The sequence below is a fragment of the Enterobacter cloacae complex sp. HYC080_NIDB genome (assembly GCF_056673325.1).
In genome coordinates this window covers 2,067,634-2,124,327 of the sequence record NZ_CP114212.1, presented here as the reverse complement: position 1 = coordinate 2,124,327, position 56,694 = coordinate 2,067,634, and the positions used below count along the sequence as shown (strand labels likewise).

Below are 56,694 nucleotides of genomic sequence, written 5' to 3'. Positions count from 1 at the left end.
CCGCAGTTGAGCGATTCAAGCCTGGCAAATTCTTCACCCTGCGCCTCAATGGCGTCAGCCAGTTTCAGCAGACATTCCGCACGCGCTTTGGGCGTGGTCTGCCCCCAGTCGATAAAAGCCCGATCGGCGGCCTGAACAGCCGCGTCAACTTGCGCGACAGAGGCTTCAGCAATCTCCAGCAGTACTTCTCCGGTGGCCGGGTTATATACCGGCTGCTTTTCGCCTTGTCCGGCGACCAGTTCACCCTTTATCAGCAGATGTGTTTGCATAGCATTGTCCTGTTCAAATCAATGTTATTTCCCGCTGCCGGCGATGTTCTCGCCATCGCGGGTTAGCCACCAGGCACCCAGAATGGGGAAAGTTGTCACCAGCATGACCAACAGTGCAACAACGTTGGTGACCGGCACGTCGCGAGGACGGCCGAGCTGATTGAGCAACCACAGCGGTAACGTGCGCTCGTGTCCCGCCGTAAAGGTTGTGACGATGATTTCGTCAAACGACAGGGCAAAGGCCAGCATTCCGCCCGCCAGAAGTGCTGAACGCAGATTGGGCAACACCACATAGCGGAAGGTTTGCCACCCGTCGGCCCCGAGATCCATTGACGCCTCCACCAGACTCCAGGAGGTGCGTCTGAACCGGGCAATGACGTTGTTGAACACCACCACCACGCAAAATGTGGCGTGCCCGACAACGATGGTGAAAAAACCCGGTTCAAGGTTGATCGTTTTAAATGCGGTCAGCAGCGCCAGACCGGTAATGATTCCCGGTAAGGCAATGGGCAACAGCAGCAACAGTGAAATGGCGTTTTTGCCAAAAAAGTCGCTTCGCCACAGTGCCGCTGCAGCAAGCGTGCCAAGCACCATGGCAATGGCGGTGGAGAGCGCGGCAATCTGAAGTGACAACGTCACGGATTCAATGATATCGCCACGCCCCGCCGCCACGCTAAACCACTTGAGCGTCAGCCCCTGCGGCGGGAAGCTGAAGGCAGCATCTTCAGTATTAAAGGCGTAGATCGCGATAATCAGCAGCGGGAAGTGCAGAAAGATGACGCCTCCCCATGCCGCCACTTTCAGGAACAACGGTGCGCGTTCAGAGTGCATCGAATGCTCCCAGACGTTTCACGAACGCCAGATAAAGCGAAATCAGCACAATGGGAACCAGCGTGAACGCAGCCGCCATGGGCATATTGCCGATAGCGCCCTGCTGAGCGTAGACCATGTTACCGATGAAATAGCCCGGCGGCCCCACCAGCTGCGGGACAATGAAATCCCCCAGCGTCAGGGAAAAGGTGAATATCGAGCCCGCGGCAATTCCCGGGATCGCCAGCGGCAATACAACATAGCGAAAGGTCTGGCGGGGGCGCGCGCCGAGGTCGGCAGAGGCCTGCAGTAACGACGCTGGCAGACGTTCCAGCGCGGCCTGCACGGGCAGGATCATAAACGGCAGCCAGATATAGACAAAGACCAGAAAGCGCCCCAGCCCGGAGGTGGATAACGTGTTACCGCCTATCGCCGGGAGCGTAAGAAGTGAGGTGAGGATCGGTTCCAGCCCCATATGACTGAGAAACCATTGCGCCACACCATCCTTCGCCAACAGCAACGTCCAGGCGTAGGCTTTGACAATGTAGCTCGCCCACATCGGCAGCATCACGGCGATATAGAAGAACGCTTTCCACTTGCCGCAGGTGTAACGCGCCATATACCAGGCCATCGGGAATGCCAGAATGGCGCTGGCCAACGTGACCGCGATCGCCATCGTTAAGGTGCGCAGGATGATGTCGTAATTTGCCGGATTGAAGAGCGCCTGAATATTCGCCAGCGTCAGGTCCGGCGTGACCGTCATGGTGAAGTCGTCAAAGGTGTAAAATCCCTGCCACAGCAGGGTCAGCAGCGATCCGAAATAGACGATGCCAAACCACATCAGCGGGGCAAGCAGCAGCAGGAACAGGCCGAGCGACGGCTTACGCCAGAACAGTGCCGTCATGCGGCTCAAGCGGCCGTGCGGTGCGGGAGGATGAGCGACACTCATATCCATTTCACCTTTCCTCATGCAGGCGAATCATCGCCTCGCGTGACCACGAGGCCATCACCGCCTGCCCCGGCGCAATGCCGCTCAGCAGCGAGACATCGCTGAGGTTGGCCTGGCTGACCAGCAGTTTGGCCCCCTCGGCAAGCTTCAGCTCCAGGCGCGTGGCGGCTCCCTGATACTGAACGGCCTGCACGATACCCTGAACCTGAACCTCACCGCCCTCGTTCAGGCGAATATGTTCCGGGCGCAGGGAATAGATACCTTCCATGCCGCAAATTTTCTGCGCAAGCGCTGCATCAAAGACGTTGGACGTGCCCACAAAACCGGCGACAAACGGCGTGCGCGGACGCATATAGAGATCGCGCGGGGTATCCACCTGCTCGATGCGGCCGTTATTGAATACCGCCACCCGGTCCGACATGGAGAGCGCTTCGCCCTGATCGTGGGTGACGAAAATAAAGGTAATGCCGAGTTCCTGCTGAAGTTTCTTCAGCTCGAATTGCATCTGTTCGCGCAGTTTGAGATCGAGCGCGCCCAGCGGTTCGTCCAGCAGCAGGACGCGCGGTTCATTGACCAGCGCCCGGGCGATGGCGACACGCTGGCGCTGGCCGCCGGAAAGTTGCGAAGGTTTGCGGGCGATGGCAAAGCTCAGCCCTACTTTTTCCAGGGCATCACGCGCCTGGGCATGGCGTTTCTTCTTGTCGACGCCTTTCACTATCAGCCCGTAGGCGACATTATCGAGGATCGACATATGCGGGAATAGCGCATAATCCTGAAAGACGGTATTTACATCCCGCTCCCATGGCGGTAGCGCGCTCGCCTCTTTGCCGAAAATAGAAATCGTGCCGCCTGACAGCTGTTCAAAACCCGCTATCAGGCGCAGGCAGGTAGTTTTGCCGGAGCCAGAAGGCCCCAGCATGGAGAAAAACTCCCCGTCGCGAATGGCAATGGTCACCCCGTCCACCGCCCGCACGTCGCCATACAGCCGGGAAACATTGTTAAATTCTACTGCGTACGTCATGTTCTGCTCCCGGGCGATTATCGTCCACCCATGATGGCGATGTAATCCTGCGTCCAGCGGCTGTACGGCACGAATTTGCCACCTTGAGCGGTCGGGGTTTTCCAGAACAGGATTTTGTCGAACTCGTTATAACCGTTTGTTTCACAACCTTTATCACCCAGCAGCGTACTGGCTTTACACCCTTCAGGCACGACGGGCAGTGAGCCGAACCATGCCGCCAGATCGCCCTGCACTTTTGGCGTCAGCGACCAGTTCATCCATTTGTAGGCGCACATCGGGTGTTTTGCCTGGGCGTGGAGCATGGTGGTATCCGCCCAGCCGGTTACCCCTTCTTTCGGGAATACGGTGGCGATGGGCTGGTTCTCAGCCTTCAGCGCATTTGCCTGATATGGCCAGGCGCTGGAAGCCACAACGCCTTCATTTTTGAAGTCGCTCATCTGGACGGTGGTGTCATGCCAGTAGCGGTGGATCAGGGCATGCTGGTCGCGAAGCACTTTCAGCACCGCGGCATATTGTTCTTCGGTGAGCTGGTAGGGATCGCTGATGCCCAGCTGTGGCTGGGTGGCTTTGACGAACAGCGCCGCATCGGCGATATAAATTGGACCGTCATATGCCTGCACGCGACCCTGATTGGTTTTACCGTCCGGCAGATCCTGTTTGGTAAAGACCACACTCCAGCTGTCCGGTGGCGTCGGGAAGGTTTTGGTGTTGTACATCAGCAGGTTTGGCCCCCACTGATAGGGCGTACCGTAGACCTTGCCGCCCACGTTAAACCATTCCCCCTTCACAATGCGCGTGTCGAGGGTTTTCCAGTTTGGGATGAGTTCGGGATTTATCGGCTGAACGCGTTTGCCCATGATCAGGCGAAGCGATGCATCGCCTGACGCGGTGACCAGATCGTATCCCCCTTTCGCCATCAGGCTGACCATTTCATCTGACGTGGCCGCCGTTTTCACGTTAACGGCACAACCGGTCTCTTTTTCAAACTGGGTGACCCAGTCATAGTTTTTATCGGTCTGCCCACGCTCGATATAGCCCGGCCAGGCAATAATATCCAGACGACCTTCCCCGTCACCTATCGCCTTAGGTGGTTCTGCGGCGTGCGCTGTCATGATAGTCATGCCGAGCGCACACAGGCTGCTGCGGGCAAATTTTTTGCTCATAAGAATTACTCCTGTCGCAATGAAATTTAGCGGCAGCCGTGCCGTAAAAATATCTCCCTTATTAAACGTAGACCGCGCAATTGCGCCGCACCGTTTGGCTTCAGGAAATTTCATCAAGGTGTGACCGAGGGCGCATTCCCCGTTAACTGGATTATAGACAAGGGGTTAGCGGCGCGAGGCAGTATGCAGATTTCCTATGACCGGGCACTGCGAAATATTCGTAGCGCCGTCATCAGGATAAGAAATGTTTATTTAAATAAGGGGAAAAAGATTATTTCAACATCGTGCTAATTAATTTTCCTAACTGAATCACCGCCTGCTCTTCTCGCTCTCCCCACGCCCAGGAGGTATTAAAACGGAAGAACGGTGTCCATGCGTCAGAGGTGGAAAACATTTTTCCTGGCGCAATGCTGATATGGTGCGTTAAGGCCTTTTCACTTAGCAGCCCGGCATCCAGCTGTGCCGGAAGCTCCAGCCATAAAAAGTAGCCGCTGTCGTTATGGTGAATTTTGACCCCGGCGGGCATATGGCGCAGCAGTGACTGCCAGGCTTGCTGTTTTCGCTCAGCGAGCGTTCGTCGCAGGCGGCGAAGATGGGCGTCGTAGCGTTTAGTCGCCAGGTAGTCCACCAGCGCAAGCTGCATAGGGGAGCTGGTCGATAACGTGCTCATCAGTTGCAACTGCTGAATGCGTCGCGCATGTTTTCCGGCCGCCACCCAGCCGATACGAAATCCCGCCACCAGACATTTTGAAAAAGAGGAGCAGTGAAGCGTCATGTCGTCCCGATCCCAGGCTTTTGCCGGAAGCGGTTTTTCGCGGCCGAAATAGAGCTCGCTGTATACATCGTCCTCAATCAGGGTGACGTTATGCTTCGTCAGGAGGGCGACCAGACGGGCTTTTTTCTCTGCACTTAGCGTAAAACCAAGCGGATTCTGGCCGTTGGTCATCAGCCAGCAGGCTTTTACCGGATAGTCATTCAGCGCCTGTTCAAGGGCGTTCAGGTCTATCCCCTCCCGGACGTCCGTGGCGACCGACAACGCTTTGAGCTTCAGGCGTTCCAGCGCCTGCAGCGCGCCATAAAAGCAGGGGTTTTCGACAATCACCCAGTCGCCAGGCTCCGTCACCGCCTGCAAACTCAGATTCAGCGCTTCGAGCGCGCCTGCGGTAATGACAATTTCGTCCGGCGAGATGTTCATCCCCTGCTGCGCATAGCGGCGCGCAATGGCGTGGCGGAGTTCAGCGTTACCCGGCGGCAGGTTTTCAATCACGCTCATCGCAGTCGCCGTTTTGCTGACGTTAGCCAGCGAGCGGTTGAGCTGCTGAAGCGGGAAAAGCCGGGGATCGGGAAAGGCGGATGCGAAAGGAACAACAGAAGGATCGCGGCTGGCCTGAAGGACATCGAAGATATAGGTGTTGATATCCACCGCTTCGTCACGCATCACCTGGGCAGGCGGCACAGGCTGGTGCGTGGTCGGGCGCGAGGCAACGTAATAGCCCGATTGTGGCCTGGCGACAATGCGTCCCTGACTTTCCAGCATCTGATACGCGTGGCCAACAGTCATGAAACTCATGCCGCTGCTCGCCACCTGCTCTCGCAGGGAAGGCAGTTTATCGCCCGGCAGCCATATGCCAAGCTCAATTTGCGAGATAATTTGTTGCGCCAGACGCTGGTATTTTTTCATCAGATTCTCCTTATTGCCGACAGTGTATATCAGCAGGAGAAAAAGAGAAGATTTTGCTAACTGTTATGAAAAACCGGGTAGATTACTTACGGTACTCGGTGGTGTGATTCATCGCGGAACGCGCAGCAGCGAGGTAGTCGAGCGTGATCATCGACGATTTGCAAAAAATGCATTTTGCGCCGAATGGGTTTTTCTCAGACACATCAAAGACTGAAGTGCGGTACTGCGAGCCATGACAGCATGGGCAGCGGAAATGGATATAAGAAGTCATAGGATTCTCCTGTTAACGTAAAAACGTAAATTACTAATGGGCCGATTGGGCAATATTGGTTTTAAACAAAACGAATCGGAATGTAGATAAAGACCCAAGAGAGGCTGCGGAGAGGCACAACGTGATGAGAACTGCTTTATAAAACTACGTCAGATATTTTTTTGGACTCAAAACCAGAAATCCATTAACGCATGTTGCTGACGGCAAAGCAAGCGGATTGATGCGTAAAATGCATAAAAATAAATTTTTTATTCACCCATGCTGAGCACAGCGTTACATATAGACAAAATCAATTCTACAAGAAAGACTTATAAATCAATTAAATATAAATTTTTTGCATGACATTTTATGCCTAAAAATCTTATCAGTTCGGGAGTATTACCCTTCTTACAGATACAAACTGTTAATGAAAAAAGGAGTATAAAATGGCAATTCCGGCATACCTATGGCTTAAAGATGACGGCGGTGCAGATATTAGGGGCGCTGTTGATGTACAGGAACGCGAGGGCAGTATCGAGGTGTTGGGATTCGGTCATGGGCTACATTTGCCAACAGATAACATGACGGGAAAAATTACTGGCACGCGTATCCATTCAGCGCTTGTCTTTGAGAAAGAATTTGACAGTTCAAGTCCATATCTCTACAAAGCCGTCGCAAAAGGTCAGACTCTAAAAAGTGCCGAATTCAAATGGTATAAGATCAACGATGCCGGACAGGAAGTTGAATACTTCAATATGTTTTTGGAAGACATTAAAGTCGTATCCATATCTCCACTCATGCATGATATCAAAAACCCAGCAACAGAGAGACATAACCATCTAGAAAGTATCGCATTGCGTTACGAAAAAATAACCTGGAAGCACTGTGACGGTAACATTATTTTTTGTGACGAGTGGAAAGACAGATGATTCGCTGCACTTTTCATTTGAATGGCAATCAGCTTTCTACATTGAGCTGTCCCGGTTTAGGATTTTTCCCCGCGTTTTCTGGAAATGCGGGTTATAACAGAAATAATCCTGATGCCGTTGCAACTGCGGAAGTAGGCCCCTTACCTCCGGGACTCTATTATATTGTTACACGTCCACGAGGCGGGCTTGGTACCCACTGGCATGACGCAATAAAAGGTTTAGAGAGTGGATCTAATCGTGATTTTTGGTTTGCCCTCTACCGCCACGATAATCGCATTGATGATAGAACGTTCATCAATAACGTTGAGCGTGGATCTTTCCGCTTACATCCTGCTGGTCAGTCTGGAATTAGTAATGGATGTATAACCTTACCTAACCACTCTCATTACAGAATACTCATGCATGGGTTACTCGCTTCAGGTACGGTAAACGTTACTGCTGGATTAAATGCGCTTGGAACAATACAGGTATATTGATGAATGCAATAAAGCATGCCCTTACCTGGGTCGTACAAACATTGATGTTGTTAGTGACCTGCCCCCAGAGTTAGATACAACCTTCAGTTAGTAATGTCGGTTGGTTTTTCTTCATATTTCCCGTTTCGCCAGCCCGCTGCAAATTCAGCCGGCGTCAGGTAATTCAGTGATGAATGTGGTCGACACTCGTTATAATCCAGTCGCCAGTCATTAATGATCTTCCTGGCGTGAACAATATCGCTGAACCAGTGCTCATTCAGGCATTCATCACGAAAGCGTCCGTTAAAACTCTCAATAAATCCGTTCTGCGTTGGCTTGCCGGGCTGGATAAGTCGCAGCTCCACACCATGCTCAAAAGCCCACTGATCGAGTGCGCGGCAGGTAAACTCCGGGCCCTGATCGGTTCTTATCGTAGCCGGATAGCCGCGAAACAGCGCAATGCTGTCCAGAATACGCGTGACCTGCACGCCTGAAATCCCGAAGGCAACAGTGACCGTCAGGCATTCCTTTGTGAAATCATCCACGCAGGTCAGGCACTTGATCCTGCGACCTGTGGCCAGTGCGTCCATGACGAAATCCATTGACCAGGTCAGATTGGGCGCCATCGGGCGGAGCAGCGGCAGACGTTCTGTTGCCAGCCCTTTACGACGTCGTCTGCGTTTTACACTCAGGCCATTAAGTTGATAGATGCGGTAAACCCGCTTGTGGTTAACGCAAAGACCTTCACGTCGCAGAAGCTGCCAGATACGCCGGTAACCAAAACGGCGGCGTTCAAGTGCCAGCTCTGTGATGCGTAGAGACAGCTGCGCGTCAGCAGCCGGACGCTGAGCCGAATATCGGCAGGTTGACAGGGACAGACCTGCCAGCCCGCAGGCACGACGTTGCGACAGACCCTTAGCCTCGCACATGACTTCCACGGCTTCCCGCTTCTGGTCTGTCGTCAGTACTTTCGCCCAAGAGCCACCTGAAGCGCCTCCTTATCCAGCATGGCTTCAGCAAGCAGCTTCTTGAGTCTGGCGTTCTCTTCCTCAAGCGACTTCAGGCGCTTAACCTCAGGCACCTCCATACCGCCATACTTCTTACGCCATGTGTAAAAGGTGGCGTCGGAAATGGCGTGCTTACGGCAGAGCTCACGGGCAGAAACGCCGGCTTCGGCCTCGCGGAGAATACATATGATCTGTTCGTCGGAAAAACGCTTCTTCATGGGGATGTCCTCATGTGGCTTATGAAGACATTACTAACATCACGGTGTATTAATCAACGGGGAGCAGGTCATATCTGGCACATCGCGGCGTAAGCCTCAGTTGATGGAATTCGTTCATACCCGCGCCCGCTGCAGCGCTTACAATCGGTCAGAACCGGAACGCCCTGCCGTTCTGTAAGAGCCTGATTAACGGCTTTCCCGCGTCCATGGCAATCTTTACAGGCGCAACTTACAACCTTCTTACCCTTACACTGAGGGCATAGAACGCGCGCTACCTCCCTGACCTGCCTCCGAACCTCATACTCAGAAGGTCGAATATCTTCGACACCCATACTCAGCGACATCTTCACGAATTTCTTCTCTTTTGCCGGAGTGTGGGACTTCATGCTGAAAACCTCAGCGTCAATAAACCCTGCCCCTTTGCAGCCATCGCACTGTTTCACGCTGGCGGCGCTGCGAGAATAATCCTCAAAAGCGAAGGCGGCCAGTTGGCGCATTACCAGTGGCTTAACCGCATCGTCCAGCTTGCGCAGCGCGGCAACCTTATCGCATTTGGTTAACGCGTACTCAGCCAGCAACTCAATCGCCCTTGCCCGATCGTTGTAACTGATGCCCATCTTGCCGAGGAAGGCACTGTATCCCATGGCGGCGCGTTCCTGCGTCATGCCCATAGCGGCCATGATATCCGTTCCGCTTAATGAGTCTGACGCCGTAGCGCGCGGAGAGTCGCTAATAAGCGTCGACTTGGCGAAGTGGTATTTCACGGTGTTTTCGAGGTTCATTAGGCTGCTCCTGCTGAATGATAGATACGAACAAAATTACGAAGAATGCGGTAATCCACCAGCACCGATCCCCGGTAGCGGTAAATGCGAAGGCGCTGCCAGCGCGCCCGGAGTATCTCAAGCGTTTCTGGCTTCATCTGGCCTCCTCGATAATGATCTGCCCTGTTTCTCCCCAGATTTTGGTAACCCGTCCGTCCCAGACATGGCTATCCTCGTCAAACACTGCATCCAGCAAAGCTTTTTCCAGGTTGTCTTTGTCCGGCTTTTGTTGATGAGGCTGGCCGACATATTGCGCCCGCTTTGTCTTGCTCCAGCTCTTTGGCATGGGGATGACAAACGTGACGTGATATCCGGACTCTGGCAGGCGGATGCCCAACAGCCTGACCTGTTCTTTGTATGCCCAGTACGCTGCTGTTGCTGGCCGTTTATGCCATCGGTCACGCTGAGTCATTCGGGGCTTGCCAATCGGCGTAATTTCGTAAATTTTCATGCGGGCACCACCAGCCCGCGGCGGGCAACTTCAATCACTGTCAGAACAATCGCACGGTCCATAAGATGCCGGCGCTCTTCCCTGTTCAGCTTATTCCCGTTATCAATGCTCTCATGACAGCAAACGCAGAGCGCAGCTGTCGCACAGTCATCAGTTTTTAATCCCATGCCTTTTCCTTCGTTCCGGTGTGCCACCTGCGTTCCCCATGCTCCACAAAGAACACAACGCTCGATCTGCCCCACGGCGGCGAGCCATTTTTTGCTGCGATAAATAGCCATGCTCACCCCCATATCCGGTTTTGCCACCGGCGATTTATACGCGGCGGTTTATTGCCTTCAGGCAGCCGGGCGCTGACGGTCCAGGTGAGATAATCGGAGTTCAGGCTGCGCTCTACCATTACGCCGCGGCGCTGGTATTCCGCCATGAGCTCTTCGGCCTGCTGGGTTGTGCAATCGGTATGATGGAACCAGCTATGTTTCATCCCCATCACCCCGCAAAGCCAAGCAGTTGAGCGGCGACGTTTTCGGCCTCATCACGACTGCGGAATGAACGGGACAGGACCCAGCGCCAGAGGACATCGAGCGCAGCTTTATAGAGCTGCTGAAATTCGAGTTCGTCCATGTTAGCGAATGAGATGCTACGAGGATGCTTTTTGAGTGTTCCGTCTGGCAGCTGAATGGCATCAAAGTGCCCTGCCTCAACGATTACCCATGAGCGGTAATCCCAGAAGCAACAAACAGGGACGCACTGTGCGTACCGTGAATAACTATATATCGCTACTGTGCTCCCTTCTTCGGTTTGCACACAAATCAGGCTTTATCAGTGGCAAGCCCTTCGAAGGGATCAAGAAATTACACAAAGGGAAAGTAAAACCGGATCCTTTAACGAAGAAGGAATTTAGTTTGCTTGCGGAATCCGAGCGTGGCCAAAGCCTTAATATGTGGACGTTCGCAGTTTATACCGGTGTCCGTCATGGAGAGCTCGCAGCTCTTGCCTGGGAAGATATCGACTGGGAAAAAGGTACGGCTCATATACAGCGCAATCTTAATGCGTTGGGCATGTTCGGCCCACCAAAAACCGAAGCAGGTAACCGGGTTATCACCCTATTAGAGCCGGCACTTGAAGCCTTGAAAGCACAGCGTAAGCTGACAGCACTACAGCCTAAAACCGAAATTGTCTTTAATCATCGCGAGTATGGCGCAGTGGAAAATCAAAGCCTGCGATTCGTTTTCATACCCCGGATGCGCAAAGGAGAGCAGAAAGCCTACTACTCTTTATCAAGCATCGGTGCGAGATTCAACGCAGCTGTAAAACGTGCTGGTATTCGCCGCCGGAATCCGTACCATACGCGGCATACTTTTGCCTGCTGGCTTTTATCTGCCGGCGCTAACCCGTCTTTCATAGCCAGCCAGATGGGGCATGAAAACGCGCAAATGGTTTATGAAGTCTACGGTGCGTGGATTGAAGAAATGAATGGCGAACAGGTGCTGATGCTTAACGATAAGCTCGCACGCTGAAAAATTTTTGCCCCTATTATGCCCCTATCGGCTCCGAAGGTAGTAATAAATGCAACAAAATCAAGAAATTAACAAGAAAGAGCAATACAACCTGAACAAACTGCAAAAGCGTCTGCGCCGTAACGTGGGCGAAGCCATTGCAGACTTCAACATGATTGAAGAAGGCGACCGCATCATGGTTTGCCTGTCAGGCGGTAAAGACAGCTACACCATGCTGGAGATCCTGCGCAATCTTCAGCAAAGCGCGCCGGTTAATTTTTCGCTGGTAGCGGTCAACCTTGACCAGAAACAGCCGGGCTTTCCGGAACACATTCTGCCGGAATACCTGGAAAACCTGGGCGTTGAGTACAAGATCGTCGAAGAAAATACCTACGGCATTGTGAAAGAGAAGATCCCGGAAGGGAAAACGACCTGCTCGCTTTGCTCCCGTCTGCGCCGTGGCATTCTCTATCGTACCGCGACGGAACTGGGTGCGACCAAAATTGCGCTGGGCCATCACCGCGATGATATCCTGCAGACGCTGTTCCTGAATATGTTCTACGGCGGCAAGATGAAAGGCATGCCGCCTAAACTGATGAGCGATGACGGCAAGCACATTGTGATCCGCCCTCTTGCCTACTGCCGCGAAAAAGACATTGAGCGTTTTTCACAGGCGAAAGGGTTCCCGATCATTCCATGTAACCTGTGCGGCTCTCAGCCAAACCTGCAGCGTCAGGTGATTGGCGACATGCTGCGCGACTGGGACAAACGTTACCCGGGTCGCATCGAAACCATGTTCAGCGCGATGCAAAACGTGGTCCCTTCACACCTCGCTGATGTTGAGCTCTTCGACTTCAAAGGCATCAACCATGATTCAGAAGTGGTGAATGGCGGTGACCTGGCATTTGACCGGGAAGAGATCCCCATGCAGCCTGCGGGCTGGCAGCCGGAAGACGATGATAACCAACTGGACGAACTGCGTCTGAACGTGCTGGAAGTGAAGTAATCGGTTAGCGTCTCAGAAAGAACTTCTGAGACGCTTTATGCCTTATTTCAGTAGACGAACGCGGCAGGTTTTACCTTTAATTTTGCCATTTTGCAGCTGCTTCCATGCCTTATGGGCAACTGCCTGACGCACGGCCACATAAACATGCGCCGGATGAACCGCAATCTTACCGATATCCGCCCCTTCCAGACCGATATCGCCAGTTAATGCCCCTAACACATCACCCGGACGCATCTTGGCTTTTTTGCCGCCATCAATACACAGCGTCGCCATTTCGGCCTCCAGCGGCACGAGTTTAACGCTGCCCGGTGCATTCACCCAGTTCAGCGTGATCTGCAGCATTTCAGCGAGAATATTGGCGCGCTGCGCCTCTTCCGGCGCACAGAAGCTGATGGCAAGACCGCTGTTTCCTGCACGTGCGGTACGGCCAATACGGTGGACGTGGACTTCGGGATCCCATGCCAGCTCAAAGTTCACTACCAGCTCAAGGGATTTGATATCCAGACCGCGCGCCGCCACGTCTGTCGCCACCAGAACACGGGCGCTACCGTTGGCGAAACGCACCAGGGTCTGATCGCGATCGCGCTGTTCCAGATCGCCATGCAAAGATAAGGCGCTCTGCCCCGCCGCATTCAGCGCATCACACACCGCCTGACAGTCTTTTTTAGTATTACAAAACACCACGCACGACGCAGGCTGATGCTGGCTCAGCAATTTCTGCAGGAGCGGGATTTTTCCCTGCTGTGAGGTTTCAAAGAACTGCTGTTCGATGGCCGGGAGCGCGTCGACGCTGTCTATCTCGATAGTGAGCGGATTTTTCTGCACGCGACCGCTGATTGCGGCGATGGCTTCAGGCCAGGTCGCAGAGAATAGCAACGTCTGGCGATCGTCCGGCGCGAAGCGGATCACTTCATCAATGGCATCACTGAAGCCCATATCCAGCATTCTGTCCGCCTCATCCATCACCAGCGTGCTTAATGCATCCAGCGAAACGGTGCCTTTTTGCAGGTGATCCAGCAGGCGGCCAGGCGTCGCGACAATAATGTGTGGCGCATGCTGGAGCGAATCACGCTGTGCGCCGAACGGCTGTCCACCACAGAGCGTCAGGATCTTGGTATTGGGCATAAAGCGCGCCAGGCGACGCAGTTCACCCGCGACCTGGTCTGCCAGCTCGCGGGTCGGGCACAATATCAGCGACTGAGTCTGGAACAGCGACGCGTCAATATGCTGCAGCAGACCAAGACCGAAAGCGGCCGTTTTCCCACTGCCGGTTTTCGCCTGCACGCGTACGTCGCGGCCCTCAAGGATAGCGGGCAGCGCGGCCGCCTGAACAGGCGTCATCGTGAGATATCCCAACTCGTTGAGGTTGTCGAGTTGGGCGGCAGGCAGAACATTCAGGGTAGAAAAAGCGGTCACAGTAGTCTCTCGTGGTGATCTTTACGGTCAGATGGCGCGTATCCTCGCAGATCTCAGGGTTCGATGCGACAATTTAATCGGTTCTTCATCCGGCGGCGGATCGGGCATCGGCTGCGGACGCGGTATGGGATCGGGCATCGGCACGGGATCGGTGGGAACAGGGTCGGACTGACGCGATTGTTGCACGAGCAGAGCGAGTAAAATGCTCATCTTTCCCTCCAGGCTTGGTTGTCGTCCCTTTTAGGGTAGACGCTGAGAAACAGGAGGCAAAAAAAAGCCGACTATTAAAGTCGGCGTCGTACGAATCAATTGTGCTATGCAGTAATTCAAAAAAAGGAAGTAAGACAATATGGAGCGCAACGCCCATCGCTTGACGTTGCATTCACCTGCGGGAGTAATATTGCACCTTGCCGGGCTGATGTTTATTGACTTCGCTCAATTAAAAGAGCGTTTTAATCTCAGCAAAAGGGCAAAAAAACGTAAATTTACAGCCATTTACTACGATGCAACCACCATGCAACACCTCCAATCAAAACAACTAACATGACGCAAAACGCGGTGAAGCCGTAATGGTAAGCACCACCGGGGATCCCCCCCAGATTGACGCCAAACAGCCCTGTCAGGAAGGTACTGGGTAAGAAGACCATCGCCATCAGAGACATCGTATAGGTTCTTCTCGCCAGCGACTCCTGCATCACCTGAGCAATTTCATCCGCCATCACCGCCGTTCGCGCGATACAGGAGTCGATCTCATCGAGTCCCCTGCCGAGTCTGTCAGCTATGTCCTGCATTCTGCGGCGCTGATCGTCATTCATCCAGTTGAGTCTTTCGCTGGCCAGACGGGCATACACATCCCGCTGCGGTGTCATATAGCGACGCATCACGATCAATTGCTTACGCAATAACGCCAGAAAGCCGCGCGGCGGGATCTGTTGATCGAGCAGGTTATCTTCCAGGTCGATGATTTTATCGTGCAGCTCTTCAATAAACTCGCTCGCATGATCGGTCAGGGCGTCACAGACGTCCACCAGCCAGCTACCGCAGTCGACCGGTCCGGTTCCCTCTTTGAGATCGTTCACAATGTCGTCCAGCGCCAGGACCTTCCGTTGGCGGGTGGACACAATCAGCCCGTCGTCCATATAGACGCGCATCGCCACCAGTTGATCGGGACGTTCATCCGTACTGCCATTTATGCAGCGCAGGGTGATAAGCGTTCCGTCACCCATTCTGCTCACACGTGGGCGCAGGCTTTCTCCTGCCAGGGCGTCGCGCACATTGTTGGGCAACAACGGGGTCGTGGCCAGCCAGTCAGCACTTTCCGGATGGGTATAGTTGAGATGTAGCCAGCAGGGATGCTCTTTATCAATGACATCATTATCTTCCAGCGGCCGGGCACCGCCGCGACCGTCCAGCACCCACGCAAAAACTGCGTCAGGAACGTTAAGTTCTGATCCTTTAATGCTCTCCACTGCGCCTCCCCCCTGTTTAGCTCTTTCGATGTCAGTCTAGCTTCCGTCGGGGGTTAAGCAACAACTATGTCTCGCATGGCGCTGAAATCGCTCAGGAATTGTACATACTGTGTTTCAGGAGAAGAAAAGCCTGGCATGCCAGGCTTTGAAGTGCTGTCAGAGCGAGTGCTCGGGCCGCTGGAGGAAAGGTGCAGGGCCGGTCAACGATGACGGCGAGTGTCCCTGCTCAAGCCTGAAATTGCGTGTCCGCGTTTGCAGTTCAATCACCTGATTACGCAGGACATCAGAGGAACCATTGAGTTCCTCCGCCATCGCGACGTTACTTTGCGTGACCCGCTCCAGTTCAGACAGCGCCAGGGTGATCTGGTAAATGCCTTTCTCCTGCTCAGCGGTCGAGGTAGAAATCTCATCCATCAACCGGCTGACATTGCCGGAACCGGTCACGATTTCATGCATATTCTTTTCCGCTTCCGACACGACGCTGGCACCCTGGGTAACATTACTGCTGGTGACGTCAATCAGCGTCTTGATGTTTTTCGCGGCCTCCGCACTGCGGTGCGCCAGGTTTCTCACCTCCTCCGCGACGACGGAGAACCCTTTGCCGTGATCGCCCGCCCGCGCCGCCTCAACCGCCGCGTTAAGCGCCAGGATATTTGTCTGGAATGCAATCCCGTCGATTAGGGAGATAATTTCCGTCATCTGCTGCGCGCACTCGGTTATGGATTGCATATTGCTGGCAACCTGCTCCATCAGCTCTCCTCCCTTACGCGCCTGCAATGTCGCGACGTTTGCCTGCTCGCTCGCCAGACGGGTGTTATCGGCATTGTTTCGGGTACTTGCCGCCATCTGCTCCATACTGGCAGCGGTTTGCACCAGAGAGGCAGACTGCTGCTCGGTTTTCACCGAGAGCTGAGCGCTACGGGCAGAGAGTTGATCCGACAAGGTCATGGCGTTTTGAGATGACGCCCTGATCTCACGCACCAGCGTCGCAATGTTACTGGAAAGACTATTAATTCCGGGGATTAATCGTCCCGCGCAGTTATTGCCAAACTCAGGGATTGAGACACCAAGATTACCTGCGGTCACTTCTTCAATACTTTTTTTCACAGTATTGATCGGCGTCACAAGAAACTTCGTCATATAACTCCAGAGCAAAAACAGCGCAACGAAATTAACCAGATTAATCGAAATGAAGAGAGAGAAATTGCTGGAAAATAGAGCAACGATACCTGCATTTACCAAAAAAAGGCATAACAGGAACCAGGCAATGAAGGTCCTGACACTAATATTTCTTAGCATGATTTTACCCACAACTTATATTTTGGTCGGCATTAAGACTTATAGCATTCACTTTTACGTTTGTCCTCACCTAACGCGCTGGTTTCTCGTTTCGCCGTTACGCACCCGATATTTAGCTTAAGTCAGGTAAAAAAAGCGTATTAGTAAAAATGTGCTGCGCCGAATGCTGTGATACTGGTTCACAACCACGTTAAGCGATACCATCACCTGCGACGAGACGATTCGTTCGTCCACGTATTTAAGGCGCTTTGCTAGTGATAGTGGTCTATGTTTAGCAATGCTTAATAAGTTAAAAACGAGAATATATTTTATATTCCCGGTGAGTATAGAGTTGTTATATGACTGGTCATTTTTCACGATAAATAACTAATATGGTTTGAATGCGCATTTTCGTTGCCCGATAAAAATGTGCCGGCAGGCGAAATCGGTAACCCTCTCAGGCGTGGGATTGCATAATGCTCAATATATCGTGGGACCCTGTGTTGATTGCTGTCTCTTATCTGGTGGCGTTTATCGCCTCCTTTGTAGCTCTGGACAGCGCCGGGAAAATTCCCCTTTCCAGCCGAAAAGCGGCTTTGTTCTGGCGGATTGCCGGAGGCGTAACGCTGGGCATCGGGATCTGGTCAATGCATTTCATCGGCATGCTGTCGATGCAAATGCCCATGATGATGAGCTACGACCTCTGGATAACCCTGGCCTCACTTGGTGCGGCGGTTATAGCCTCCACAACGGCCATTAATATTGCCGTTACGGGCAAACACCTCTCCCTGTTTAGACTGACAGTCGCCACGATCATTCTCAGCGCTGGCGTGGTCTCGATGCACTATATCGGTATGGCCGCATTGATGCTGGAGGGAAGCATCCTCTGGGATCAGCGGATTGTCGGTTTGTCCGTGGTAATTGCGGTTGTCGCCTCCGGTGTGGCGTTGTGGCTGGCTTTTCGTCTCCGGGATAAGCACAAAGGGGTCTTTGTAAATCGCATTCTCGCGGCCTTAGTCATGGGTGCCGCCATCTGCGCAATGCATTATACGGGCATGAGTGCCGCGCATTTCCATGAGATGGCACGCACGCTTCCCGGCGGGATCGGCGAGCTGGGATTATCCATATGGGTTTCCGTCACCACACTCTCACTTCTTGGCGTGATGTTAATTATTTCGCTAATCGATTCGCACTGGCGCACCACCCGGCTGACTGACAATTTGCGACAACTCAATCGCCAGCTTGAGCTTCAGGCTCGCTTCGATGCCCTCACCGGGCTCGCAAACCATCATCAGATGGATATCCGAATGCAGGACTGTCTTCGCAGCGCCTTGCTGAGCAAGAGACAGTTTGCCGTGATCTTCCTGAATGTCGATCACTTCAAACGCGTGAATGATACCTGGGGCCACAGCGTGGGTGATGAGTTACTAATCACTATTGCCCAGCGCATTACGTCCCGGCTTACCCGTGAGATGACGCTGGCCAGACTGGGCGGGGATGCTTTTATCCTGCTGGTTACCGAATGTGATGATGAAAAGCTTAATACCCTGCTCACCACCCTCCTCGCGGATATGCGCCGCCCGCTTTCACTCTGCGGTCACACGCTAAACACCACCATCAGCGCGGGGATCAGCCTCTATCCGAAAGATGGCGAAACGCTACATGAACTGAAGTTTAAGGCTGATGCAGCCTTACAACATATTAAAGAGGATGGACGTAACGGCTGGGCAATTTACCGTCCGGAGATGTCAACAACAATGCCGGCGCAACCGGGTTTTCTTCAGGCGCTTTCTCAGGCCCTGGAACGCGATCAGTTTGAGCTCTGGTATCAGCCAACCTGGCACGCGGAAGATAAGACGATCCACGGTTTTGAAGCACTTCTCCGCTGGCGTCATCCGGAGCAAGGCGTTTTGCTGCCGGGACTGTTTTTACCCACGCTGGAACAAACGGGTTTGATTATTCCGGTTGGCAACTGGGCGATTGAGGCCGCGTGTCGGCAGCTTCATTTCTGGACGGAACAGGGTTTCAGTCAGTGGACATTGTCGCTCAATTTATCCCCCGTTCAGTTCGAACAGCCGGATATCTTTCACATCGTCTCGTCGATGCTGGAAAAATATAATCTGTCTCCCTCCCGGCTGATTCTGGGGGTAACAGAGAGTACTGCGCTTAAAAACCTCGACCGCAGTATCGAGCTCCTGAACGCCTTTAACCATGCGGGTGTCACCGTCTCTATTGATGATTTTGGTACTGGCTATTCTAACCTGCTGATGTTAAGCGTTCTCCCGGCAAAAGAGCTAAAAATTGATAAGAGTTTTGTCACCTCTATGCTGGAAAACGAGAAAAGCCGTAAGCTGGTGGAAACCATTATTAATATCGCCCGGACCATGGAGATGAATGTCGTTGCTGAGGGCATTGAAACGGACGAACAGCAGGCGATACTGACCAGCCTTGGCTGTGACTATCTGCAGGGGTTCCTTTTCTCCCGCCCATTGCCTGCGGAACAGGTTCCGTGGCTGCTGCTACAGAAAAATTCAGATAAACAAATTATACCCATGAGTAAAATTCATACGGATCCCGCATTTATTTCACAAAAAAATCATGCCTGACAGGATTGAATAGCGTATGTTTCAGAGGAGTGGACGCGAGTTAATCTGACGTGATTGTCAGGCATAACATGCCGATGAACAGGAAATGCCTATGTCGCAAAATGGTTTTGATGCGCTGAATGCAATTAAAACGCCCGTGTGGCTCATATCTCCTGTTTCAGAACAGATCATTTTTGCCAATGTGGCCGCAACACAGCTGATGGGTAATAAAACACTGGATGGCTTGCGTAAAGGCACCTGTTCCGCAAGTGCGCAAAGCGTGTTGTCGATGTATGTTCCTGAACTGAAAAACGATCACGATATTGTCGAGATCTGGACGATTAGCCGTGCCGGGCAAGATACACCGTTAAGCTGCCGCCTCTCTCTCTCCCACTTCACGCCTTATGGCGATGTTATCGTTTTTGAAGGGATTTCTTCTCAGACCCCATCAGGCCTGAAAGCCAGCCGTTCCACAACCTATCAGCGTAAAAAACAGGGTTTCTACGCCCGTTTTTTCCTGACCAACAGTGCGCCAATGCTGTTAATCGACCCTGCCCGCGACGGGCAAATTGTCGATGCAAACCTGGCCGCGCTCAGCTTTTATGGCTATTCGCATGATGAAATGTGCAATAAACACACCTGGGAGATAAATACCCTGGGGAGAGGTGTCATGCCCATTATGACGGAGATTGCCGCACTGCCCGGCGGACATAAGCCGTTTAATTTTGTTCACCGTCTTGCCGATGGCACCACCCGCCATGTCCAGACCTACGCGGGGCCCATTGAGATTTACGGTGACAAACTGATGCTGTGCATCATCCATGATATCACCGAACAAAAAAGGCTCGAACTGGAGTTGGAAAATGCGGCGTTACGTGACTCAATGACAGGCTTACTTAACCGACGCCAGTTCTACAATATTATCGATCAAACCAACCTGAGCCACCTTTCCGCGCAACAGCAATTTAGCCTGCTGCTGGTGGATACCGATCATTTTAAAAACATCAACGACCTCTTCGGCCATCTGAAAGGTGATGAGGTGCTTATCGCCCTTTCCCGCACGCTGGAAGCCTGCAGCAGGCAGGATGACCTCGTGTTTCGCTGGGGAGGGGAAGAGTTTGTCATCCTGCTGCCGCGCACCTCTCTCGACACTGCCATGAAGATTGCCGAATCCGTCCGCGCGGCGGTAACCCGTATCACCATACCCGGATTACCCCGTTTTACCGTCAGCATTGGTGTGGCAAGGCATGAACCGGAAGAGAGTATTGATGAGCTGTTTAAACGCGTAGACGACGCGCTCTATCGCGCCAAAAACGATGGACGTAATAAAGTCCTTGCGGCATGAGACTGGAGTATACAGGAAAGCGTCGTTACAATGCCCCACTTATGTAAATCACTGACAGGTGGGTAGTCGCTACAATGGGAAAGACTGAAATAATACTCACCTTAATTATTTTCATCCTTATTATATTTGGCTTGTGGTTTATTTTTAGCGGTGAGATCTGGTATTTCGTTGAATATCTGGAAAATACCCTCTACCCGACCTTCGATGCGCTGTAGTGCAATAATTCATTTACTTATTTTGCCCGTGCTCTGACGGGCTTTTTTATTTCCGGCAATTGAGCCATACCAGGCTATATCTTAAATCATCTCTATAAATAAGGGTGAGGAAAGATGAGCAAGAAAATCCTGATGTTGGTTGGCGATTACGCCGAAGATTATGAAACCATGGTCCCGTTTCAGGCATTACAGATGATTGGTCATCAGGTGGATGCCGTTTGCCCCGACAAACCGAAGGGGGACTACATCATTACGGCAATCCATGACTTCGACGGTGCCCAGACCTACAGCGAAAAGCCCGGCCACCGTTTTGTCCTCAATGCTGACTTTTCCGCCGCACGGGAGCAGGACTATGACGCACTGCTTATCCCAGGCGGCAGAGCGCCAGAATATTTGCGGTTAAATGACGATGTGCTCAAGCTGGTGCAGGCATTTGACGCGGCACGTAAGCCAATCGCCGCCGTGTGCCATGGTCCGCAACTGCTTGCTGCTGCCGGCATACTAAAAGGCCGAACCTGCAGCGCCTACCCGGCGTGTGCGCCTGAAGTGCGTCTTAGCGGTGGACACTACGCCAGTATCGGCATCGACCAGGCACATGTAGACGGTAATCTGGTCACCGCCCCCGCCTGGCCCGCTCATCCACAGTGGCTGGCGAAGTTTAGCGCTTTGCTGGAGTAACAGTGGTGCGGCCCATCAGCGGCACGCGCGGGCATAAGTAAAAACTGGCGCCAGAGTGCGCCAGTTTTCAGTGCGACAAGGTTATTCTCTCCCGTCAGTGCTTCTCAATATACATCGTCCGGCTATACGCCACGTCTTCCGGATTATTAATAGGATAGCCTTTCACCCACGGCTTAATCAGGCGGCCATTGGTGTACTGATAAATCGGCGCGATAGGCGCTTTCTCCGTGAGGATTTTTTCCGCCATGTTGTAGTCCGTATTGCGCGCTTTCGCCGTGGTTTCCAGCGTCGCCTGGTGGATAATTTTATCGTAGGCCGGGTCGTTGAAACGCGAGATGTTACCGCTGTGGGTTGAGGTCAGCAGCGAAAGGAATGTCGATGGCTCGTTGTAATCGCCCACCCAGGAGGCGCGGATCACGTCAAAGTTACCGGTATTACGGCTGTCAATGTACGTTTTCCACTCCTGGTTTTGCAGTTTGACATCCACACCGAGATTTTTCTTCCACATGGACGCCACCGCGATGGCAATCTTCTGATGATTTTCTGAAGTATTGTACAGCAGGGTCAGCTTCAGCGGACGCTGAGGGCCATACCCCGCGGCCTGCAGCAAGGTTTTCGCCTGGGCGTTCAGCTCCTGCTGCGACATCTGTTCAAATGGCGAGGCCTCCGGGGTGAACCCGGCCGTCACGTCAGGCGTGAAGTGCCATGCGGGCTTCTCTCCCGTGCCTAACACTTTTTCCGCCATAATGCGGCGATCGATGGTCATGCTCAGCGCCAGGCGAACGCGGGAATCGGCCGTTGGGCCCTTTTGCGTATTGAACGCATAGTAATACGTGCCCAGCTGAGGCGGTGTGTAAACCTGGCCCGGAATATCCTTCAGGAGCTTCTGATACATGTTTTTTGGGAACGATTCGGTAATATCAATATCACCCGCCAGATAACGTTTGGTGGCCGATGATTCCTGGTTAATCGGTACGAAAGTGACCTTTTGCAGGACGGTTTTTGCATTGTCCCAGTAGTGGGTATTGGGGACGACAACCAGTTTTTCATTCACCACGCGGTCATTCAGGACATAGGCACCATTGCCGACCAGAGATCCCGGACGGGTCCACTCTTTACCACTTTCTACGTTGGCTTTTTGCACCGGGTAGAAGGCAAAGTTAGCCGTCAGATTACTGAACCACGGCAGCGGTTTGTCCAACTGGACGCGTAATGTTCTGGCATCGACCGCCGTTACGCCAAGCGTATCGGGTGCAGCTTTACCATCAATAATGGCCTGCGCGTTGTTGATACCCGCCAGGGCAGCAAACCAGGCAAACGGAGAGGTCGTTTTCGGATCAACCAGACGCTGCCAGCTGTAGACAAAATCCTGGGCGGTGACAGGCGAACCGTCGGACCACTTCGCGTTATCGCGTAGGGTAAATGTCCAGATGCGGTTATCGTTGCTCTGCCAGCGCGTTGCCACTCCCGGCGTCAACTCCCCTTTCTCATTCTGATTCACCAGACCTTCGAAGAGATCGCGAATCACCTGAATCTCTGGCAGCCCCACCGCTTTTGCCGGATCGAGTGAAGCCGGTTCGTCTTTAATGTGTCTGACCAGCTCCTGTTTTTGCGCCAGTGCCGTACCCTGTGGCACATCCGCAGCGAAAGAGAGTGAAGAGAGTCCGCACAGGCACAGTGCGGCAAAAAGACGCGAAACAGGATGCTTCATAAGATCCCCTTTAATGAATTCAGGTAACAAGCAGATGCGTAATTATTTGTTTCGACAAAAAGAAATGCAAACAACTTACTCCCGAATAGTGATTTAAGGCAATTCTCAACCATTTCGGAAACTATTTGATTAACCGCGTGTTTTGCACAACACTGCGAGTAGTGATCTTTTTATCAGGATTTCGTATGACAACCACCCGACCGAGAGCGGAACGCGGCGCCTTTCCGCCGGGCGCTGAGCAATATGGCCGCTCATTTTTAGGCGCATCGTTGATCTGGTTCCCCGCCCCCGATGCCGACCGCGACAGCGGCTTGATTCTTGCCGGCACGCACGGTGACGAAAACTCCTCCATCGTGACGCTTTCATGCGCGCTGCGGACACTAACGCCCTCATTACGGCGTCATCACGTGATTCTGGCGGTTAACCCGGACGGCTGTCAGCTCGGTCTACGCGCCAATGCGAGAGGCGTGGACTTAAATCGTAATTTCCCGGCAGCAAACTGGCGCGCCGGAGAAACCGTTTATCGCTGGAACAGCTCCGCCGAGGAGCGTGATGTGGTTCTGCTGACGGGAGATAAACCGGGCTCGGAGCCTGAAACCCAGGCGCTGTGCCAGCTCATCCATAAGATCCACCCTGCATGGATTGTCTCTTTCCACGATCCGCTGGCGTGTATTGAAGATCCGCGTCACTCCGAGCTGGGCGCCTGGCTGGCGAAAGCATTTTCCCTGCCACTCGTCACCAGCGTCGGCTATGAAACGCCAGGATCATTCGGTAGCTGGTGCGCCGATTTGAGCCTGCCCTGCATTACCGCTGAATTCCCGGCGATCTCGTCCGACGAAGCCAGCGAAAAGTACTTAAAAGCCATGATGGAGCTTTTACGCTGGCAGCCTCAGAGATGAAGCACGCCGCTGGTAAAATTAAGCGCGGGTGACACATCAACCGCCAGCCACGTCGGGCCATCCAGATCGGCGAAACGGACCTGATTAACCAGCGGTAGCGCCGCGCCGATCGCCCGGGACGTGCAGAGCATGCAGCCCAGCATCAGCGCAAATCCCTGCGCCCGGGCCTCTTCCGCCAGGGCCAGCGCCTCTGTCAGGCCGCCGGTCTTGTCGAGCTTAATATTGACCATCTCATAGCGCCCCTGAAGGTCGCTCAAACGTTCCCGGGTATGGCAGCTTTCATCCGCGCAGACGGGCAATGGATGGATAAAATTATTCAGCGCCACATCATCTTCTGCTGGCAGAGGCTGCTCCAGCATGGCGACCCCCAGGTCGGCCAGCAGCTGACATCGTGCGGCCAGCCCTTCCGGGTGCCAGGATTCGTTGGCGTCAACAATGAGCGTGGCGGCGGGAACCGCTGAGCGAATAGCGACCATTCGCTCGCTGATCAGGCGATCGTCGAGTTTCACTTTCAATAGCGTTGCCCCGGCGTCATAGAGCGCTTTTGCGCTGGCGGCCATCTGTTCCGGCTCACCGATTACCACCGTTTGCGCGGTAACCACCGATTCCGGCAGCACCACGCCCAGCAATGACGTCAGCGATGTTTGCTGTTTCGCCGCTTCCAGGTTCCAGAGCGCACAATCAATGGCGTTGCGCGCGGCCCCGGCGGGTAAACGGTGCTGGAGCGCCTCGCGAGAAAGTCCGGTTTGCAGGTCCGGAACCAGCGTCATGATATGCGCCATGACCGACGCGAGACTTTCCCCATAGCGCGGATAAGGCGTGCATTCACCCACGCCTTTAAAACCGTCCTCTTCGATTTCAACGACCACCACGCTGGCTTCGCTTCGGCTGCCGCGAGAGATCACAAACGGGGTATGCAATGGCCAGGCTTCTTCATAGACCTTAACGCTTCTCATCACTGACTCCTTGCGGCCCGGAAAGGCGAAAAAATTGGTTTGCCGTGTTATCTGCTGATGGCATACACTAGCCCCGACGTTAACTATATGTAAACAGGAAGATATCTATGTCACAACTCGTTCATTTCCAGGGCAACCCGGTTGCTGTTGCAGGTTCCATTCCGCAGGCTGGCAGCAAAGCGCAGGCTTTTACTCTGGTGGCTAAAGATCTGTCTGACGTCACACTGGCTCAGTTTGCGGGTAAACGCAAAGTGCTGAACATTTTCCCAAGCATTGATACCGGCGTTTGCGCTGCCTCCGTGCGTAAATTCAACCAACTGGCCACCGAAATGGACAACACCGTGGTGCTGTGCATTTCCGCTGACCTGCCATTCGCCCAGTCCCGCTTCTGCGGCGCTGAAGGCCTGAGCAACGTTATCACCCTCTCCACCCTGCGTAGCCCGGATTTCCTCGAAAAATACGGTGTTAGCATCGCGGAAGGTCCACTGAAAGGTCTGGCTGCACGCGCTGTACTGGTTATTGATGAAAACGACACTGTCCTTTTCAGCGAACTGGTTAACGAAATTACGACCGAGCCGGATTACACCGCCGCACTGGATAAGCTTAAAGCATAACAGTGACTTAGCAATTTATACTGCGTTTTCAAAACCTCGCGATGGCGGGGTTTTTTATTACCCACACGCTGAATCGTTAAAGCATAAATATGATAACTTCACAGTATTTATGCAATTCAATATCAGAAACTCAACAATAACGCGATCTTACCCACATAATACTGGTTAATATTTATCATCTTCGCCCTCAGTGAAGCACATCACATTTCCCTTTACGGCAAAACATTAGATTTGCTTACGAAATCAAATAATCGTTTCAGCAAAAAGGGATCAAAATGAAAATAAAACTGGCTTTAACGCTCCTTGCGGTAATGGTTTCTGGTCACGCCGCCGCAAAAACGTGGGTGCTGACCAGCGCTGAAAGCAGCGTAGAAAAAGGAAACTGGAAGATTTCCAGCGATGAGCTGAAAATTAACGACCAAACGTTCAGCATTGAGCAGAAAGTGTTGCACGGCGGAAAGCAGGAAGGCAGTAAAGTTATCATTATCAGCAGTAAAAACGGTCTGACAATTACCCTCAGCCCGACGCGTGGAATGAATCTTCTGCATGTGGAAGGTTTTGGTACCCGACTGGGGTGGAATTCTCCCGTTAAAGAGGTCGTTAACCCGGCGTATATAAATCTGGAAAGCAGAAACGGCCTCGGCTGGCTGGAAGGATTCAATGAGATGATGGTCCGCTGTGGTTATGAGTGGACGGGACACCCGGTCACGGCTGACGGCCAGATTTATACGCTTCACGGCAAGGCCGGTAATACCCCGGCTTCTCAGGTCGAAGTTGACGTTGCGGATACCGCCCCGTATGAAATTCGTATTCGCGGGTTAATCAAAGAGAGCACGTTTAAAAAAGCGGATCTGCAAACCATGACCGAACTGCGTTACGTTCCAGGAACTAACCAGTTCAGCCTGCATGATGTCCTGACAAACCATGCCGATTACCCTCATGACTATCAAATCATCTATCACAGTAACTTCGGGACGCCGATCCTCGAAGAAGGCGCACGCTTCCTTGCTCCGGCGGTAAGCGTGAGCCCCTTCAACGATTACGCTAAAGCGGGCGTAGACAACTGGCAAACCTATGCCGGGCCGACAAAAGGCTTTGATGAGATGGTCTTTAACATCAAACCGCTTGCGGACAACAACCACGAAACCCTCGCGGCGGTGGTCAACAAAGCCGGCGATAAAGGCGCGTCAATTCAGTTTGATACACGCCAGCTACCCGTGCTGACCTTATGGAAAAATACCGATACGCCAAAACAGGGGTACGTTACGGGGATTGAGCCGGGTACGAGCTACGCCTACCCCGTGACCATAGAACGTGAGCAGAAACGGGTTAAGCAATTACAGCCTGGAGCCAGCGCGCAGTTTGATCTCACCTATACCCTGCTTCATAGCCCACAACAGGTGAAAGAGGTTGAAAACAGGATTGCGGCCATTCAGGGAGAGACAAAAACAGAAATCGTGACCACACCGCTGGCGAAGGAATAAACATTAAAAAAGCCTCTTTATAGAGGCTTTTTGCTATTCGTCACCTTTCTTATGATTCAAACCATACTCACGCAGCTTATTCGCAATCGCGGTATGCGATACGCCAAGCCGTTTTGCCAGTTTGCGAGTACTTGGATAGCTGCGATAAAGCTGCGTCAGGACGGAGCGTTCAAAGCGACTGGTAATATCATCCAGCGACCCTTCCATCGCCTCTTCACCTACCGATACCGTTCCGGCGTCGTAATCAGGCAGCAGAATATCCTGCGGACGTAGTTCATACCCTTCAAGCTGGGTAAGTGCACGATAAACGGCATTTTTAAGCTGACGGATGTTGCCCGGCCAACCGTAGCGCATTAACACCGTGCCGAGATCGGCAGAAAGCTTCGGACGCGGGACGCCCTGCTCGTCGGCAAAGCGGGCGACAAACAGTTCCGTTAACGGCATGATGTCCTGCGGACAATCGCGCAGCGGTGGAATGTTCAGCGTAAGGACGTTAAGGCGGTAATAGAGATCCTCGCGGAATATCCCCTTTTGCACCAGTTCCACCAGGTTTTTCTGGGTGGCACAGATGACGCGCACGTCCACATGCACCTCATGATCTTCACCAACGCGGCGGAAGGTTCCGTCGTTCAGGAAACGCAGCAGTTTGGCCTGCATGCGCGGCGACATTTCACCGATCTCATCCAGCAGCACGGAGCCGCCGTTAGCCTGCTCGAAGAACCCTTTCTTGCCTTCCGGCGCATGTCCAAACAGTTCGCTTTCGACAGCATCTTCCGGGATAGAGGCGCAATTAAGTGCCAGATACGGTTTTGCCGCACGCGGGCTTGCCAGATGCACAGCGTGAGCCAGCAGATCTTTCCCGGTACCGGTATCGCCAGTAATCAGCAGCGGCGCGGTCAGACTGGCGAGCTTGCGCGCCTGGTCAACCACATGACGAATTTTCGGGCTGACGGCAATAATCTGGCTGAATGCGCCGACATCCTGGCTGGAGAGGTTTTGCAGCTGGCGGCCCATACGTAAAGTCGAGCGCAGCATGATCACGGCACCGGTCAGTACGCGAGTGTCGCTTTCCCCTTTCAGATAAACCGGTGTGATCTCCATCAGGAAATTCTGCCCGTTTATCACTACATGCTCGCTATGGGTATTCTGCGGGTTGCTGTCCAGCCAGCGCTGGAAGTTAAAACCCGGGACCAGCTGTGCGGCATGTTGATTGCTGAGCTTCTCCTGGCTCTGTGCAAATAGCTGACAGCTTGCGTGGTTAACGCGCTCGACTTTACTTTTCAGATCCAGAGAGAGGAACGGTTCAGGCATGGCTTCCAGCAGCGCGCTCAGTGCCAGGTGCTCACGCTCGGAGGGCATCCAGGGGATAGTGCGTACATCCGTAACGCCAGCGATACGACGGATTTCCGCCATCAGACTGCTAAAGGTATTGAATTCAATTTCGGCAAAATTGAGGTAAATTCGCCCGACAGGATCGATCTCAATGCCACGTAAATCAATGCTACGTAAAACAAGAAGATCAAGTAACTCGCGGGTCAGACCGAGACGGTCTTCACAGAAGACTTCAAGACGCATGGGAAATTCACCGTTTTAAGCCAGTAACGTTAAAATGATATGTCAGAACACGGTGAACCGGAAGATGGCTGTCAACAAATATTGACAGCCAGCACGATAAGTGAACAAAACCTCACGGAGCAGGTTTTTTATTGAGCGTCTCTTTAAGCTGGCCGATCAGTTCGCGCCGAAAATCCCCCAGCCGTGGCTTATCGCCATCGATCCACGGCAGCGGTCGGCACACTTCCATCGCCTTGATACCCAGACGCGCCGTCAGTAAGCCCGCGCCAATACCCTGCGCAGCGCGAGCCGAAAGACGCGCAGCCAGATCCTGCGACATCCAGTCCATGCCCACTTCACGCACCAGTTCGCTCGCACCAGCAAAGGCGATATTGAGTAACACCAGCTTGAACAGTCTGAGTCGACTGTAGTAACCCAGCTCGATACCGTAGAGATGAGCGATACGGTTAATCAAACGCAGGTTACGCCAGGCGATAAACGCCATATCCACCAGCGCCAGCGGGCTGACGGCAATCATCAGCGTGGACTCTGCCGCAGAACGGCTAATCTCGCGTCGCGCCTGGGCATCCAGTACCGGCTGAACCATATGGGAATAGAGCGTTACCACTTCCCGGTCATTCTGCGTTTCATGGATGGCGGCATACCAGCGCTGAAGCGCCGGATGCGACTGATCGATACCGGCCTGGCTGGCCAGTTTCTCACAAAACGCGCGGCCTTTGCCGGTTCCGTGGCTGTGGAGGAGATCCCGCGCTTCATCACGCTCATGCGCGCGCTGTCGCAGACGCCAGAGACGTCGCCACTCCGTCGCAACAGACCCCACGCCCGCGCCAACTATCAGCGCACCTGCCGCACATCCGCCCAGTGCGACCCAGTCCTGCGTTTGCCAGGCGTTCATCGCCCACTGGACGCCCTGCCCGACCACGCTGACGCCGAACAGTGCCAGACCGGCGGTGACCATTCTGCGCCACACACTGCGTTTTGGACGCAAAGCGGCCTCCACGACCGCCTCCGCTGGCCCCTCCTCAACCGCGGGATCGTCCGGCAGTGCCGGGGCAAAGTTCTCTGCCTGCGTACCGCTGAACGTCTGCGCCGTTTTAAACGCTTCGCGATCCGCCTGCTCAAGCGTTCCGGTAAAATCTATGCGTGGTTTTAACGGTTCCGTCATCGCAATTTATCTCCAATCAAAAACTCCAGCGCCGCATCCAGACGGATGTGTGGTAACGGCCGATCGACGCTCATGGCCTGAGGGCGGAAGGCTTCAAACTGGAAACCCTGGCTCTGCCAGAAGGCCTGGCCCGGCAGCCTGGCAGGCACTTCGCCCGGATAGACCGTAAGCGGCTCACCGTCGCTGAGGCGATTCCCGCGCAATGCCGGTATTTTCTCGCCGTTGAGATCAATCAGCCCGCTCTGCGTCGCCTGGACGGAGGCCAGCCCAAGACAATCCATGCTAATCCCTTCAAACGCGGCATTTTGCCACGCATCCTGCACCAGCTGCTGCAGCAGAGAAACCATGTTGGCATGCTGATCGACCGTCACGTGATCGGCTTTCGTGGCTGCGAACAGCAGCTTATCGATCACCGGCGAGAAAAGACGACGGAATAGCGTCCGCTGCCCGTAGTGAAAACTCTGCATCAGCTGGGTCAGCGCGAGGCGCATATCGTTAAATGCCTGCGGCCCGCTGTTAAGCGGCTGCAGGCAATCTACCAGCACAATCTGGCGGTCGAAACGCAAGAAGTGGTTTTTATAAAATCCTTTGACCACTTTTTCGCAGTAGTAATTGTACCGCTCGCGCAGCATCCCGGCGTTCGTGTGTTTACCGGCCTGGGCCAGCTTCGATTCACCGGCGCCGTCCACATCTGGCCAGGGGAAGAACTGCAGCGCGGGCGCTCCGGCTAAGTCCCCCGGCAAGACAAAACGCCCCGGCTGGATGAAGTGCAGCCCTTCCTGTTTGCACTGATGAAGATAGTCCGTCCAGGCCTCGGCAATCGCCGCCAGACGGTTTTCATCCGCTGGTGCCAGCGGATCCAGACCTTCACACAGCGCTCGCCATTTCGTTGACCACGCAGCGCGTTGTCCCTGCAGCAACCCTGTCATCTGACGGGACCAGCTAAGGTAGTCCTGCGCCAGCATCGGCAAATCGAGCAGCCATTCGCCCGGGTAATCGACGATTTCCAGATACAGGGTGGAGGTATCCTTGAAGTGGCGCATCAGGGATTCATTTGAGCGGAAACGCAGCGCAAGGCGAATTTCACTCACGCCTCGCGTCGGCGTCGGCCACGCGGGCGGATCCCCGTAGAGCTGTGCCAACCCTTCGTCATAGGTAAAACGAGGAATACCAAAATCGCGCTGAGGGACGCGCTTAACGCCCAGCAGACGCTCTTCTCTTACGGCGCTGAGCAACGGCAGGCGCGCTCCGGCGTGCAGGTTCAGGAGCTGGTTTACCATCGCCGTTATGAATGCCGTCTTGCCGCTGCGGCTTAGCCCGGTGACGGCCAGGCGCAGATGTCGGTCAACGCCACGGTTCACCAGTGAATTGAGTTCGTTCTTAAGTCGCTTCATCGCCATCCTTCATTGCCCGGAAGCCTGGAATGCATGGCTTCAGAATACAATAAATGGGGGCAGATCGTTGATTATCAATTCTTATTTATTGCTATTGCCGTTTTCTCTCCAGTAAGATGAGCGGCATTGCTGTCAGTCCGGAGTGAGTAAGGTGTATGTCACCCACCATCTATGATATCGCACGGGTTGCGGGCGTATCGAAATCAACCGTATCCCGCGTTCTGAATAAACAAACGAATATATCCCCCGAAGCACGTGACAAAGTGCTGAAAGCGATAGACGAATTAAATTATCAGCCCAACAAACTGGCCCGCGCACTGACCTCTTCTGGCTTCGATGCCATTATGGTTATTTCGACCCGCTCGACCAAAACCACAGCCGGTAACCCTTTTTTCTCTGATGTTCTTCATGCGATTACAACAAAAGCGGAAGAAGAAGGTTTTGACGTTATTTTGCAAACATCCAAAAGCAGCGAAGACGATCTGCTGAAATGTGTGAGCAAAATAAAGCAGAAGATGATCAAAGGCGTCATCATGCTGAGTTCACCGGCAAATGAATCGTTTTTCAGCACGCTGGATGCGTATGGCGTACCCGTCGTCGTCATTGGCAAAGTGGAAGGTGATTATCAGAATATCTATTCCGTCGATACGGATAATTTTAATGACAGCGCCACGCTGACGGATAACTTCATTAAAAATGGGCGACGGAAAATTGCCTGTCTGCATGCACCGCTTGATTACCACGTTTCAATTGATCGTCTGGCGGGCTATAAAGCCAGTCTGGCAAAACATAATATTGCTATTCATTCCGACTGGATCATGGATGGTGGTTATACCCACGAGAGTGCTCTCGCTGCGGCGATTACATTATTATCCTCGCCAGTTCCTCCTGATGCGGTATTCGCCACCGACAGCATGAAGTTGCTAAGCCTCTATCGTGCTGCGGATGAGTTAAATCTGATGATCCCTGAGCAGGTCGTGATAGCCGGATACAGTGACCCGATGCTCTCTCTCATTCTCACGCCAGCGCCAGGCGGGTTTGACATCCCCACTCGCAAGCTGGGTGAAGAGAGTTGCAATCTGCTCTTCAGGCGCATTGGTGGTCAACCTGCCCCGCAAAAAGTGCTTGTCGACACCCACTTTGTGTTAGCGGCTTCTCTGCGCTAATACCAGGGGCGGATCGCCCCTGGTAAGTGATGTATCAGAACGCGTAATTCACACCTACGCCCGCATAGTGGAAGCGGTCGCTCTCGCCCTCATCGTGGTTTTCCCATTCGTAAGCATATTCCAGCGTCATGGATAAACCGTTGTTGAAGTCATAGGCATACAGCATACCCAGGCGGTTGAAATCATGCCCTTCGCGCGTCGGATCGTCCTGCCAGTCCCAGTTTGACCAGCGGTCAAGACCCAGGCGGGTGTAAGGCGTTAAGGTTGTCTGGCCCAACGAAACAGGCAGATAGGCGCGAATTTCCTGCGTGGAAAACTCGCCGTTATTACGTGAGCTGTCCATATTGAAACCGCGCTCTAAATAGTAACTTACTTTGGCGGAGACGGTTTCATTGATAGTCCAGGTAAAGCCCGTTTCGGTCTCAACACGGCTGTCAGCATAACCGGTTTTTTCCAGATCGTTAGCAAACTGATACATAGCAAGCCAGCCACTAAAGCGCCAGTCATCGGTTAATTTAATATCCCAGTCTGGCTGTACTTTGTAGCGCTGCATATTTGCGCTGCCGTCTTTGGCACCGTGCTCATCTTTAAAGTGATAACCATAATTACGGAATCCTCCGGTCAGACCAAAAGTAAAATCATCTGTTCCAATAAAGCGATAGCGTAATTCAAATTCCGGACGGTCAAAATAGGTTCCGCGCGTCATGCTGCTGTAATCAACGGGCCCTTCCTGATACATCGCCAGAGAAATTGTCCAGGCATCCCAGGTCGCATTAAACCACACGGAAGGTTCATATAATCCATCTTTATCGTCGCCCTGACCTTCGACGTTTTCAATTTCATACATGGCCCCGATATTAAATTCCCACTGTTTCGCAGTTTCTGCCGCTTGCGCACAGCTAACCCCTGCGCACAGAACGAGCGCAGCACTTTTTAGTAGAGTACTCATGAGATATTCCCTTTCTAATTAACCAACAAAAAAACCGGAAATTTGCATTTCCGGCAAACACCTTTCTTATCTAATAGCCGCTTCTGTATCAGCGTCGAAGAAATGGCACTTATTCATATCGAACTGGATGCCAATATTATCTCCGGCGACGTAGTCATTCGCTGCACCTGCACGGACAACCAGTTCATGCCCCCCTACGGTGGCATAAAGCATAAATTCAGCGCCGGTCAGTTCAGCCACGCTGACTTTCGCCGTGATGTCTTCTCCGCTGCTCTGCAGGGTAAGAATGTCTTCCGGACGGATACCGAAGACGACCGCTTTACGCTGGTAACCTTGCGCATTCAGTTCGGCCAGCTTGTCTTCAGGGATCTCCAGACGCAACGTTTCCGTGACGAAATAACGATCGTCGATAGCACCCCGAATGAAGTTCATCGCCGGTGAGCCAATAAACCCTGCGACAAACATATTTGCCGGCTCGTTGTACACCTGCTTCGGCGCCCCGACCTGCTGAATAATGCCGTCTTTTAAAATCACGATGCGGGTGGCCATCGTCATGGCTTCCGTCTGGTCGTGCGTAACATAAATCATGGTGGTATTAAGCTTCTGGTGCAGCTTGCTGATTTCAGCACGCATCTGTACGCGAAGCTTGGCATCAAGGTTGGACAGCGGTTCATCCATCAGGAAGACACCGGCTTCACGCACGATCGCCCGGCCTAACGCCACGCGCTGGCGCTGACCACCGGACAGTGCGCCTGGCTTACGCTTGAGATAATCACGTAACCCCAAAATCTGCGCCGCCCAGTTAACACGCTCCTCAATCACCGCAGGCGCTATTTTTTGCATTTTCAGGCCAAACGCCATGTTGTCGTAGACCGTCATATGCGGGTAAAGCGCGTAGTTCTGGAAGACCATCGCGATATCGCGAGATTTAGCGGGGACATCATTCATGCAGACCCCGTCAATGATCAGCTCACCGGCGCTGATCTCCTCCAGCCCGGCAATCATGCGCAGGGTCGTGGATTTACCACATCCCGATGGACCAACGAACACAATGAATTCTTTGTCTTCTATTTCGAGGTTGAAATCTTTAACCACATGGACCTGGTTATCGTAGATTTTCTGAATATGTTTTAGAGACAGTTGAGCCATAATTTATTCCTTATCAATACGCCGGGTTGCCCAGAATTCAGTCAGGCATGTCCAGGTCAGTTCCTGCGTTGAATGAAGTTGTAGTCCTGCATGGTTAAGGCCAGGCCCAATCCCTACCGACAACATCCCTGCGGCGTTGATTGCCTGAACGCCCGCAGCGGCATCTTCAATGCCGATAGCCTCTTCAGGACGTACATCCAGACCGGCACAGGCGGCGAGGAAGATCTCCGGGTCTGGCTTTGAGCGGTGAATGCGGGAAGCATCCGCGCAAAAATCGAATGCCTGATGAATGCCCAGCGCGTGCAAAATCCCCGGGGCATTGAGCGATACGGACGCGAGCCCAATTTTGACTTTCGCTGCACGGATCTCCGCCAGCACGTCTCGAATCCCCGGAAGCAGCGAATCCTGCGTCAGCGATGCCAGCGACTGGACATAACGCGCGTTTTTTTTCGTCGCAAGCGCAAGGCACTGCTCATCGCTAAACATCCCCTCTTTTCCGCCATGCTTCAGAATGCGCAGAAGAGAATCCATACGGCTTATTCCCTTCAGCTGTTCGTTAAAGACTTCGTCGAAGGTGATGCCAATTTCCTCCGCCACGGCTCGCCAGGCCAGAAAGTGGAGGTGTGCGGTATCGGTGATCACACCGTCCAGATCGAATACAACAGCCTTAAGCGCCATGGTGCCCCTCCGTGGTAGCGGTCCCATCTTCAGATGCAAGAAAGTCCTTACGGGTGATAACTTTTCGCGCCGACACATGTAGCGTTTTGCCCCACAGCGTTAGCTTGGCAGGTGCGGTCGTTTCAATGGTTAACACCTCGTTTTCATAGGTGAAATGCAGGTTTGCGTTGCGCCACCGCAGTGGGAATGCCAGTTTCTGCCAGTGAGCAGGCAGTTTCGGCGCAAGATGCAGTTCCCCTTCGATAATTTGTAGGCCAGCAAACCCCTGAACCGCGCCAGACCAGATCGCACCGGTGGCGGCAGCATGTATCCCTTCATCACTGCTGTGCGGATCGTCACCCAAATCAATGCCGATGCCATCACGCCAGAAGGCATAGGCCCCCTGCGTGTCACCGCATCGCGCGAGAACAATCCCGTGAATGGCTTTGCTAAATGACGAATCATGGATCGTGCGTGGCTCATAAAACGCCAGATTGGCGGCACACTGCTGCGGCGTAAACCGTTCCGGCAGCAGGTAGTTAAGCATCACCACATCGGCCTGTTTCAGGATCTGCATCTCGTTCACTTCCGCACGGGAATAATCGAGCAGAATCGTCTGCTTACCCGCTTTGGCTTTATAGCGGTTCAGATCAATGGCAGGTTTTGACATGAAGGAGTCATCCTGCGGGATCACACCCTCTGCATCGGCCTCTGGCAGCCATAAGCGCGCCAGGAACTGCGTGGCATTCTCCGTAAAACGCGCATCTTCACGCCCAAACATCGCCATAAACTGACGGGCACAGGCAACGTTGTGCCAGGCCAGATAGTTGGTGTAGGCATTGTTATTCACATGCTCGGTGTATTCATCCGGCCCTATTACGTCATGGATTTCGAGACGACCATTGATTTCCGTTGCGCGTCCCATCCAGAACGAGGCGGTTTCCATCAGCAGCGTCAGACCCTCATTACGCATAAAGGCATCATCATGTGTCGCCTGCCAGTAAGCGACGACTGCCCAGGCGATATCTGCCACGATGTGATGCTCAGCAAGCGCGGAGGCCACCTTCTGGCGTATCCCGGTACGGATGTTGATAGCGGCAAACTCTGGCGTTTCTTCCTCCCCACTCGCCGCGCTTTCCCATGGGAACAACGCGCCGGGCCAGCCGTTACGACGGGCTTTCTCCCGGGCGCCAGCAAGATTAAGCCAGCGATAACGCAGCAGGCTGCGGGCAATCTGCGGGCGAGTAAAGAGATGGAAAGGCAGCAAGAATATTTCGGTATCCCAGAATACGTGGCCTTTATACCCCTCTCCCGTCAGCCCTTTCGCGGCGATACTGCTTCGCTCGTCATGGGCAGGCGTCATCGTGGTCAGGTGCCAGACCGCATAATCCAGCGCCATCTGATCCTGAGGTTCCGCAGACGTCACTTCCACACGAGCGTCACGCCAGACGGCTTTCCAGGCATACGCTGAACTTTCCAGCAAGGCGTCGTAGCCTCTTGCTGCGCAGACTTTGAGATCGGCCAGCGCGTTGCGAGCGAAAGACTCCTGCGACAGCGCTTTATCACTGCGATGGGTTACCCAGACAATTTTTTCAAGCGTGACAGTGTCACCCTGCGCAATCGTCAGGGAATGGTGCACGTTGAGACGACGATTTTTGGCGGTGAAACAGCTGTCGCTCTTCGTTGAGAGCTGACAAAACGCCGAAACGACGACGTCTGACGCCCGGTCCTGCGTTTCATACACGCCCTGCATGTAGTGCTGGTCAAAGACTCTGACCGAGATTTCATCCAGATGCTGTCTGCCGCTGTTCGTTTGCGTTGCATCAATACCGGTTTTCAGCACGGCCTGCGAAGCAGCATCAAGCGGTGTGATCGAAAGCTGTATGGCCACCAGAGGCAACTGGTCCAGCGACACAAAACGACGGCTTTCCAGCCGGTAACGGTTTCCGTCGGGCGAACGCCAGACAACGCGACGATGCAGCTCGCCGTTGGCAAAGGCCAGCTCGCGCTGCCACTCCAGAATCTCCCCTGCAAGGAGCGTGAAATTGACGCCATCCAGCTCAACATCAATGCCCGTGATATCGGGCAGATTGACGAGCTCGGTGGTTTCGTTGCGTCCCGCACGATGATACAGACCCGCAAGGTACATGCCTCTGGTTTGCAGGGTGTAATCTTCTTCATGCGCAGCGCGAATGCCCATGTAGCCATTGCCGCAGGCCATAACAGAGGCGTATTTATTCAGGCTGTGAGGACAAAAGCCCGGATCAGTTAAGACAGACACGTTCAGCATAATGTCACGCGTTCCCCTGTTTCTGCTGATTCATAAAGCGCGGCGACAAGCTGCTGAATAACCAGGCCCTGTTCTGCATCCGCGATCATGACGGGCTCTCCCTGCACATGGCGTACGAAGGCATCCATACTGCGTAAATGTCGCTGGTCATCAGCCTCTTCACGCTGCGCGAGGGTGACTAACGCCCCGGCTTCGTCGTTATAGATGTGCGCCGGGAACAGCGTTGCTCCCGCTTTTTCGCCGCAGAAAGCGACATTCATGATGGACTGCTCGCGGATGTTAAGCGCAAAGGAGGTGTCCAGACGCAGAATGCCGCCGTTACAGAATTCAATCGTGCCAAACAGGGCATCCTCAACGGTGTATTGCGTAGGATCCCACTCGCCAAACTGGCCGGTGCTTTTGCGGTTTCCCAGCCTCTGAAAGCTGTGCGCGGTCACACGCTTTACCGCAGGGAAACCCAGGACATACATGGCGGCATCAAGCATATGAATGCCGATATCAATCAGCGGTCCACCACCCTGTAATGATTTATTGGTAAACACGCCCCACCCCGGCACACCGCACCGCCGCACCGCCTGCGCCGATGTGAAGTAAACTTCACCGAGCGTGCCATTCATTACCGCCTCTCGCAGTTGCTGGGTATCCAGGGCAAAGCGGTGGTGAAAATCATAGGCCAGCACTTTGCCTGCTTTACGCGCCGCGATGCGCATCTGGTCGGCCTGTTGCGGCGTCATCGCCGGAGGTTTTTCACACATCACATGACACCCCGCTTCGAGGGCCGCCATGACATGTTCAAAATGGAACCGGTTAGGCGAACAGACGCTCACCACGTCCGGCTTCACCGTTTGCAACATCTCGTGAGCGTCCTGCCATGCCGATGGAATAGCATAACGTTCCGCGAACGCCTGTGCCTGCTCAAGGCGGCTGTCCATGACAGCCACCATGTGAACATCACTGCGCGTGGCGTAATACGAGGCATGCACTTTGTCCGCGACCTGCCCGGCGCCAATAATGGCGACGCGCAGAGGCGAAGGTGTAGTAGCACTCATCACGCTCGTCATCCTTAGCATTCACGCAAATAAGTGAGTGAGTCCTGATAAGCCTGAGCCGGATTGTCGGCGCGAACGCGGCACTCATACACCACATAACCCTGGTAGTTATCGGCACGCAGCTGATCGAACAGGCTGGCGAAATCGAGGCTGCCGCTGCCCGGTTGATAGCGGTGGTTATCAGCAATATGCACATGCCCCAGCAGATCGCGGTTCTGATGCAGCGCATCCGTCAGCGAGTCTTCTTCAATGTTCATATGATAGAAATCACCGATGATCTGCACGTGCTTGAGATCGTTCTCTTCGATATAACGACGCGCGTCTGCCAGGGTATTGATCATATGATCCTGGTAGCGGTTCAGCGGTTCCAGGTAGACGGTCGTACCGGTGCGTGCAGCAACTTCATCCAGCCAGCGCAGCGACGCGCTTACCGCTTTGCGGTCACCGTCCTGGCTGCGTGGGGAGGTCATTGGCGGCAAACGGAAGGTAAACATTCCCCAGGCCGCAGGCACGATAATGCCCTTTCCACCCACTTCCGCCAGGGCTTGCAGAATGCGTTCGATCTGCTGCAGCCCGTTGAGACGACGCTCTTCGATAAAGTCACCGATCCAGCCATCGTATCCGCCACATGCCGTCGTCACCGGCAGACCCGTGGCTTTGATAGCCGCTTTCACTTCGTCGAGGTTTTCAACCAGCAGTTTGCCGTCAATTTCGTAGCCATCAAAACCCATCGCTTTGATGTACTCGAATTTTTCCATGATGTTGGCTGGGAAAAAGGCCTGGTTTTGCGTTGCGATTTTCATGATTTGCTGTCCTTAGCTTAAAAAGTGACGCCCATTTTGATACTGAGTTCCGGATGCTGATCGACATACTTCATGTAGCTTTCCGGGCTGGTGGTGAAGGTCACGACCGGGTCAATCAGATCGTCACAGTTGAGATAACCGTTCATCAGCAATTCCCAGCAGGTCTCCTCGATACGCTTGCGGCTCCAGCGCGGGTAGTCCGGGTTGGGTTCGCTGCAGGCGCGGGAGAAAACAATCTTCGCGTTATTGAAGTGTGCTTCGCGGCCGAGGTTGAAACCCGCGGCAAATGGTTTAGCGAACGCAACGTAGGAGATGGTGCCGCCGTAGGCAAGTCCACGCAGCGCAGACTGCAGTGCATCCGCAAAACCGCTGGTCTCGATGATCACGTCCGCGCCCTGCTTGCCGGTCAGCTTTTTAATTTCCAGACCCACATCGGTACCGATTGGGTTCAGACAGTGATCTGCGCCATGACGGCGAGCGATCTCACAGCGGTGCTCGATAGGATCGACACCGATGACCACTGACGCACCGGCTTTTTTTGCCAGCTGAATGGCAATCTGTCCGATGGCGCCCAGACCGACCACCACCACAAAGTCGCCTACACGGACATTGGCATCACGCACGCCGCTCATGGCGAACTGCGCCGGATCGTAGCAAACAGCGTTTTTCCAGGATGCGCCCTGCGGCATTTTGCGCAGCTTGTAGTTGTTAACCGCATTGACAATGACCGTCTCCTGCAGTGGACCATAGCAACAGACGCTGTCGCCTGGCTGGTATTCCGTTACGTCAGCACCACATTCAATAATGTCGCCGACGATCATGTTCCCCAGCTGGAATTTACCGAATTCGATACCGCGCGCAGCGCCCTCTTCACGCGGCGTAAACATCTGCCACTCCGCGTTGAACTCTTCATCAATAAACGGGCTTGCCGCACGGAAATCCACAACTTCGGTACCGTGTTTTGGTGCACCAAAACGGGCACGAATTTTCACTTCATGTGCTTCCACAGCACGATCTTCATATTCCACGAGCGCCGCCACGCGAGGCGCTGTCGCAACTAACTTTTTCATAACTTGCTCCTGATAAAAAATTGGCCGCCTCAGCCCTTAACGCCACCGGCGGTCAAACCACTTTTAATAAAACGTTCAGAAAGTGCGTACATGATGACCACCGGAAGCGCCGTCACCAGCGATGCCGCCATCATGCGACCCCAGATATAATCTGGTGTGCTAAAGAGCGTGTTCAGACCGACCGGCAGCGTAAAGTTGCTGGCGCTGGACAGGAAAATGGAGGCAAACAGATAGTCGTTCCATGCCACCATGAAGCAGTAAACAAACACCGACACGAGTCCGGAAATCGCCAGCGGCACGGTAATGCGGAAGATGATTTGCAGGCGGTTCAGGCCATCCATCATCGCGGCCTCTTCTATTTCGTCCGGGATGGTGTCGAAATAGCTGCGCAGCATGAATACCGCCGTAGGCAATGTCTGGGTCACCATGGTGATGATCAGCGCCAGCTCCGTGTCATAAATGCCGAGCGCGGTGATGATCTTGAATAGCGGCACCACCAGCAAAATCCCGGAGAACATATAGACGGTGTAGAAGCTCGCATTGATCGTCGTGCGTCCTTTAAAGCGCAGTTTGGACAAGGCGTAAGCCCCCAGCGTGCCAAGGAACACCGCAATCACCGACGAGGTCAGCGATACCACCATGCTGTTGCGGAAGTAATCCACAAACGGGAAAATCAGCGGGTTAAAGATGTCGACATAATGCTGAAGCGTCCACGCCTGCGGCAAAATGGTCGGGTGCAGCGATATAGCCTCTTTCGCACTCTTAAACGACGTCATCAGCATCACGAAGAACGGGAACAGCGTGATGATCAGAAATACCGCCAGCCCCAGATAAAAACCAATACGGCTAAGTACGCGTTTATTTGTTGCCATTGAGGTTTACCCTTTTTCTGGTCAGCAGAATCACAGCGAAGATGATCACAAACAGCACCACAGAAATCGCTGCTGCTTTACCCAAGTCATTGAATGCGAATGCGGTTTTATAGAGATAGACGCCTAAAATATCGACCTTCGTGGTCAGCAGGTAGACATCCGCAAACATGTAGAACATCCAGATGGTTCGCAGCGTCACCACCGTAGCCAGCACTGGCATGATGGCGGGCAACGTCACGATACGAAAACGCTGCCAGGCGTTAGCCCCGTCCATCTCTGCGGCTTCGTACAACGATTTGTCTATGGTCTGCAAAATCGCCAGGAATGAAATGAAGGCGTACGGGAAGTAGCGCCAGATGGCGAACAGCACGACCAACACAAAGCTACTGCCGGGGTTGTCGAACCACAGCGGTGCCTGGTCATAAAGGTGCAGCAGATCAACGCCCAGGTAGTTCACAATGCCGTAGCCGTTGTTGAACATATATTTCCAGGCAAACACCAGGGAAATAGACGGCGTCACGTAGGATAAAATCACCAGTGAACGTGCCGTTTTGCGCATCCGAAATTCGCGATTAAAGAAGATCGCCACGGCCAGCCCCAGCCCGGTGCTGCCCATCACCACCAGCGCCGTGTACCAGAACGTCATCCACAGCGAGTGCCAGAATGCCGCATCACTGAGGATGCGAATATAATTGTCCAGCCCAACAAACACAGCGCTAATACGCGGGTTAAGCGGCAGTCGTAAGAAACTGATTTCAATATTGGAAATCATTGGCCAGGCCACCAGGCCCCCCAGCAAAATCAGGCTGGGGGCCAACAGCAGCATGGCGAAAGGCATATCTGATCGACCAGAAAACAACGTCTTCATAATTTCCTTCCGCAAAGCGCTCCTATCGTTGTGAAATCAGGTCAGTCAGTCGCTTCTGGCTATTGCTGAGCGTGGCGCTGAGATCTTGTTTACCCACCGTGACGTTATGCACCATGGAACTAATAATGCCGGACCCGGTGACATCGCCCATGCGGGTAAAGTTCTTGTCGCCCACAGCGCCAAACACCTGCACATTTGGGAACTGAGCAATCAGCTCATAAGGCAGTTGCCCAAACGCTTTAATGACCTCGTTGTTTTTCCAGGTATCCGTACCTACCACCAGCTTGTTCACCGGTAGCGCCGCACCAGGTGACATCATGACCCAGTCGGTTGCGTTTTGAGCCTGCTCCATCCACGTCACAAACTTTTCAGCCGCCTGCGTTTCACCTTCAGATTGCCCCGTGGTGATCGTCAGCGATGTGATCATGCCGTAGACTGCAGAGGTCTTTTCGGTAGGGACTACGAAGCCAAGATTGGCAGGGTTTCCATCATGGAATACCGCAGGCAGGATGTAGGTGGAATAAACCGCCATTGGTGCGGAACCGTTCATGAAGGCATCTTTGATCTCCATGACGTCGTTCGAGCCCGGCATGGTGGTCGCGGCCAGCGCTTTATAAAAAGAGAGCGCTTTCGCCATCTCAGGGGTATCGATTTCGACGCTCCCGTTGGCATCAAAAACGTTCGCGCCGCCGGAAAGTGCAAACTGAGAGAATGCCTGCTCGGTCATGACGCTTTCCGCGGTAGGCAACGCAATGCCGTAATGTTTTTTGGCCGGGTCGTTAAGTTTCTCACTGGCCTTCAGCAGTTGTTCCCAGTTGTGAGGCTCCTCAATACCCGCAGCAGCCAGCACATCTTTGTGATACCAGACGCCGGACAGCCAGGCACTCATTGGCACGCCCGTCCAGGCGGTACCGTCTTCGGTACGGACTACGCGCAGGATCCCGTCATAGAATGTGTTTTCGCCTACCGCTTTAATGGCTTCGCCAATCGCCTTGCGATCCAGCAGCTGTTCCTTATCCATGACTTTTGCGTAATCATGGCTGACTTCAATCACCTCAGGCAGCGCCCCGGTTCTCGCGAGCGTAATCACCTTGGTGTTGTAGGCGTCTTCTTCCACCGGCACCTGTTTCACCGTGATGCCAGGGTTCTCTTTTTCAAATTTCTCGATCAGTTTCGTAATAACCGCCTGACGCTCCTGCTCTACTGAAGAGTGCATAAACTCAATGGTCACAGCAGACGTTTTATCATCCTTACAGCCTGATAACAGGGCGCACGAAACCAGTGCTGATAACAGCACAATTTTGGGCATTTTCATTTAAGGGTCCTTTTTTAGTTTTCTTTAATCCACATAACCTGCCATGGATTGAGGGTCAGTTCCGTACCGTCAATAGCCTGTCCTGATAGCAATTCCACACCGGAAAGTACTTTCTCGTAAACGGTATGAACGTTATGACTAAAATTAAATAGCGCGGTAATTCTTTCACCATTATCAGCCACGCGAACAATTTTAAGAATCTGTTCATCAAGTGATTCAAACATTGCCTGAGCATCAGGATGAAATGCGCGTTCCCCACGACGAATAGCAATAAACTCGCTTAAACGGGAATAGATTTTATGGCGAATGCTTTGTTTATTATTGAGCTCAAGGTCAACCTGACCGGCGGTGTATTTCTTGCGGTTTATCGCGCGGTTATAGCCGAGGCGTTCAACGCCTTCATAATCGTTACGCGAGCCAAGAATGCTTTGAATATATACGGCAGGTACACCCGGGAAACTCAGCAGTACAGCATGCGCCAGAATAAACCGCGCAATACGTTCATCATCCGGGCTGTCTTGCGAGCTTAATGCGTCCAGATAGGTCACATTGATTTCGTAAGGACTGCGCGTTCCGTCAGGATTATTTTTCCAGTTAACCAGCGCCCCTTCCTGCTGAAGTTTTTCAACCAGTGACAGTATTTCTGACTCCGGAAGAATGCCGCGTAACGGGTTCAGGCCGATACCGTCATGAGACGACAGGAAGTTGAACCAGGTCGTTTTTGTTGAAGGCAGCGCCAGCGACCCCGCCCACTGGCAAAGCGCTTTTACATCCTGACGATGAACAGCATGCAGCACCAGCGGTGGCAAGGAGAACTGATAGACCATCTGGGCTTCATTTTCACCATCACCGAAGTACGAGATATTGTCTTTATGCGGGACGTTTGTCTCGGTAATGATCACCGTGCCGGGTGCCACAGCGTCGGTAATCGCACGGAAAAGCTGGATAAGGCAGTGTGTCTGCTCAAGATGGATGCAGCTGGTTCCTGGTATCTTCCACATAAACCCAACGGCGTCGAGGCGAATGTAACGCGCCCCTTCCGCCAGGTAATGGAGCAGTACGTCAACCATCGCAATCAGTACCTGAGGCGAGGCGAAGTTGAGATCGATCTGGTCATCACTGAACGTGGTCCAAAGATGACGCACGCTTCCATCATGCAGCTTAAATGGCGTCAGCAGCGGTAATGCACGAGGCCGCGTCACGGCAGATAAATCAATTTCAGGATCGACAGAAATAAAGAAATCGTCAAAGCCCGGCTTCTGCGCAAGATAATTAGCAAACCATTCACTTTTTGCTGACATATGGTTGCACACGAAGTCAAACATTAAGCTGGCAGACTGTTTTAATTCAGCAACATCCTGCCAGCTTCCGGTTTCAGGCGCGACGCTGTGGTAATCAATAACGGAAAATCCGTCATCAGAGGACCACGGATAAAAAGGTAAAAGATGGACATGGGAAAACGTGCGGGCAAGCCATTCATTATAAAAGCGGGTAAACACCGGCAACGCTTTCTCCCCTTTCGCGGAGAACTGATCGGCGTAAGTAATCAGGACAACATCTTTTTCATCCCAGCCTGATTTGCGCTTTTCTGTAATATCAATAGCGGCTTGCTCAAGCTTTGATAATAACACGTCTAAATGTGCGTCAGAAAATGATTCACCGTAGATATGATTGATAAGTTTTTTAATTTTTGCGTTCACTTTATTTTCCATGGTAGCGGTCCCACGAAGGGCAATCTACTCCCATGAAAAATATCTGTCAACGAAGCGGGAGGCTGAAAAACGCAATTCCAAAGCGGCTCTGCTCAGTATTGTGAGCTGCCGCAAAGAAAGCACATTAAAGGGAGGGAAATGTTTGAGACGGCGCCAGCCCTTATCTGGGAAAGTAGGGGCTGACGCGCGTGTGAATTAGCGAGATAAGTAACGGCGCGATAGCCGTTTTGCCACTTTTTGCAGCATTGGTTCGAGCGCTACGGCCAGCAACATTCTGACCGGCTTACGGGCAACAGATTTGATCGCCCAACCCGCCACACCTGCCGGGCCGTAACGTAATGCCGTCATCAGAACCAGCTTACCTGCGATTTTCAGGCCGGGTTTTACCTTATGACCGGCCTGTTGCCAGTTTTGCTTCATATAAATTCTCTCTTAAAGCTGACGAAAACGACTTCTCAGCGTAAAGGTATCCGACGTGACATAACGTTCCATTTCACGTAACCGCTTCTCCCCTGCGGCCAGTTGCTCGTCAACCGCGTTCAGAAGATCGTTACTGGTTGGCGCACTTTCTGCGGCCAGTTCTCCGTCGGGCATGGGATCAAGGACAAACGACAGTACGATGTATGCCACGAACGTGATAAACGCCAGACCGAAGAAAATAGACAGTACCGTCACTACACGAACCAGTTTTACTGGAACGTCAAGATAGTGTGCCAGCCCGGCACAAACGCCACGCACCATCCCCTGCTGTGGGATTCGCCACAACTTTTTGTTCAGATTCAGTCCGGTCATTAACGATCCCTCCAGTTTGGATGTTCTGCATCCAGGATCGCTTCCAGCGCCTGAATGCGGTCACGCATCTTATTCGCCTGTTCGGTAAGCTGCGCAAGACGTTGCTGTTCACTCTGGGAAAGATCGCCTTGTGAAGAACGGTTGCTGTAGTGCAGCCATAGCCAAATCGGCAAAACAAACAGCACGAAAATCGTCAGGGGAATGGCCAGAAAAAGCGCGCTCATGTGTACTCCTTGTCTTAGGATGCATAGCGGCACGCTCAGGTGCCGCAACAGTATTATTGGTTATCTTGCTTCATTTTGGCTTTCAATGCCGCCAGCTGCTCGCTGATTTCATCGTCCGCTTTCAGGTCGGCAAACTGTTGATCCAGTGACTTTTGCTTCCCGATGCTGTGGCTTTCTGCTTCCGCTTCCATCTGATCGATGCGACGCTCGAAGGACTCAAATCGCGCCATGGCCTCATCCAGTTTGCCGCTGTCCAGCTGACGGCGTACGTCGCGGGAAGAGCTGGCCGCCTGATGACGCAGCGACAGCGCCTGCTGACGTGCGCGGGTTTCGCTCAGTTTATTTTCGAGCTCACCAATCTCTTTTTTCATGCGGGTGAGCGTGTCATCCACCAGCGTCACTTCATGCTCAAGCGTCGCGACCATGTCCGTCAGCTTCTGTTTTTCAATCAGCGCCGCACGAGCCAGATCTTCTTTATCTTTACGCAGGGCGAGTTCCGCTTTTTCCTGCCATTCATTGAGCTGGGCGGTAGCCTGCTCAATCCGGCGCGTTAACTGTTTTTTCTCAGCAAGCGCGCGAGCAGAGGTAGAACGCACTTCAACCAGCGTGTCTTCCATCTCCTGAATCATCAGACGCACCAGCTTTTGCGGGTCTTCCGCCTTTTCCAGCAGTGAGTTGATGTTGGCGTTCACGATGTCGGCAAAACGAGAAAAAATACCCATAATAAAAATCCTCTTATTTCTGTGGTCGGGCAATGCCCTGCTGTTGAGATAATACAATTCCCGTGCCAGTTTTTTATCCTATTGATTTTGCTTGATGTGTTTGATTTATACGCAATGAAGAACTATGCTGACCTGGTGAATATCGCTAAGGAGTGGTTAATTTCATCATGGCTGGATACAAAGACAATTTACTCGGGGAAGCAAACAGCTTTCTGGAGGTGCTGGAACAGGTGTCCCGCCTTGCACCGCTCAACAAGCCGGTGCTGATTATCGGCGAGCGCGGCACGGGTAAGGAACTGATTGCCAACCGCCTGCACTATTTATCCGGACGCTGGGACGGCCCCTTTATCTCGTTAAACTGCGCGGCGCTAAATGAAAACCTGCTCGATACAGAGCTTTTCGGCCACGAAGCAGGCGCCTTTACCGGCGCCCAGAAGCGCCATCCGGGACGGTTTGAGCGCGCCGACGGCGGTACGCTGTTTCTTGATGAACTCGCCACCGCGCCCATGCTGGTGCAGGAAAAACTGCTGCGCGTCATTGAGTATGGCGAACTGGAGCGCGTCGGCGGTAGCCAGCCGCTGCAGGTTAACGTGCGTCTGGTGTGCGCCACCAACGCCAATCTGCCGGAGAGGGTCGCGGAGGAGAAATTCAGAGCCGATCTGCTCGACCGCCTGGCCTTTGACGTTGTTCAGCTTCCCCCCCTGCGCGAGCGAAGAAGTGACATTATGCTGCTCGCAGACCAGTTTGCGATTCAGATGTGCCGCGAGCTCGGCCTGCCTCTGTTCCCCGGCTTCAGCGATTATGCAAAGGAGACGCTACTGGCCTATCACTGGCCGGGAAATATTCGCGAACTGAAAAACGTCGTGGAGCGCTCTGTCTACCGCCACGGCAGCAGCGAGGCGGAACTGGATAACATCATTATCGATCCTTTTCAGCGTCATGCGCCGCCGGTCACCGCCCCCTCATCGTCTGACCACGCCCCCGCCCTCCCTCTTGATTTACGTCAGTTCCAGCACGACCAGGAACAACAATTGCTGGAGCAAAGCCTGAAGACGGCGAAATATAACCAGAAACGGGCGGCTGAACTCCTGGGTCTGACCTACCATCAGTTACGGGCATTGCTCAAAAAGCATCAAATGCGCTGACAATATCGGCACTTACCCGCAGACATTTTTACGAAGCAGGCGTAAGTGCGATACACTTTGCAGATCGAACCTAAAAACCTTAAAAATTATGCGTCTGGTTTTATCGTCCTTTTTTGCACTCGGTCTGTTCAGCAGCATGGCTTTTGCCGCGCCGGGGCAGACTTCGCAGCCTGACATCCGTGACAGTGGCTTCGTCTATTGCGTGAGCGGCCAGGTGGATACCTTCAACCCGCAAAAAGCGGGCAGCGGCCTGATTGTCGATACGCTTGCCGCGCAATTGTATGACCGTCTGCTTGATGTCGACCCGTACACCTACCGTCTGGTCCCTGAGCTTGCGGAAAGCTGGGAAGTGCTGGACAACGGTGCAACCTACCGCTTCCACCTGCGCAATGATGTCGCGTTTCAGCGCACGCCGTGGTTTACCCCCACGCGCAAGCTGAATGCGGACGATGTGGTCTTTACCTTCCAGCGGATCTTTAACCGCAATCACCCGTGGCATAACGTCAACGGGGATCATTTCCCTTACTTCGACAGTTTGCAGTTTGCCGACACGGTTAAGAGCGTGCGTAAGCTGGATAACCGAACGGTTGAATTTACGCTAACGCGCCCGGATGCCTCCTTCCTCTGGCATCTGGCGACCCACTATGCGTCCGTCATGTCAGCTGAATATGCGTCGCAGCTTGCGAAAAAAGATCGCCAGGAGTTGCTCGATCGCCAGCCGGTGGGCACCGGTCCGTTCCAGCTGGCGGAATACCGTGCGGGGCAATATATCCGCCTGCAGCGTCATGAACATTTCTGGCGCGGCACGCCGCTGATGCCGCAGGTGGTGGTTGACCTCGGCTCCGGCGGAACGGGACGTCTCTCAAAACTGCTCACCGGGGAATGTGACGTGCTCGCCTGGCCTGCCGCCAGCCAGCTCACTATTTTGCGTGACGATCCGCGTCTGCGTCTGACGCTACGCCCGGGAATGAACATCGCTTATCTGGCCTTTAACACGGACAAGCCACCGTTGAACAACCCTGCCGTCCGTCATGCCCTGGCGCTGGCGATTAACAACCAGCGTCTGATGCAGTCGATCTACTACGGCACGGCGGAAACCGCGGCCTCTATTTTACCGCGCGCCTCGTGGGCCTACGACGGTGAAGCTAAAATTACGGAATACAATCCGGCAAAAGCACGCGAACAACTGAAAGCGCTGGGCGCGGAAAACCTCACCCTCCAGCTTTGGGTGCCGACCAGTTCCCAGGCGTGGAACCCGAGCCCGCTGAAAACGGCCGAACTGTTGCAGGCAGATATGGCACAGGTGGGCGTCAAGGTGATCATCGTGCCGGTTGAAGGCCGTTTCCAGGAGGCGCGCCTGATGGACATGAATCACGATCTTACCCTGACCGGCTGGGCTACCGACAGTAACGACCCGGACAGTTTTTTCCGGCCGCTGCTGAGCTGTGCGGCGATCAACTCGCAGACCAACTACGCTCACTGGTGTAACCGGGAGTTTGACGCCGTGCTGCAAAAAGCGCTCTCTTCCCAACAGCTGGCCGCACGCATCGATGCTTATGATGAAGCGCAGAAAATCCTCGCCGAGGAGTTGCCCGTGCTGCCGCTGGCCTCTTCCCTGCGTCTCCAGGCCTATCGCTATGATATTAAAGGTCTGGTGCTGAGTCCGTTCGGCAATGCCTCGTTCGCGGGCGTCTCACGCGAAAAAGAACAAGAGGTGAAAAAACCATGATTATTTTTACCTTGCGCCGACTCCTGCTGCTGCTGGTGACGCTCTTTCTGCTGACCTTTGTCGGTTTCAGCCTGAGCTATTTTACGCCGCACGCCCCGCTTCAGGGCTCATCGTTGTGGGATGCTTGGCTGTTTTGGTTTAACGGTCTGCTGCACTGGGATTTCGGGGTGTCCAGCATCAACGGGCAGCTTATCTCCGACCAGTTGAAAGAGGTTTTTCCGGCCACGATGGAGCTATGCATTCTGGCCTTCGGTTTTGCCCTGATGGTGGGGATCCCCGTGGGTATGCTGGCCGGGATCTATCGCAACAAATGGCAGGATAAGTTCATCAGCGCCCTCGCCCTGTTAGGCTTCTCCATCCCGGTATTCTGGCTGGCGCTGCTGTTAACGCTCTTCTTCTCGCTGACAATGGGCTGGCTACCGGTCTCGGGGCGTTTCGACCTGCTCTACACGGTGAAAACGGTGACGGGTTTTGCCATTATTGACGCCTGGCTGTCCGATTCAGTGTGGCGTCATGAGATGATCGTCAGCGCCGTGCGCCATATGGTGTTGCCGGTACTGACGCTGGCCGTCGCCCCGACCACGGAAGTAATTCGCCTGATGCGCCTGAGCACCATCGAGGTGTTTGACCAGAACTATGTCAAAGCCGCCGCCACGCGGGGTTTGTCACGCCTGACCATCCTGCGCCGCAACGTTCTCCATAACGCGCTACCGCCGGTGATTCCGCGTCTGGGGCTGCAGTTCTCCACCATGCTCACTCTGGCGATGATCACCGAGATGGTCTTTAGCTGGCCAGGGCTGGGACGATGGATGATCAACGCTATTCGCCAGCAGGACTACGCCGCTATTTCAGCGGGTGTGATGGTGATTGGTTCGCTGGTGATTATTGTTAACGTGTTGTCCGATATTTTGGGTGCGATGGCTAACCCGTTGAAGCATAAGGAATGGTATGCCTTACGATAACGTATACAGTGAAAAGCGCACACCCGGTGCGCTGCGTACCGTGTGGCGTAAGTTCTATGGTGACACCACGGCGATGATCGGCCTTTATGGCTGCGCCGGGCTGGTATTACTCTGCCTCTTTGGCTCGTGGTTTGCCCCGTATGGCATTGACCAGCAGTTCCTCGGCTATCAGCTTCTGCCGCCTTCCTGGTCACGCTACGGCGAAGTCTCTTTCTTCCTCGGCACCGACGACCTCGGACGTGACGTATTGAGCCGCCTGTTAAGCGGCGCTGCTCCGACGGTGGGTGGTGCATTTGTGGTCACGCTTGCGGCGACAGTCTGTGGACTGGCGCTCGGTATTTTTGCGGGATCCACGCATGGCCTGCGTTCGGCGGTACTGAACCACATTCTGGACACCCTGCTGTCGATTCCGTCTCTGCTGCTGGCGATCATTGTGGTTGCTTTTGCCGGACCGCATCTGTCGCATGCGATGTTTGCCGTCTGGCTGGCAATCCTGCCCCGCATCGTGCGCTCGGTTTACAGCATGGTGCATGACGAGCTGGAAAAAGAGTATGTCGTCGCCGCCCGTCTGGACGGCGCGACCACCTTCAACATCCTGTGGTTTGCCGTTCTGCCGAATATCGCCGCCGGGCTGGTCACCGAGATCACCCGTGCGCTGTCGATGGCGATTCTCGATATTGCTGCGCTCGGCTTCCTCGACCTTGGCGCCCAGTTGCCGTCACCTGAATGGGGCGCAATGCTCGGTGACGCGCTGGAGTTAATCTACGTGGCGCCGTGGACAGTCATGCTGCCGGGGGCGGCGATTATGGTGAGCGTGTTGCTGATCAACCTGCTGGGCGACGGTATTCGCCGTGCAATTAACGCGGGGGTGCAATAATGCCACTTCTTGATATCCGCAACCTCACCATCGAATTCAAAACCGGTGAAGGCTGGGTTAAGGCCGTCGATCGCATCAGTATCACGCTTGCTGAGGGTGAAATTCGCGGGCTGGTGGGTGAATCTGGCTCAGGGAAAAGCCTGATCGCCAAAGCTATCTGCGGCGTGGCGAAAGACAACTGGCGCGTGACCGCCGACCGTATGCGCTTCGACGACATTGACCTGCTGCGCCTCTCCCCGCGCGAGCGGCGTAAGCTGGTTGGTCACAACGTCTCGATGATCTTCCAGGAGCCGCAATCCTGTCTCGATCCGTCCGAGCGCGTGGGTAAACAGCTCATGCAGAACATCCCCGGCTGGACCTATAAAGGCCGCTGGTGGCAGCGTTTCGGCTGGCGTAAACGTCGCGCCATCGAACTGTTGCACCGCGTCGGTATCAAAGATCATAAAGACGCGATGCGCAGCTTCCCGTATGAGCTTACCGACGGTGAATGTCAGAAGGTGATGATTGCTATCGCGCTGGCTAATCAGCCGCGCTTGTTGATTGCGGATGAACCCACCAACGCGATGGAGCCGACCACGCAGGCGCAAATTTTCCGCCTGCTGTCACGTCTGAACCAGAACAACAACACCACCATTTTGCTGATCAGCCATGACCTGCAGATGTTAAGCAAATGGGCGGACAAAATTGATGTGATGTACTGCGGGCAAACGGTCGAAACCGCCCCCAGCGAAGACCTGATCAACGCCCCGCATCATCCGTATACGCAGGCGCTTATCCGGGCTATTCCTGATTTTGGCAGCGCCATGCCGCACAAGAGCCGCCTGAATACCTTGCCAGGGGCGATTCCGCTGCTGGAATCCTTGCCGATAGGCTGCCGTCTTGGGCCTCGTTGCCCATATGCTCAGCGTAAATGTATTGAGACACCACGCCTGACCGGCGCCAAAAATCATCTTTACGCCTGTCATTTCCCGCTGAACATGGAGAGAGAGTGAAATGGTCGAAACCTTACTGGAAGTCCGCAACCTGAGTAAGACCTTTCGCTATCGTACGGGGCTGTTTCATCGTCAGACTGTCGAGGCGGTAAAGCCGCTAAGTTTTACCCTGCGTGAAAAACAGACGCTGGCGATTATTGGCGAAAACGGTTCCGGGAAATCGACGCTGGCGAAGATGCTTGCCGGCATGGTAGAGCCTACCGCTGGAGAAGTGTTGATTGACGATCATCCTCTGGCGTTTGGGGATTACTCTTTCCGCAGCCAGCGTATCCGCATGATCTTCCAGGATCCGTCAACCTCGCTCAATCCCCGCCAGCGTATTTCGCAGATTCTGGATTTTCCTCTGCGTTTGAACACCGAGCTGGAGCCCGAGGCGCGACGAAAGCGCGTCTTTGAAACGCTGCGCATGGTGGGACTGTTACCGGATCACGAAAGCTACTATCCGCATATGCTGGCCCCCGGCCAGAAACAGCGCCTGGGTCTGGCGCGCGCATTGATTTTGCGCCCGAAGGTAATCATTGCCGACGAAGCGCTTGCCTCGCTGGATATGTCGATGCGTTCGCAACTGATTAACCTGATGCTGGAGTTGCAGGAAAAACAGGGTATCTCCTATATCTACGTTACCCAACATCTCGGAATGATGAAGCACATCAGCGACCAGGTGATGGTGATGCACCAGGGGGAAGTTGTCGAGCGTGGCAGCACGGCGGATGTGATGGCCTCTCCGCTTCATGAGCTGACGAAACGACTGATTGCCGGTCATTTCGGTGAAGCGCTGACCGCCGATGCGTGGAGAAAGGACCGCTAAGCACAACGGTAACCCCCCCGCTAAATCAAGGATTAAATAACCTGCGTACGTTATTTAATCCTTTTAATTTTCGTCTCCATCCTTGCTCCATATTTTACGCAATATCCATCAACAGTTCTTCTCCAGAATATCAGGACATTACGGAGGAGAAAAAATGATCACCGCCACTTATGTTCTAAAATACACTGAGTATCTCATCAGAAAATGTCGTTCATTTTTAATGACGGACCTGCACTTCCATACTGTGAGGCTCAGGAGAACAACCGGGAAAACCCCTGACATTAAATCACCCTCGACGTTGAGTGAAAAAATATGCCATCGTCTGGTCTATGACCATAATAACGTCTATACAATGCTTGCCGATAAACTCGCCGTTCGGGAATACGTTTCTTCCAGAACTACGCGCGTGAAAACGGTGCCATTACTTGGTGTTTATACCAGGGCGTCGCAAATTGATTTTTCAGTACTTCCTGACAAATTCGTCCTTAAGTGCAACCATGACAGTGGTAGCACAATAATATGTACCGACAAAGCGCACTTTAATGACAGGGAAGCCTGTAAAAAACTGAGCCTCGCGTTAAAGAAAAATCTGTACTACACCACGCGCGAATGGCAGTACAAAAACATTACGCCGAGTATACTTTGCGAGCCATTTGTCGATCTCTTCGACGATGCTGACAGGAATACAACGCCCGAAATGTTGAGGATCCATTGCTTTCATGGCGTTGCCCACTATGTTGAAGCGGATTTTACGGATGATAACGGGAAAGGGTTTATCAACGTTTATGACAGGCACTGGAACTTACAACCTTTCCAGATGGAATATCCGAATACTTCAGCAGATCCTGGCGAACCGCTTTTATTCCGAGAAGCATTGTTGGCCTCCCAGGAGCTGGCGCAGGGAATTGATTACTGCCGCGTTGATCTTATGCTAAAAAAAGATGAAATCTATTTCAGTGAAATAACCCTAAGCCCGAGACGCGGTAAACTGACGATTACCCCACAGGAATGGGATGCTAAGCTAGGACAAATATGGCATTTATCGCCAGCAAGCACATTTAATCTGCCGCTGAAACTCACGGGTCGGGCCAGGTGAGTTTAAATATTGAGTGGTTTTGCTTTGATAAGGTATAAGTGACATCGCCACCATGGGCCAGCATGATGGCTTTTACCACCGATAAGCCTAAACCACACCCTTCAGGATTCAATGCCCTGGCGCCATTATCCCGCTGAAAAGGCTGAAATAAAAAATCGTGGAACGCCTCAGGGATGCCCGGTCCGCCATCCTGAATAAGAATATAATTGCCTTTATCAGACACGCCATTTTTGACAATGATCGTCCGAGAGGTTGAATAGTGTAATGCGTTGTCAAACAAAACGGCCAGACACTGGTTGATACGCAACGGATCGAACACACAATGCTGCTCCCTCAACGCTGTCTTTATCGTAAACTGATTACGTTTAAATTCGGGCATGAACGTATCAAGCGCGTCCTGTATTGTCCCTTTGAGATCCGTTCTGGATTTAGACAACGTATAACCCGCCCCACCGTCAGAGCTGACAACCCGTAGATCTTCAATCAGGCGGGTTAACCCCTCGGTCTGCCTGAGAAGATTATTAAAAAGCACCGGATCCGGTTCAAAAACGCCGTCTACCAGACCCTGAAGTCGTCCGCGTAAAATCGTGACCGGGGTTCTGAGTTCATGGGCAATGGCGGCATTCCAGGATTTACGCTGCATATCCAGCGTCTGCAGTTTTTCCGCCATTTCATTGAAATCCATGACCAGGTGATTGATCTCTCCCAGCCTGGAACTGGCACAATAAGCCCGGGCATCCAGTTGGCCCTGCGAAATTTTTTTCAGGCTGGACGCGACCGCGTTTAGCGGGGTGAGTATCCGCGAGGAAAGTTTGATCGTTAAAAAAACCGCGAATATCAGACTGATTGTTGTTGCTGTCCCGATCCACACCCAGTCCCACAGGGTCATCTGCTCGTCTTCCCCCGCCGCAGCGCCGCCGGGGAGGTGATCCAGAATAAAGGAGTAAAAAAACCAGGAACCCAGTATTGAAATGGCAATGATCGTAAACGTCAGCAACATCATGTACGTTAAGATCTGACGACTCAGGACAGACTCTCTGTTCATTTTTTCTCCCCAAGCCGGTAACCCATGCCCCTGATGCTCTCAGGGACGCCGTAAAGCCCCGCGAGCTCAAGTTTTTTACGCAGCTTGCTCATATGGCTATCTACTGTTCTGTCGAGGGTATCACCTTCCGGAAGACATGCGTTGAGTAACTCTTCGCGGGAGCAGACCTTTCGCGGATATCTGACCAGATACGTAAGAAGCTTAAATTCCGTCGTCGTTAACACCGGGGAGATCACCTCAGGTCCCACGGTAACCTCAACGTAGAAATCATCGGGATAGACCGTAATAAAAGGCGTCCTGAGAGGCGCGGCCCCCGCCTGCTGAATAGCGGGTTTGGTTCTGCGCAGCACCGCTTCAACCCGCGCGACAACTTCAGAAGGGTTAAAAGGCTTGATAACGTAATCATCTGCGCCAAGCCTCAGCCCCATGAGTTTATCTACGTCCTGATCGAGGGCAGAAACCATAATGACGGGCACGGAACTTTCCTGACGAAGCGTCGTGAGGACGCTCCAGCCGTCGCATACGGGCAGATGAATGTCCAGCAAGATGAGATCCGGTTTATGAAGGCGATTAAGCGCTATCGCCTGCTCGCCCTGTCTGGCCCTCAGCGTTTTCATCCCTGAACGCTCTAAGTAACTCATCAGTATTTCAGCAATGTCGTCTTCATCTTCAACAACAAGGATTAGAGTATTTTTGTTCATTTTATCTCCGCGGGTGAAATCCCTTTGAGCACGCTATCAGATATCTTTAGCACAATAAGACACAGCCTCCGGGAAAAAGTGCCGTAGCCATGAAAATTTCCAGCACTAATTTAAATGTCCGGCCATGCCTCCACACAGCCTACACATTCAGTCAATAAAGACTCGACAATGCCTGGCCAGAATAGCTATTCGGGCAGAACCCTTCTTTCATAGAACGGTGAGAATTAACCCTGTCGCTTTAAGGCTTTATGAATCTGGCTGAGATAATGAACATGGACTTTTCGAAATATTTCTCTACTAAGAAAATCGGTATATATACGCTGTTCCTGCTGCTGTCGTGGGGATTACTTTATACCTGGCTGGTGTTGATGCATAAAATGGATGAAAAAGT

At 53.3% G+C, this 56,694-nt stretch carries 57 protein-coding genes and 3 pseudogenes (2 of these 60 cut by a window edge); 20 read left to right on the top strand and 40 right to left on the bottom strand.

The features are described from left to right. The 7 genes from patD to ymcF all read right to left on the bottom strand — a co-directional run. Positions 1-269, bottom strand: partial view of an aminobutyraldehyde dehydrogenase gene (gene patD / locus O1723_RS10085; protein ID WP_014883957.1) — the beginning only. 1,156 nt of this gene lie to the left of the window's left edge; the window shows 269 of its 1,425 coding nt (coding positions 1-269); it begins with the start codon at positions 267-269; its stop codon lies beyond the left edge, outside the window. Between the two features lie 24 nt (positions 270-293). After that, positions 294-1,100: an ABC transporter permease gene (locus O1723_RS10080; protein ID WP_023337350.1), complete on the bottom strand. Its 807-nt coding sequence runs from the start codon at positions 1,098-1,100 to the stop codon at positions 294-296. Next, complete coding sequence (locus O1723_RS10075) at positions 1,090-2,034, bottom strand: ABC transporter permease (RefSeq protein WP_014883959.1); 945 nt, start codon at positions 2,032-2,034, stop codon at positions 1,090-1,092. Before O1723_RS10075 ends, O1723_RS10080 begins: the two co-directional genes overlap by 11 nt. A 1-nt stretch (position 2,035) precedes the next feature. Beyond that, entirely contained in the window at positions 2,036-3,049 is a 1,014-nt protein-coding gene (locus tag O1723_RS10070) for an ABC transporter ATP-binding protein (RefSeq protein ID WP_479983874.1), read from the bottom strand. 17 nt (positions 3,050-3,066) lie between these two features. Next, positions 3,067-4,212, bottom strand: a complete 1,146-nt coding sequence (gene ydcS / locus O1723_RS10065) for a putative ABC transporter substrate-binding protein YdcS (RefSeq protein WP_014883961.1) — start codon at positions 4,210-4,212, stop codon at positions 3,067-3,069. Positions 4,213-4,483: 271 nt separating this feature from the next. Continuing rightward, positions 4,484-5,893 (bottom strand): aminotransferase-like domain-containing protein, encoded by a 1,410-nt coding sequence (locus tag O1723_RS10060; protein ID WP_014883962.1) that lies wholly within the window; start codon positions 5,891-5,893, stop codon positions 4,484-4,486. An 82-nt stretch (positions 5,894-5,975) separates the two neighbouring features. After that, positions 5,976-6,164 carry a cold shock small protein YmcF gene (ymcF, locus tag O1723_RS10055; protein WP_014883963.1) on the bottom strand — a complete coding sequence of 63 codons (189 nt, stop codon included), beginning with the start codon at positions 6,162-6,164 and terminating at the stop codon, positions 5,976-5,978. Between the two features lie 425 nt (positions 6,165-6,589). On the opposite strand from ymcF, the gene O1723_RS10050 reads away from it, so the two are divergent. Together O1723_RS10050 and O1723_RS10045 are read left to right on the top strand one after the other, a co-directional pair. Then, positions 6,590-7,072 carry an Hcp family type VI secretion system effector gene (locus tag O1723_RS10050; RefSeq protein ID WP_023337351.1) on the top strand — a complete coding sequence of 161 codons (483 nt, stop codon included), beginning with the start codon at positions 6,590-6,592 and terminating at the stop codon, positions 7,070-7,072. Beyond that, on the top strand, positions 7,069-7,548 hold the full coding sequence (locus O1723_RS10045; protein WP_014883965.1) for a DUF2778 domain-containing protein: 480 nt from the start codon (positions 7,069-7,071) through the stop codon (positions 7,546-7,548). Before O1723_RS10050 ends, O1723_RS10045 begins: the two co-directional genes overlap by 4 nt. Before the next feature lie 83 nt (positions 7,549-7,631). On the opposite strand, the gene O1723_RS10040 is transcribed toward O1723_RS10045, so the two are convergent. The 7 genes and pseudogenes from O1723_RS10040 to O1723_RS10010 all read right to left on the bottom strand — a co-directional run. Continuing rightward, positions 7,632-8,752 (bottom strand): IS3-like element ISKpn34 family transposase gene (locus O1723_RS10040; protein ID WP_100245182.1). Its coding sequence is split into 2 segments (ribosomal slippage): positions 7,632-8,494 and positions 8,494-8,752, totalling 1,122 coding nucleotides; the frame shifts between segments, so codons are not numbered across the junction. 71 nt (positions 8,753-8,823) lie between these two features. Beyond that, positions 8,824-9,534, bottom strand: a pseudogene (locus O1723_RS10035) (antitermination protein); the annotation flags it as partial. Beyond that, on the bottom strand, positions 9,534-9,671 hold the full coding sequence (locus O1723_RS10030; protein WP_000801961.1) for a YlcG family protein: 138 nt from the start codon (positions 9,669-9,671) through the stop codon (positions 9,534-9,536). The gene O1723_RS10030 and the pseudogene O1723_RS10035, both read right to left, overlap by 1 nt. Beyond that, positions 9,668-10,024 carry a RusA family crossover junction endodeoxyribonuclease gene (locus O1723_RS10025; RefSeq protein ID WP_047363575.1) on the bottom strand — a complete coding sequence of 119 codons (357 nt, stop codon included), beginning with the start codon at positions 10,022-10,024 and terminating at the stop codon, positions 9,668-9,670. The genes O1723_RS10030 and O1723_RS10025 overlap by 4 nt, the downstream gene beginning before the upstream one ends. Beyond that, positions 10,021-10,302: a hypothetical protein gene (locus tag O1723_RS10020; RefSeq protein WP_047363577.1), complete on the bottom strand. Its 282-nt coding sequence runs from the start codon at positions 10,300-10,302 to the stop codon at positions 10,021-10,023. Before O1723_RS10020 ends, O1723_RS10025 begins: the two co-directional genes overlap by 4 nt. 2 nt (positions 10,303-10,304) lie before the next feature. Next, positions 10,305-10,511, bottom strand: coding sequence for a hypothetical protein (locus O1723_RS10015; protein ID WP_032642060.1), 207 nt, complete (start codon positions 10,509-10,511; stop codon positions 10,305-10,307). Then, a pseudogene (locus O1723_RS10010) lies at positions 10,511-10,750 on the bottom strand (DUF1367 family protein); the annotation flags it as partial. The pseudogene O1723_RS10010 and the gene O1723_RS10015, both read right to left, overlap by 1 nt. Between O1723_RS10010 and O1723_RS10005 the strand changes: the two are divergent. Further along, positions 10,744-11,541, top strand: a pseudogene (locus O1723_RS10005) (tyrosine-type recombinase/integrase); the annotation flags it as partial. The pseudogenes O1723_RS10010 and O1723_RS10005 sit on opposite strands and share 7 nt — an antisense overlap. A 49-nt stretch (positions 11,542-11,590) precedes the next feature. Continuing rightward, entirely contained in the window at positions 11,591-12,526 is a 936-nt protein-coding gene (ttcA, locus tag O1723_RS10000) for a tRNA 2-thiocytidine(32) synthetase TtcA (protein ID WP_248191399.1), read from the top strand. A 42-nt stretch (positions 12,527-12,568) separates the two neighbouring features. Here the strand turns inward: ttcA and dbpA are convergent, their stop codons facing one another. The 4 genes from dbpA to O1723_RS09980 form a co-directional block, all read right to left on the bottom strand. Next, positions 12,569-13,942, bottom strand: a complete 1,374-nt coding sequence (gene dbpA / locus O1723_RS09995) for an ATP-dependent RNA helicase DbpA (protein ID WP_014884033.1) — start codon at positions 13,940-13,942, stop codon at positions 12,569-12,571. Positions 13,943-13,969: 27 nt separating this feature from the next. Beyond that, on the bottom strand, positions 13,970-14,152 hold the full coding sequence (gene ynaL / locus O1723_RS09990) for a proline-rich small protein YnaL (RefSeq protein WP_000025608.1): 183 nt from the start codon (positions 14,150-14,152) through the stop codon (positions 13,970-13,972). A gap of 275 nt (positions 14,153-14,427) precedes the next feature. After that, positions 14,428-15,411, bottom strand: coding sequence for a zinc transporter ZntB (gene zntB / locus O1723_RS09985; protein ID WP_014884034.1), 984 nt, complete (start codon positions 15,409-15,411; stop codon positions 14,428-14,430). Positions 15,412-15,567: 156 nt separating this feature from the next. Further along, complete coding sequence (locus tag O1723_RS09980) at positions 15,568-16,710, bottom strand: methyl-accepting chemotaxis protein (protein ID WP_023338360.1); 1,143 nt, start codon at positions 16,708-16,710, stop codon at positions 15,568-15,570. Between the two features lie 455 nt (positions 16,711-17,165). On the opposite strand from O1723_RS09980, the gene O1723_RS09975 reads away from it, so the two are divergent. The 4 genes from O1723_RS09975 to O1723_RS09960 all read left to right on the top strand — a co-directional run bounded on the left by O1723_RS09975 (position 17,166) and on the right by O1723_RS09960 (position 21,512). After that, on the top strand, positions 17,166-19,295 hold the full coding sequence (locus O1723_RS09975) for a putative bifunctional diguanylate cyclase/phosphodiesterase (RefSeq protein WP_248191184.1): 2,130 nt from the start codon (positions 17,166-17,168) through the stop codon (positions 19,293-19,295). Between the two features lie 91 nt (positions 19,296-19,386). Beyond that, positions 19,387-20,619: a sensor domain-containing diguanylate cyclase gene (locus tag O1723_RS09970; RefSeq protein ID WP_014884037.1), complete on the top strand. Its 1,233-nt coding sequence runs from the start codon at positions 19,387-19,389 to the stop codon at positions 20,617-20,619. Between the two features lie 74 nt (positions 20,620-20,693). Continuing rightward, a complete protein-coding gene (locus tag O1723_RS09965; protein ID WP_014884038.1) occupies positions 20,694-20,834 on the top strand; it encodes an Ecr family regulatory small membrane protein in 141 nt (46 codons plus the stop codon). A 114-nt stretch (positions 20,835-20,948) separates the two neighbouring features. Continuing rightward, on the top strand, positions 20,949-21,512 hold the full coding sequence (locus O1723_RS09960; protein WP_014884039.1) for a DJ-1/PfpI family protein: 564 nt from the start codon (positions 20,949-20,951) through the stop codon (positions 21,510-21,512). Positions 21,513-21,606: 94 nt separating this feature from the next. Here the strand turns inward: O1723_RS09960 and O1723_RS09955 are convergent, their stop codons facing one another. Continuing rightward, on the bottom strand, positions 21,607-23,223 hold the full coding sequence (locus tag O1723_RS09955; RefSeq protein WP_014884040.1) for a peptide ABC transporter substrate-binding protein: 1,617 nt from the start codon (positions 23,221-23,223) through the stop codon (positions 21,607-21,609). A gap of 185 nt (positions 23,224-23,408) precedes the next feature. Here O1723_RS09955 and mpaA point away from each other — a divergent pair, with 185 nt between their 5' ends. Then, positions 23,409-24,122 carry a murein tripeptide amidase MpaA gene (gene mpaA, locus O1723_RS09950; RefSeq protein ID WP_014884041.1) on the top strand — a complete coding sequence of 238 codons (714 nt, stop codon included), beginning with the start codon at positions 23,409-23,411 and terminating at the stop codon, positions 24,120-24,122. Here the strand turns inward: mpaA and ycjG are convergent. Then, on the bottom strand, positions 24,113-25,078 hold the full coding sequence (gene ycjG, locus O1723_RS09945) for an L-Ala-D/L-Glu epimerase (RefSeq protein ID WP_023337356.1): 966 nt from the start codon (positions 25,076-25,078) through the stop codon (positions 24,113-24,115). The genes mpaA and ycjG overlap by 10 nt on opposite strands. Positions 25,079-25,185: 107 nt before the next feature. Here ycjG and tpx point away from each other — a divergent pair, with 107 nt between their 5' ends. Both tpx and O1723_RS09935 read left to right on the top strand, forming a co-directional pair. Next, positions 25,186-25,692 (top strand): thiol peroxidase, encoded by a 507-nt coding sequence (gene tpx / locus O1723_RS09940; protein WP_014884043.1) that lies wholly within the window; start codon positions 25,186-25,188, stop codon positions 25,690-25,692. A 275-nt stretch (positions 25,693-25,967) separates the two neighbouring features. Further along, positions 25,968-27,176 carry an aldose 1-epimerase family protein gene (locus O1723_RS09935; protein ID WP_023337357.1) on the top strand — a complete coding sequence of 403 codons (1,209 nt, stop codon included), beginning with the start codon at positions 25,968-25,970 and terminating at the stop codon, positions 27,174-27,176. Between the two features lie 33 nt (positions 27,177-27,209). Here the strand turns inward: O1723_RS09935 and tyrR are convergent, their stop codons facing one another. The 3 genes from tyrR to O1723_RS09920 form a co-directional block, all read right to left on the bottom strand. After that, positions 27,210-28,751: a transcriptional regulator TyrR gene (gene tyrR / locus O1723_RS09930; protein WP_248191186.1), complete on the bottom strand. Its 1,542-nt coding sequence runs from the start codon at positions 28,749-28,751 to the stop codon at positions 27,210-27,212. A 112-nt stretch (positions 28,752-28,863) separates the two neighbouring features. After that, entirely contained in the window at positions 28,864-29,916 is a 1,053-nt protein-coding gene (locus O1723_RS09925; protein ID WP_038421131.1) for a YcjF family protein, read from the bottom strand. After that, a complete protein-coding gene (locus O1723_RS09920) occupies positions 29,913-31,310 on the bottom strand; it encodes a YcjX family GTP-binding protein (protein ID WP_023337359.1) in 1,398 nt (465 codons plus the stop codon). Before O1723_RS09920 ends, O1723_RS09925 begins: the two co-directional genes overlap by 4 nt. Positions 31,311-31,465: 155 nt before the next feature. Here O1723_RS09920 and O1723_RS09915 point away from each other — a divergent pair, with 155 nt between their 5' ends. Next, positions 31,466-32,476, top strand: coding sequence for a LacI family DNA-binding transcriptional regulator (locus tag O1723_RS09915; protein ID WP_023337360.1), 1,011 nt, complete (start codon positions 31,466-31,468; stop codon positions 32,474-32,476). Positions 32,477-32,510: 34 nt separating this feature from the next. Here O1723_RS09915 and O1723_RS09910 read toward each other — a convergent pair whose 3' ends face one another. The 15 genes from O1723_RS09910 to pspA form a co-directional block, all read right to left on the bottom strand. Continuing rightward, positions 32,511-33,425 carry an OmpG family monomeric porin gene (locus tag O1723_RS09910; RefSeq protein WP_023337361.1) on the bottom strand — a complete coding sequence of 305 codons (915 nt, stop codon included), beginning with the start codon at positions 33,423-33,425 and terminating at the stop codon, positions 32,511-32,513. Positions 33,426-33,491: 66 nt separating this feature from the next. Beyond that, positions 33,492-34,574, bottom strand: a complete 1,083-nt coding sequence (locus O1723_RS09905; RefSeq protein WP_014884050.1) for an ABC transporter ATP-binding protein — start codon at positions 34,572-34,574, stop codon at positions 33,492-33,494. A gap of 3 nt (positions 34,575-34,577) precedes the next feature. Next, the gene (gene pgmB / locus O1723_RS09900; protein ID WP_014884051.1) at positions 34,578-35,252 is read right to left on the bottom strand and encodes a beta-phosphoglucomutase; all 675 of its coding nucleotides are present in this window, start codon (positions 35,250-35,252) and stop codon (positions 34,578-34,580) included. Then, positions 35,242-37,521: a glycoside hydrolase family 65 protein gene (locus O1723_RS09895; protein ID WP_248191189.1), complete on the bottom strand. Its 2,280-nt coding sequence runs from the start codon at positions 37,519-37,521 to the stop codon at positions 35,242-35,244. The genes pgmB and O1723_RS09895 overlap by 11 nt, the downstream gene beginning before the upstream one ends. Next, positions 37,515-38,573, bottom strand: a complete 1,059-nt coding sequence (ycjS, locus tag O1723_RS09890; RefSeq protein ID WP_088555725.1) for a D-glucoside 3-dehydrogenase — start codon at positions 38,571-38,573, stop codon at positions 37,515-37,517. Before ycjS ends, O1723_RS09895 begins: the two co-directional genes overlap by 7 nt. A gap of 11 nt (positions 38,574-38,584) precedes the next feature. Beyond that, on the bottom strand, positions 38,585-39,373 hold the full coding sequence (ycjR, locus tag O1723_RS09885) for a 3-dehydro-D-guloside 4-epimerase (RefSeq protein WP_023337364.1): 789 nt from the start codon (positions 39,371-39,373) through the stop codon (positions 38,585-38,587). 17 nt (positions 39,374-39,390) lie between these two features. After that, on the bottom strand, positions 39,391-40,443 hold the full coding sequence (gene ycjQ / locus O1723_RS09880) for a D-guloside 3-dehydrogenase (protein ID WP_014884055.1): 1,053 nt from the start codon (positions 40,441-40,443) through the stop codon (positions 39,391-39,393). Positions 40,444-40,472: 29 nt separating this feature from the next. Beyond that, complete coding sequence (locus tag O1723_RS09875; protein WP_014884056.1) at positions 40,473-41,315, bottom strand: carbohydrate ABC transporter permease; 843 nt, start codon at positions 41,313-41,315, stop codon at positions 40,473-40,475. Continuing rightward, complete coding sequence (locus O1723_RS09870) at positions 41,302-42,183, bottom strand: carbohydrate ABC transporter permease (RefSeq protein WP_014884057.1); 882 nt, start codon at positions 42,181-42,183, stop codon at positions 41,302-41,304. Before O1723_RS09870 ends, O1723_RS09875 begins: the two co-directional genes overlap by 14 nt. A gap of 22 nt (positions 42,184-42,205) precedes the next feature. Next, a complete protein-coding gene (locus O1723_RS09865; protein ID WP_023337365.1) occupies positions 42,206-43,498 on the bottom strand; it encodes an ABC transporter substrate-binding protein in 1,293 nt (430 codons plus the stop codon). 14 nt (positions 43,499-43,512) lie between these two features. Further along, a complete protein-coding gene (locus O1723_RS09860; RefSeq protein WP_023337366.1) occupies positions 43,513-45,210 on the bottom strand; it encodes a sugar phosphorylase in 1,698 nt (565 codons plus the stop codon). 195 nt (positions 45,211-45,405) lie between these two features. Then, a complete protein-coding gene (pspD, locus tag O1723_RS09855) occupies positions 45,406-45,630 on the bottom strand; it encodes a phage shock protein PspD (RefSeq protein ID WP_014884060.1) in 225 nt (74 codons plus the stop codon). Positions 45,631-45,642: 12 nt separating this feature from the next. Then, the gene (gene pspC / locus O1723_RS09850; RefSeq protein WP_014884061.1) at positions 45,643-46,002 is read right to left on the bottom strand and encodes an envelope stress response membrane protein PspC; all 360 of its coding nucleotides are present in this window, start codon (positions 46,000-46,002) and stop codon (positions 45,643-45,645) included. Continuing rightward, positions 46,002-46,226 (bottom strand): envelope stress response membrane protein PspB, encoded by a 225-nt coding sequence (pspB, locus tag O1723_RS09845; RefSeq protein ID WP_014884062.1) that lies wholly within the window; start codon positions 46,224-46,226, stop codon positions 46,002-46,004. Before pspB ends, pspC begins: the two co-directional genes overlap by 1 nt. Before the next feature lie 53 nt (positions 46,227-46,279). Further along, complete coding sequence (pspA, locus tag O1723_RS09840) at positions 46,280-46,948, bottom strand: phage shock protein PspA (RefSeq protein ID WP_023337367.1); 669 nt, start codon at positions 46,946-46,948, stop codon at positions 46,280-46,282. A gap of 167 nt (positions 46,949-47,115) precedes the next feature. Here pspA and pspF point away from each other — a divergent pair, with 167 nt between their 5' ends. The 7 genes from pspF (at position 47,116) to O1723_RS09805 (ending at position 54,557) form a co-directional block, all read left to right on the top strand. Then, on the top strand, positions 47,116-48,093 hold the full coding sequence (gene pspF, locus O1723_RS09835; RefSeq protein ID WP_023330538.1) for a phage shock protein operon transcriptional activator: 978 nt from the start codon (positions 47,116-47,118) through the stop codon (positions 48,091-48,093). Positions 48,094-48,181: 88 nt separating this feature from the next. Further along, a complete protein-coding gene (sapA, locus tag O1723_RS09830) occupies positions 48,182-49,822 on the top strand; it encodes an ABC transporter substrate-binding protein SapA (protein ID WP_023337368.1) in 1,641 nt (546 codons plus the stop codon). Next, positions 49,819-50,784, top strand: a complete 966-nt coding sequence (gene sapB, locus O1723_RS09825) for a putrescine export ABC transporter permease SapB (protein WP_023337369.1) — start codon at positions 49,819-49,821, stop codon at positions 50,782-50,784. Before sapA ends, sapB begins: the two co-directional genes overlap by 4 nt. Further along, the gene (sapC, locus tag O1723_RS09820; RefSeq protein ID WP_014884067.1) at positions 50,771-51,661 is read left to right on the top strand and encodes a putrescine export ABC transporter permease SapC; all 891 of its coding nucleotides are present in this window, start codon (positions 50,771-50,773) and stop codon (positions 51,659-51,661) included. The genes sapB and sapC overlap by 14 nt, the downstream gene beginning before the upstream one ends. After that, positions 51,661-52,653: a putrescine export ABC transporter ATP-binding protein SapD gene (sapD, locus tag O1723_RS09815; protein ID WP_014884068.1), complete on the top strand. Its 993-nt coding sequence runs from the start codon at positions 51,661-51,663 to the stop codon at positions 52,651-52,653. The genes sapC and sapD overlap by 1 nt, the downstream gene beginning before the upstream one ends. Before the next feature lies 1 nt (position 52,654). Beyond that, on the top strand, positions 52,655-53,461 hold the full coding sequence (sapF, locus tag O1723_RS09810; RefSeq protein WP_014884069.1) for a putrescine export ABC transporter ATP-binding protein SapF: 807 nt from the start codon (positions 52,655-52,657) through the stop codon (positions 53,459-53,461). A 154-nt stretch (positions 53,462-53,615) separates the two neighbouring features. Then, entirely contained in the window at positions 53,616-54,557 is a 942-nt protein-coding gene (locus O1723_RS09805) for an ATP-grasp fold amidoligase family protein (RefSeq protein ID WP_023330539.1), read from the top strand. On the opposite strand, the gene O1723_RS09800 is transcribed toward O1723_RS09805, so the two are convergent. Together O1723_RS09800 and O1723_RS09795 are read right to left on the bottom strand one after the other, a co-directional pair. Beyond that, positions 54,538-55,602: an ATP-binding protein gene (locus tag O1723_RS09800; protein ID WP_023337370.1), complete on the bottom strand. Its 1,065-nt coding sequence runs from the start codon at positions 55,600-55,602 to the stop codon at positions 54,538-54,540. The genes O1723_RS09805 and O1723_RS09800 overlap by 20 nt on opposite strands. Beyond that, positions 55,599-56,303 (bottom strand): response regulator, encoded by a 705-nt coding sequence (locus tag O1723_RS09795; protein ID WP_014884072.1) that lies wholly within the window; start codon positions 56,301-56,303, stop codon positions 55,599-55,601. The genes O1723_RS09800 and O1723_RS09795 overlap by 4 nt, the downstream gene beginning before the upstream one ends. 266 nt (positions 56,304-56,569) lie before the next feature. Between O1723_RS09795 and crrC the strand changes: the two genes are divergently transcribed. Beyond that, positions 56,570-56,694, top strand: the 5' end (the start) of a protein-coding gene (gene crrC / locus O1723_RS09790; protein ID WP_170934344.1) for a colistin resistant protein CrrC. The gene runs 268 nt beyond the window's last position; only the first 125 of its 393 coding nucleotides appear in the window; its start codon is at positions 56,570-56,572; its stop codon lies off the right edge, out of view.

Bases quoted from the DNA above. Each gene is read 5' to 3' on its own strand.
- O1723_RS10080 (WP_023337350.1), bottom strand. From the start codon at position 1,100: ATGCACTCTGAACGCGCACCGTTGTTCCTGAAAGTGGCGGCATGGGGA.
- O1723_RS10075 (WP_014883959.1), bottom strand. From the start codon at position 2,034: ATGGATATGAGTGTCGCTCATCCTCCCGCACCGCACGGCCGCTTGAGC.
- O1723_RS10070 (WP_479983874.1), bottom strand. From the start codon at position 3,049: ATGACGTACGCAGTAGAATTTAACAATGTTTCCCGGCTGTATGGCGAC.
- ydcS (WP_014883961.1), bottom strand. From the start codon at position 4,212: ATGAGCAAAAAATTTGCCCGCAGCAGCCTGTGTGCGCTCGGCATGACT.
- O1723_RS10060 (WP_014883962.1), bottom strand. From the start codon at position 5,893: ATGAAAAAATACCAGCGTCTGGCGCAACAAATTATCTCGCAAATTGAG.
- ymcF (WP_014883963.1), bottom strand. From the start codon at position 6,164: ATGACTTCTTATATCCATTTCCGCTGCCCATGCTGTCATGGCTCGCAG.
- O1723_RS10050 (WP_023337351.1), top strand. From the start codon at position 6,590: ATGGCAATTCCGGCATACCTATGGCTTAAAGATGACGGCGGTGCAGAT.
- O1723_RS10045 (WP_014883965.1), top strand. From the start codon at position 7,069: ATGATTCGCTGCACTTTTCATTTGAATGGCAATCAGCTTTCTACATTG.
- O1723_RS10030 (WP_000801961.1), bottom strand. From the start codon at position 9,671: ATGAAGCCAGAAACGCTTGAGATACTCCGGGCGCGCTGGCAGCGCCTT.
- O1723_RS10025 (WP_047363575.1), bottom strand. From the start codon at position 10,024: ATGAAAATTTACGAAATTACGCCGATTGGCAAGCCCCGAATGACTCAG.
- O1723_RS10020 (WP_047363577.1), bottom strand. From the start codon at position 10,302: ATGGCTATTTATCGCAGCAAAAAATGGCTCGCCGCCGTGGGGCAGATC.
- O1723_RS10015 (WP_032642060.1), bottom strand. From the start codon at position 10,511: ATGGGGATGAAACATAGCTGGTTCCATCATACCGATTGCACAACCCAG.
- ttcA (WP_248191399.1), top strand. From the start codon at position 11,591: ATGCAACAAAATCAAGAAATTAACAAGAAAGAGCAATACAACCTGAAC.
- ynaL (WP_000025608.1), bottom strand. From the start codon at position 14,152: ATGAGCATTTTACTCGCTCTGCTCGTGCAACAATCGCGTCAGTCCGAC.
- O1723_RS09980 (WP_023338360.1), bottom strand. From the start codon at position 16,710: ATGCTAAGAAATATTAGTGTCAGGACCTTCATTGCCTGGTTCCTGTTA.
- O1723_RS09975 (WP_248191184.1), top strand. From the start codon at position 17,166: ATGCTCAATATATCGTGGGACCCTGTGTTGATTGCTGTCTCTTATCTG.
- O1723_RS09970 (WP_014884037.1), top strand. From the start codon at position 19,387: ATGTCGCAAAATGGTTTTGATGCGCTGAATGCAATTAAAACGCCCGTG.
- O1723_RS09965 (WP_014884038.1), top strand. From the start codon at position 20,694: ATGGGAAAGACTGAAATAATACTCACCTTAATTATTTTCATCCTTATT.
- O1723_RS09960 (WP_014884039.1), top strand. From the start codon at position 20,949: ATGAGCAAGAAAATCCTGATGTTGGTTGGCGATTACGCCGAAGATTAT.
- O1723_RS09955 (WP_014884040.1), bottom strand. From the start codon at position 23,223: ATGAAGCATCCTGTTTCGCGTCTTTTTGCCGCACTGTGCCTGTGCGGA.
- mpaA (WP_014884041.1), top strand. From the start codon at position 23,409: ATGACAACCACCCGACCGAGAGCGGAACGCGGCGCCTTTCCGCCGGGC.
- ycjG (WP_023337356.1), bottom strand. From the start codon at position 25,078: ATGAGAAGCGTTAAGGTCTATGAAGAAGCCTGGCCATTGCATACCCCG.
- tpx (WP_014884043.1), top strand. From the start codon at position 25,186: ATGTCACAACTCGTTCATTTCCAGGGCAACCCGGTTGCTGTTGCAGGT.
- O1723_RS09935 (WP_023337357.1), top strand. From the start codon at position 25,968: ATGAAAATAAAACTGGCTTTAACGCTCCTTGCGGTAATGGTTTCTGGT.
- tyrR (WP_248191186.1), bottom strand. From the start codon at position 28,751: ATGCGTCTTGAAGTCTTCTGTGAAGACCGTCTCGGTCTGACCCGCGAG.
- O1723_RS09925 (WP_038421131.1), bottom strand. From the start codon at position 29,916: ATGACGGAACCGTTAAAACCACGCATAGATTTTACCGGAACGCTTGAG.
- O1723_RS09920 (WP_023337359.1), bottom strand. From the start codon at position 31,310: ATGAAGCGACTTAAGAACGAACTCAATTCACTGGTGAACCGTGGCGTT.
- O1723_RS09915 (WP_023337360.1), top strand. From the start codon at position 31,466: ATGTCACCCACCATCTATGATATCGCACGGGTTGCGGGCGTATCGAAA.
- O1723_RS09910 (WP_023337361.1), bottom strand. From the start codon at position 33,425: ATGAGTACTCTACTAAAAAGTGCTGCGCTCGTTCTGTGCGCAGGGGTT.
- O1723_RS09905 (WP_014884050.1), bottom strand. From the start codon at position 34,574: ATGGCTCAACTGTCTCTAAAACATATTCAGAAAATCTACGATAACCAG.
- pgmB (WP_014884051.1), bottom strand. From the start codon at position 35,252: ATGGCGCTTAAGGCTGTTGTATTCGATCTGGACGGTGTGATCACCGAT.
- O1723_RS09895 (WP_248191189.1), bottom strand. From the start codon at position 37,521: ATGCTGAACGTGTCTGTCTTAACTGATCCGGGCTTTTGTCCTCACAGC.
- ycjR (WP_023337364.1), bottom strand. From the start codon at position 39,373: ATGAAAATCGCAACGCAAAACCAGGCCTTTTTCCCAGCCAACATCATG.
- ycjQ (WP_014884055.1), bottom strand. From the start codon at position 40,443: ATGAAAAAGTTAGTTGCGACAGCGCCTCGCGTGGCGGCGCTCGTGGAA.
- O1723_RS09875 (WP_014884056.1), bottom strand. From the start codon at position 41,315: ATGGCAACAAATAAACGCGTACTTAGCCGTATTGGTTTTTATCTGGGG.
- O1723_RS09870 (WP_014884057.1), bottom strand. From the start codon at position 42,183: ATGAAGACGTTGTTTTCTGGTCGATCAGATATGCCTTTCGCCATGCTG.
- O1723_RS09865 (WP_023337365.1), bottom strand. From the start codon at position 43,498: ATGAAAATGCCCAAAATTGTGCTGTTATCAGCACTGGTTTCGTGCGCC.
- O1723_RS09860 (WP_023337366.1), bottom strand. From the start codon at position 45,210: ATGGAAAATAAAGTGAACGCAAAAATTAAAAAACTTATCAATCATATC.
- pspD (WP_014884060.1), bottom strand. From the start codon at position 45,630: ATGAAGCAAAACTGGCAACAGGCCGGTCATAAGGTAAAACCCGGCCTG.
- pspC (WP_014884061.1), bottom strand. From the start codon at position 46,002: ATGACCGGACTGAATCTGAACAAAAAGTTGTGGCGAATCCCACAGCAG.
- pspB (WP_014884062.1), bottom strand. From the start codon at position 46,226: ATGAGCGCGCTTTTTCTGGCCATTCCCCTGACGATTTTCGTGCTGTTT.
- pspA (WP_023337367.1), bottom strand. From the start codon at position 46,948: ATGGGTATTTTTTCTCGTTTTGCCGACATCGTGAACGCCAACATCAAC.
- pspF (WP_023330538.1), top strand. From the start codon at position 47,116: ATGGCTGGATACAAAGACAATTTACTCGGGGAAGCAAACAGCTTTCTG.
- sapA (WP_023337368.1), top strand. From the start codon at position 48,182: ATGCGTCTGGTTTTATCGTCCTTTTTTGCACTCGGTCTGTTCAGCAGC.
- sapB (WP_023337369.1), top strand. From the start codon at position 49,819: ATGATTATTTTTACCTTGCGCCGACTCCTGCTGCTGCTGGTGACGCTC.
- sapC (WP_014884067.1), top strand. From the start codon at position 50,771: ATGCCTTACGATAACGTATACAGTGAAAAGCGCACACCCGGTGCGCTG.
- sapD (WP_014884068.1), top strand. From the start codon at position 51,661: ATGCCACTTCTTGATATCCGCAACCTCACCATCGAATTCAAAACCGGT.
- sapF (WP_014884069.1), top strand. From the start codon at position 52,655: ATGGTCGAAACCTTACTGGAAGTCCGCAACCTGAGTAAGACCTTTCGC.
- O1723_RS09805 (WP_023330539.1), top strand. From the start codon at position 53,616: ATGATCACCGCCACTTATGTTCTAAAATACACTGAGTATCTCATCAGA.
- O1723_RS09800 (WP_023337370.1), bottom strand. From the start codon at position 55,602: ATGAACAGAGAGTCTGTCCTGAGTCGTCAGATCTTAACGTACATGATG.
- O1723_RS09795 (WP_014884072.1), bottom strand. From the start codon at position 56,303: ATGAACAAAAATACTCTAATCCTTGTTGTTGAAGATGAAGACGACATT.